54 protein-coding genes and 2 tRNA genes (1 of these 56 only partly in view) are annotated in these 55431 nt (G+C 61.6%); 33 read left to right on the top strand and 23 right to left on the bottom strand.

Annotated features, from left to right (window positions below; translation table 11 throughout):
- Both AC1Q6J_RS18755 and AC1Q6J_RS18760 read left to right on the top strand, forming a co-directional pair.
- On the top strand, positions 1-1162 hold a 1162-nt coding region (locus AC1Q6J_RS18755), incomplete at its 5' end, for a hypothetical protein (RefSeq protein WP_492280715.1).
- A 70-nt stretch (positions 1163-1232) separates the two neighbouring features.
- Entirely contained in the window at positions 1233-1886 is a 654-nt protein-coding gene (locus tag AC1Q6J_RS18760; RefSeq protein WP_492280716.1) for a formyltransferase family protein, read from the top strand.
- Between the two features lie 258 nt (positions 1887-2144).
- On the opposite strand, the gene AC1Q6J_RS18765 is transcribed toward AC1Q6J_RS18760, so the two are convergent.
- Positions 2145-2375: a hypothetical protein gene (locus tag AC1Q6J_RS18765; RefSeq protein WP_492280717.1), complete on the bottom strand. Its 231-nt coding sequence runs from the start codon at positions 2373-2375 to the stop codon at positions 2145-2147.
- A gap of 376 nt (positions 2376-2751) precedes the next feature.
- Between AC1Q6J_RS18765 and AC1Q6J_RS18770 the strand changes: the two genes are divergently transcribed.
- From AC1Q6J_RS18770 to AC1Q6J_RS18785, 4 genes are all read left to right on the top strand, one after another.
- Positions 2752-3051, top strand: coding sequence for a hypothetical protein (locus AC1Q6J_RS18770; RefSeq protein WP_492280718.1), 300 nt, complete (start codon positions 2752-2754; stop codon positions 3049-3051).
- 53 nt (positions 3052-3104) lie between these two features.
- Positions 3105-3599, top strand: a complete 495-nt coding sequence (locus AC1Q6J_RS18775) for a hypothetical protein (protein ID WP_492280719.1) — start codon at positions 3105-3107, stop codon at positions 3597-3599.
- Positions 3600-3952: 353 nt separating this feature from the next.
- The gene (locus tag AC1Q6J_RS18780) at positions 3953-4363 is read left to right on the top strand and encodes a GIY-YIG nuclease family protein (RefSeq protein ID WP_492280720.1); all 411 of its coding nucleotides are present in this window, start codon (positions 3953-3955) and stop codon (positions 4361-4363) included.
- Positions 4364-4899: 536 nt separating this feature from the next.
- Complete coding sequence (locus AC1Q6J_RS18785) at positions 4900-5232, top strand: hypothetical protein (protein ID WP_492280721.1); 333 nt, start codon at positions 4900-4902, stop codon at positions 5230-5232.
- A 298-nt stretch (positions 5233-5530) separates the two neighbouring features.
- Here AC1Q6J_RS18785 and rpoH read toward each other — a convergent pair whose 3' ends face one another.
- On the bottom strand, positions 5531-6430 hold the full coding sequence (rpoH, locus tag AC1Q6J_RS18790; RefSeq protein WP_492280722.1) for an RNA polymerase sigma factor RpoH: 900 nt from the start codon (positions 6428-6430) through the stop codon (positions 5531-5533).
- 217 nt (positions 6431-6647) lie between these two features.
- Positions 6648-7670: an RluA family pseudouridine synthase gene (locus tag AC1Q6J_RS18795; protein ID WP_492280723.1), complete on the bottom strand. Its 1023-nt coding sequence runs from the start codon at positions 7668-7670 to the stop codon at positions 6648-6650.
- Here AC1Q6J_RS18795 and AC1Q6J_RS18800 point away from each other — a divergent pair.
- From AC1Q6J_RS18800 to AC1Q6J_RS18825, 6 genes are all read left to right on the top strand, one after another.
- Complete coding sequence (locus AC1Q6J_RS18800; RefSeq protein WP_492280724.1) at positions 7669-8001, top strand: hypothetical protein; 333 nt, start codon at positions 7669-7671, stop codon at positions 7999-8001. The two genes, AC1Q6J_RS18795 and AC1Q6J_RS18800, sit on opposite strands and share 2 nt — an antisense overlap.
- Before the next feature lie 197 nt (positions 8002-8198).
- Positions 8199-8273, top strand: a tRNA-Glu gene (locus AC1Q6J_RS18805).
- Positions 8274-8366: 93 nt separating this feature from the next.
- The gene (locus AC1Q6J_RS18810; RefSeq protein WP_492280725.1) at positions 8367-8660 is read left to right on the top strand and encodes a DUF718 domain-containing protein; all 294 of its coding nucleotides are present in this window, start codon (positions 8367-8369) and stop codon (positions 8658-8660) included.
- 267 nt (positions 8661-8927) lie between these two features.
- The gene (locus tag AC1Q6J_RS18815) at positions 8928-10253 is read left to right on the top strand and encodes an ABC transporter substrate-binding protein (RefSeq protein ID WP_492280726.1); all 1326 of its coding nucleotides are present in this window, start codon (positions 8928-8930) and stop codon (positions 10251-10253) included.
- Positions 10254-10554: 301 nt separating this feature from the next.
- Positions 10555-12180: an NADP-dependent glyceraldehyde-3-phosphate dehydrogenase gene (locus AC1Q6J_RS18820; protein ID WP_492280727.1), complete on the top strand. Its 1626-nt coding sequence runs from the start codon at positions 10555-10557 to the stop codon at positions 12178-12180.
- Between the two features lie 132 nt (positions 12181-12312).
- A complete protein-coding gene (locus AC1Q6J_RS18825; RefSeq protein ID WP_492280728.1) occupies positions 12313-13158 on the top strand; it encodes a hypothetical protein in 846 nt (281 codons plus the stop codon).
- A 439-nt stretch (positions 13159-13597) separates the two neighbouring features.
- Here the strand turns inward: AC1Q6J_RS18825 and AC1Q6J_RS18830 are convergent, their stop codons facing one another.
- A complete protein-coding gene (locus tag AC1Q6J_RS18830) occupies positions 13598-14821 on the bottom strand; it encodes a multidrug effflux MFS transporter (RefSeq protein ID WP_492280729.1) in 1224 nt (407 codons plus the stop codon).
- Positions 14822-15061: 240 nt separating this feature from the next.
- Here AC1Q6J_RS18830 and htpX point away from each other — a divergent pair, with 240 nt between their 5' ends.
- Positions 15062-15967, top strand: a complete 906-nt coding sequence (gene htpX, locus AC1Q6J_RS18835) for a zinc metalloprotease HtpX (RefSeq protein ID WP_492280730.1) — start codon at positions 15062-15064, stop codon at positions 15965-15967.
- Positions 15968-16039: 72 nt separating this feature from the next.
- Here the strand turns inward: htpX and AC1Q6J_RS18840 are convergent, their stop codons facing one another.
- Together AC1Q6J_RS18840 and AC1Q6J_RS18845 are read right to left on the bottom strand one after the other, a co-directional pair.
- Positions 16040-16240 carry a cold-shock protein gene (locus tag AC1Q6J_RS18840; RefSeq protein WP_006021915.1) on the bottom strand — a complete coding sequence of 67 codons (201 nt, stop codon included), beginning with the start codon at positions 16238-16240 and terminating at the stop codon, positions 16040-16042.
- A gap of 158 nt (positions 16241-16398) precedes the next feature.
- Positions 16399-18138, bottom strand: coding sequence for an adenylate/guanylate cyclase domain-containing protein (locus AC1Q6J_RS18845; RefSeq protein WP_492280731.1), 1740 nt, complete (start codon positions 18136-18138; stop codon positions 16399-16401).
- A gap of 174 nt (positions 18139-18312) precedes the next feature.
- On the opposite strand from AC1Q6J_RS18845, the gene AC1Q6J_RS18850 reads away from it, so the two are divergent.
- Positions 18313-19878 carry a glycosyltransferase family 39 protein gene (locus AC1Q6J_RS18850; protein WP_492280732.1) on the top strand — a complete coding sequence of 522 codons (1566 nt, stop codon included), beginning with the start codon at positions 18313-18315 and terminating at the stop codon, positions 19876-19878.
- 68 nt (positions 19879-19946) lie between these two features.
- Here AC1Q6J_RS18850 and AC1Q6J_RS18855 read toward each other — a convergent pair whose 3' ends face one another.
- The 3 genes from AC1Q6J_RS18855 to AC1Q6J_RS18865 all read right to left on the bottom strand — a co-directional run bounded on the left by AC1Q6J_RS18855 (position 19947) and on the right by AC1Q6J_RS18865 (position 22982).
- On the bottom strand, positions 19947-20198 hold the full coding sequence (locus tag AC1Q6J_RS18855; protein ID WP_492280733.1) for a hypothetical protein: 252 nt from the start codon (positions 20196-20198) through the stop codon (positions 19947-19949).
- A gap of 274 nt (positions 20199-20472) precedes the next feature.
- Complete coding sequence (locus AC1Q6J_RS18860) at positions 20473-21516, bottom strand: YcjF family protein (protein ID WP_492280734.1); 1044 nt, start codon at positions 21514-21516, stop codon at positions 20473-20475.
- Positions 21513-22982: a YcjX family GTP-binding protein gene (locus tag AC1Q6J_RS18865; RefSeq protein ID WP_492280735.1), complete on the bottom strand. Its 1470-nt coding sequence runs from the start codon at positions 22980-22982 to the stop codon at positions 21513-21515. The genes AC1Q6J_RS18860 and AC1Q6J_RS18865 overlap by 4 nt, the downstream gene beginning before the upstream one ends.
- Positions 22983-23183: 201 nt before the next feature.
- Between AC1Q6J_RS18865 and trhA the strand changes: the two genes are divergently transcribed.
- Entirely contained in the window at positions 23184-23885 is a 702-nt protein-coding gene (trhA, locus tag AC1Q6J_RS18870; RefSeq protein ID WP_492280736.1) for a PAQR family membrane homeostasis protein TrhA, read from the top strand.
- Positions 23886-23965: 80 nt separating this feature from the next.
- Positions 23966-24763 (top strand): SDR family oxidoreductase, encoded by a 798-nt coding sequence (locus AC1Q6J_RS18875; protein WP_492280737.1) that lies wholly within the window; start codon positions 23966-23968, stop codon positions 24761-24763.
- Between the two features lie 47 nt (positions 24764-24810).
- On the opposite strand, the gene AC1Q6J_RS18880 is transcribed toward AC1Q6J_RS18875, so the two are convergent.
- The 5 genes from AC1Q6J_RS18880 to AC1Q6J_RS18900 form a co-directional block, all read right to left on the bottom strand.
- Positions 24811-25665 (bottom strand): HTD2 family dehydratase, encoded by an 855-nt coding sequence (locus AC1Q6J_RS18880; protein ID WP_492280738.1) that lies wholly within the window; start codon positions 25663-25665, stop codon positions 24811-24813.
- Positions 25662-26780, bottom strand: a complete 1119-nt coding sequence (locus tag AC1Q6J_RS18885) for a CaiB/BaiF CoA transferase family protein (protein ID WP_492280739.1) — start codon at positions 26778-26780, stop codon at positions 25662-25664. Before AC1Q6J_RS18885 ends, AC1Q6J_RS18880 begins: the two co-directional genes overlap by 4 nt.
- Before the next feature lie 8 nt (positions 26781-26788).
- Positions 26789-27952 carry an acyl-CoA dehydrogenase family protein gene (locus AC1Q6J_RS18890; protein ID WP_492280740.1) on the bottom strand — a complete coding sequence of 388 codons (1164 nt, stop codon included), beginning with the start codon at positions 27950-27952 and terminating at the stop codon, positions 26789-26791.
- A 125-nt stretch (positions 27953-28077) separates the two neighbouring features.
- Complete coding sequence (locus tag AC1Q6J_RS18895) at positions 28078-29343, bottom strand: cytochrome P450 (RefSeq protein ID WP_492280741.1); 1266 nt, start codon at positions 29341-29343, stop codon at positions 28078-28080.
- A 72-nt stretch (positions 29344-29415) separates the two neighbouring features.
- On the bottom strand, positions 29416-30681 hold the full coding sequence (locus AC1Q6J_RS18900; RefSeq protein WP_492280742.1) for a cytochrome P450: 1266 nt from the start codon (positions 30679-30681) through the stop codon (positions 29416-29418).
- A 91-nt stretch (positions 30682-30772) separates the two neighbouring features.
- Here AC1Q6J_RS18900 and AC1Q6J_RS18905 point away from each other — a divergent pair, with 91 nt between their 5' ends.
- Both AC1Q6J_RS18905 and AC1Q6J_RS18910 read left to right on the top strand, forming a co-directional pair.
- On the top strand, positions 30773-31375 hold the full coding sequence (locus AC1Q6J_RS18905; RefSeq protein WP_492280743.1) for a hypothetical protein: 603 nt from the start codon (positions 30773-30775) through the stop codon (positions 31373-31375).
- Positions 31376-31380: 5 nt separating this feature from the next.
- Complete coding sequence (locus AC1Q6J_RS18910) at positions 31381-32553, top strand: isovaleryl-CoA dehydrogenase (protein ID WP_492280744.1); 1173 nt, start codon at positions 31381-31383, stop codon at positions 32551-32553.
- 133 nt (positions 32554-32686) lie between these two features.
- On the opposite strand, the gene AC1Q6J_RS18915 is transcribed toward AC1Q6J_RS18910, so the two are convergent.
- Together AC1Q6J_RS18915 and AC1Q6J_RS18920 are read right to left on the bottom strand one after the other, a co-directional pair.
- Entirely contained in the window at positions 32687-33499 is an 813-nt protein-coding gene (locus AC1Q6J_RS18915) for a DUF2927 domain-containing protein (RefSeq protein WP_492280745.1), read from the bottom strand.
- Between the two features lie 145 nt (positions 33500-33644).
- The gene (locus AC1Q6J_RS18920) at positions 33645-34217 is read right to left on the bottom strand and encodes a L,D-transpeptidase (RefSeq protein WP_492280746.1); all 573 of its coding nucleotides are present in this window, start codon (positions 34215-34217) and stop codon (positions 33645-33647) included.
- A gap of 289 nt (positions 34218-34506) precedes the next feature.
- Between AC1Q6J_RS18920 and AC1Q6J_RS18925 the strand changes: the two genes are divergently transcribed.
- The 3 genes from AC1Q6J_RS18925 (at position 34507) to AC1Q6J_RS18935 (ending at position 37650) form a co-directional block, all read left to right on the top strand.
- Positions 34507-36051 carry an acetolactate synthase large subunit gene (locus AC1Q6J_RS18925; RefSeq protein WP_492280747.1) on the top strand — a complete coding sequence of 515 codons (1545 nt, stop codon included), beginning with the start codon at positions 34507-34509 and terminating at the stop codon, positions 36049-36051.
- A gap of 216 nt (positions 36052-36267) precedes the next feature.
- On the top strand, positions 36268-36429 hold the full coding sequence (locus tag AC1Q6J_RS18930; RefSeq protein WP_492280769.1) for a Flp family type IVb pilin: 162 nt from the start codon (positions 36268-36270) through the stop codon (positions 36427-36429).
- Between the two features lie 105 nt (positions 36430-36534).
- Positions 36535-37650, top strand: a complete 1116-nt coding sequence (locus AC1Q6J_RS18935) for an acyltransferase family protein (protein WP_492280748.1) — start codon at positions 36535-36537, stop codon at positions 37648-37650.
- Between the two features lie 57 nt (positions 37651-37707).
- Here the strand turns inward: AC1Q6J_RS18935 and AC1Q6J_RS18940 are convergent.
- The 3 genes from AC1Q6J_RS18940 to AC1Q6J_RS18950 form a co-directional block, all read right to left on the bottom strand.
- Positions 37708-37782 (bottom strand) — tRNA-Val (locus tag AC1Q6J_RS18940).
- 269 nt (positions 37783-38051) lie between these two features.
- Positions 38052-39353, bottom strand: a complete 1302-nt coding sequence (locus AC1Q6J_RS18945) for a hypothetical protein (RefSeq protein WP_492280749.1) — start codon at positions 39351-39353, stop codon at positions 38052-38054.
- A 145-nt stretch (positions 39354-39498) separates the two neighbouring features.
- Positions 39499-40068, bottom strand: coding sequence for a DUF1134 domain-containing protein (locus tag AC1Q6J_RS18950; RefSeq protein ID WP_492280750.1), 570 nt, complete (start codon positions 40066-40068; stop codon positions 39499-39501).
- Between the two features lie 122 nt (positions 40069-40190).
- Here AC1Q6J_RS18950 and AC1Q6J_RS18955 point away from each other — a divergent pair, with 122 nt between their 5' ends.
- Both AC1Q6J_RS18955 and AC1Q6J_RS18960 read left to right on the top strand, forming a co-directional pair.
- A complete protein-coding gene (locus tag AC1Q6J_RS18955) occupies positions 40191-40688 on the top strand; it encodes a YHS domain-containing (seleno)protein (protein WP_492280751.1) in 498 nt (165 codons plus the stop codon).
- Between the two features lie 311 nt (positions 40689-40999).
- Entirely contained in the window at positions 41000-41221 is a 222-nt protein-coding gene (locus AC1Q6J_RS18960) for a DUF6894 family protein (protein ID WP_492280752.1), read from the top strand.
- Positions 41222-41255: 34 nt separating this feature from the next.
- Here the strand turns inward: AC1Q6J_RS18960 and cysQ are convergent, their stop codons facing one another.
- Entirely contained in the window at positions 41256-42095 is an 840-nt protein-coding gene (gene cysQ / locus AC1Q6J_RS18965) for a 3'(2'),5'-bisphosphate nucleotidase CysQ (protein WP_492280753.1), read from the bottom strand.
- Positions 42096-42248: 153 nt separating this feature from the next.
- On the opposite strand from cysQ, the gene chpT reads away from it, so the two are divergent.
- The 6 genes from chpT to AC1Q6J_RS18995 all read left to right on the top strand — a co-directional run bounded on the left by chpT (position 42249) and on the right by AC1Q6J_RS18995 (position 48923).
- The gene (chpT, locus tag AC1Q6J_RS18970) at positions 42249-42896 is read left to right on the top strand and encodes a histidine phosphotransferase ChpT (protein WP_492280754.1); all 648 of its coding nucleotides are present in this window, start codon (positions 42249-42251) and stop codon (positions 42894-42896) included.
- A gap of 251 nt (positions 42897-43147) precedes the next feature.
- Entirely contained in the window at positions 43148-45859 is a 2712-nt protein-coding gene (locus AC1Q6J_RS18975; RefSeq protein WP_492280755.1) for a hybrid sensor histidine kinase/response regulator, read from the top strand.
- A gap of 11 nt (positions 45860-45870) precedes the next feature.
- A complete protein-coding gene (locus tag AC1Q6J_RS18980) occupies positions 45871-46341 on the top strand; it encodes a chemotaxis protein CheW (protein WP_492280756.1) in 471 nt (156 codons plus the stop codon).
- A 72-nt stretch (positions 46342-46413) separates the two neighbouring features.
- Positions 46414-46779, top strand: coding sequence for a response regulator (locus AC1Q6J_RS18985; protein ID WP_006021886.1), 366 nt, complete (start codon positions 46414-46416; stop codon positions 46777-46779).
- 99 nt (positions 46780-46878) lie between these two features.
- Complete coding sequence (locus AC1Q6J_RS18990) at positions 46879-48054, top strand: protein-glutamate methylesterase/protein-glutamine glutaminase (protein ID WP_492280757.1); 1176 nt, start codon at positions 46879-46881, stop codon at positions 48052-48054.
- Positions 48051-48923, top strand: a complete 873-nt coding sequence (locus AC1Q6J_RS18995; RefSeq protein WP_492280758.1) for a CheR family methyltransferase — start codon at positions 48051-48053, stop codon at positions 48921-48923. Before AC1Q6J_RS18990 ends, AC1Q6J_RS18995 begins: the two co-directional genes overlap by 4 nt.
- Positions 48924-49179: 256 nt before the next feature.
- On the opposite strand, the gene ctrA is transcribed toward AC1Q6J_RS18995, so the two are convergent.
- The gene (ctrA, locus tag AC1Q6J_RS19000; RefSeq protein WP_006021880.1) at positions 49180-49881 is read right to left on the bottom strand and encodes a response regulator transcription factor CtrA; all 702 of its coding nucleotides are present in this window, start codon (positions 49879-49881) and stop codon (positions 49180-49182) included.
- A gap of 367 nt (positions 49882-50248) precedes the next feature.
- On the opposite strand from ctrA, the gene fliI reads away from it, so the two are divergent.
- The 4 genes from fliI (at position 50249) to AC1Q6J_RS19020 (ending at position 53923) form a co-directional block, all read left to right on the top strand.
- Positions 50249-51574: a flagellar protein export ATPase FliI gene (gene fliI, locus AC1Q6J_RS19005; RefSeq protein ID WP_492280759.1), complete on the top strand. Its 1326-nt coding sequence runs from the start codon at positions 50249-50251 to the stop codon at positions 51572-51574.
- 106 nt (positions 51575-51680) lie between these two features.
- Positions 51681-52100 (top strand): flagellar export protein FliJ, encoded by a 420-nt coding sequence (gene fliJ / locus AC1Q6J_RS19010; RefSeq protein WP_006021878.1) that lies wholly within the window; start codon positions 51681-51683, stop codon positions 52098-52100.
- A gap of 277 nt (positions 52101-52377) precedes the next feature.
- Positions 52378-52926 (top strand): sigma-70 family RNA polymerase sigma factor, encoded by a 549-nt coding sequence (locus AC1Q6J_RS19015; RefSeq protein WP_492280760.1) that lies wholly within the window; start codon positions 52378-52380, stop codon positions 52924-52926.
- 1 nt (position 52927) lies between these two features.
- Positions 52928-53923, top strand: coding sequence for an anti-sigma factor (locus AC1Q6J_RS19020; protein ID WP_492280761.1), 996 nt, complete (start codon positions 52928-52930; stop codon positions 53921-53923).
- A 136-nt stretch (positions 53924-54059) separates the two neighbouring features.
- Here the strand turns inward: AC1Q6J_RS19020 and AC1Q6J_RS19025 are convergent, their stop codons facing one another.
- Positions 54060-54269 carry a hypothetical protein gene (locus AC1Q6J_RS19025; RefSeq protein WP_492280762.1) on the bottom strand — a complete coding sequence of 70 codons (210 nt, stop codon included), beginning with the start codon at positions 54267-54269 and terminating at the stop codon, positions 54060-54062.
- Positions 54270-54570: 301 nt separating this feature from the next.
- Positions 54571-55431 carry the 3' portion of a flagellar biosynthesis protein FlhA gene (gene flhA / locus AC1Q6J_RS19030; RefSeq protein WP_492280763.1) on the bottom strand. Its footprint extends 1272 nt past the window's final position, so only the last 861 of its 2133 coding nucleotides appear in the window; its start codon lies beyond the right edge, outside the window; its stop codon occupies positions 54571-54573.

Here is a 55431-nt window from a genome sequence, read left to right on the forward strand (position 1 = left end):
GGCCAATGGAGCGCCGGACCAGCGCCCGCCGCGCAATCTGCGCGGCGATCAGCCGCCGCCGCTGAGCCGCGCGCAGCCGCCGGTTCAGCAAGGTTTGCCGGCATCGATGCGTGATGTCCGTGCGCGCGATCAGCGCAGTGACGACACCCGCATGCTGGACGAGTTCACGCAGGATGCGCGCGCCGCCCGCCGTCCGCCGCAGGGTTCGGGCATGCGCGACGTGGTCGCGGATGCCAACGACCTCGGCAGCGCCACCCGCTCGGCACGGCGCAGCCAGGCGCAGGATTTCCCCGATCAGCGCGGCGGTCCCGCACCCTACAGTTACGATGAATCCATCGAGGAAGCCGGGCGCTATCAGCCGAACGGCCGGCCGCGCGCGCGTATCCAGTCCCGCGACGAACCCGAAACGGAGAAGCGTGGCTTTCCGCTGAAGACCGCCATCGCGGTCTGCGTCGCGATCATCGCCATCGGCGGCGCGGTCTGGGGCGGGCCGAAAGCCTATTCGCTGTTCAAGTCGCTCACCAAGCCCGCGCAACAGGTCGACACGACACCCAAGGATGCGTCCGGTACGCGGCCGAAGATCACCGATCGCGTGGGCCAGCCCGGCTCGGCGCAGATCGCGCCGGTGGCGCAGCGCGTGGTGCTCTATGACGAGGACCCCTCGGCGCCGCAGGGCAAGCAGTATGTCGGCTCGGTGATCTGGCGCACCGAAGCGGTCAAGGTGCCCGCGGGTCAGCCGCCGGATATCGGCGTGCGCGCCGACATCGATATTCCCGAGCGCAAGATCAAGATGTCGCTCTCGATCCGCCGCAACACCGATGCGTCGCTGCCCGCGAGCCACACCGCGGAACTGACGTTCGTGCTGCCGCCGGATTTCGGCACCACCATCGCCAACGTGCCCGGTGTGCTGATGAAGTCCAACGAGCAGGCGCGCGGCACCCCGCTGGCCGGTCTCGCGGTGAAGGTCACCGACGGCTTCTTCCTGGTCGGGCTGTCGAATGTCGAGGCCGACAAGGCGCGCAATTTACAGCTTCTGAAGGAACGGTCATGGTTCGATATTCCGCTGGTCTACGCCAACCAGCGCCGTTCCATCATCGCCATCGAGAAGGGCGCGCCGGGCGAGCGCGCATTCAACGAAGCATTCACGGCCTGGGGGCAGTGAGCATGATCCGGAAAAGTGGGAACCGGTTTTCCGATCAGATCATGCTCAGAAAAATACCGGTACGGTGCTCATGAAAATAACTCTCGCTGGCTCGCGCCATTTCGGCGTCGAGACGCTCAACATGATGCGCGGTCATGGCATCGAGGTGATCCGCGTCGTGGTCGCGGACGGCGATGACCGCCTCGCCGCGGCGGCGCGCGCCGCCGGGATCGAGGTCGTGGTGCAGGCCAAGCCGAAGCTCATCGTGGCTTCGGAAATCGCGCCGGGCACCGATCTGATTGTCACCGCGCACAGCCACGCGATGGTCAGCGAGGGCGCGCTGAAAGCCGCGAAGCATGGCGGCATCGGCTATCATCCGTCGCTGCTGCCGCGCCATCGCGGCATCGCGGCGGTGGAATGGACCATCAAGGAGCGCGACGCGATCGCTGGCGGCACGATCTATCATCTGTCGGACCGGCTCGACGCCGGTGCGGTCGCCGCGCAGGACTGGGTGTTCGTGAAGAAGAACGAGACCGCGCGCGAATTGTGGGAGCGGGCGCTGGCGCCGCTCGGCCTCAGGCTGCTGGCGCAGGTGATCGATCAGGCCAAGACCAGCGGCCATCTGCCGTCGATGCCGCAGGACGAGCAGTTCGCGACCAGCGCGCCAAGACTTGATGTGGAAAAACGGCTCGACAAGGACACGCCACACGCCGTGCCTAAGAGCGCGGCGGCATCGGGATCGTAGGTTTTCTGGTATCTTTTGTATCAGCAGGCTGCTGAACTGGCCGCTTCTCCCAGATGTCATTGCCGGGCTTGACCCGGCAATCCATCGTCTTCTCGAAAGTCCGCTCGGGATGGATCACCGGGTCAAGCCCGGTGATGACGGTTGTATGCGTTGCGCGTTCATCGTGTCTCGCTGGCCGGATGTCAGCCCCCCACCCCGACCGGCTTCGCCGGCCGGCCCTCCCGCAAGGGGGAGGGATCAAGGGGGAGGGATGAAGACTCACGCCGCGCGGGTCTCGCCGGCACGCACCGCGCTCGACACCAGATCATTGGCGTCGGTGACGCCGTCGGCGGCGCGGCGCACGATGGTCTGCGCCATCTTCGCCTTGGTCGCGGGCGTGCGGTTCTCCTGCGCGATCTGCTCGACGGCGATGTCGAGAATTCTTCTCAATGTGGCGACGTAATCCGGATCGAATTTTTCACTGAGGGTTCCCTGCGGGCGATTGACCATGCGCTTCTCCTCTTCGGACATTTCAAAACGCGATTGCACCGGGTGATGTCTGTGCGATCGCGCTTTCGGTGAGCGGGCGGACCATGCTTCCGCAATAGGGCAGATGTGAGTCGGAATGGCGAAGTGCAAGCCGCATACCCCGATGTGAAATTGGAAAAGCTCCAGTCACATTTCCTTCAAGGTGATGAAGATTCCGCAACGCACTTTGATGCGTTGTCCCGGGAATCGCACCACATCTTGTGCCAGCGAGTCGACAATTCGCGTGCTGCGATGCATGCTTTCACATCTGCGACGAAATCGTGAACGAGTGGCGCTGCGTCCGGGTTCCCGCCACACAATTCACGCCACCAATTCACGCAACGCACAAGGAGACGTGATGGCCGATACGCCTGCGACACAAGCCGATCCGCATTTTGTTCCGATCGAAGGCACGCTCGACGCGCCGATCATCTTCTTCGAGGTGTGCCCGACATTCGGGAACAACGGCGGCCTGATCAATCTGATGCTGGCGACCGGCCTGATCGACTCCGCGCCGCATGGCAAGGTGGCGAGCCGGGTGAAGGCCGTGGCGCATCTGCGCATGACCGCCGCAGCCGCGATCAATCTCCGCGACACGCTCAACAATGCGCTGGCGATGGGTGTGCCGGTTCAGAAGCCCGAAGGCAGGGCGAACTGACGAGCGCAGATGACTCCCATGTAACTTTGTTTATTTTTTGCGAGGATAAAGCGATGCTTTCGGCAGGAATGATGTTTCCGATAACAATGTCCCGGATCGCGTGGCGCGCGCTCGCCTCGCTTGCCGCGATGGCGATGGTGTTGCTGGCGTGGCCGCTCGTGGCCCAGCATGTCACGCCGAGCAAGCCGTTCCTGGAGAAGAACGCGTTCTATCTGCGCTCGGCCGGGTTCCGCATTCAGCTCGCCAATGATGCGGCGGGCCAGCGCGCGCTGAAGGCGCTGCCGCCGCACCGCTTCGTGATTCACAAGGCCGGCGGCACGCCGCGGTATGTCTATGCCGATCCCGGCGTGTGCAACTGCATCTTCAGCGGCACGCTCGACAACTACAAATCCTATCTGGATATCCTGCGCCAGCCGCTTCCCGGCGTGGACGATGTCTCGCCGGACTACAAGACGCAGGCCAGCGCGCTGCTGCTGGATCAGCCGGTCGACTTCGGCATGACGGGCGGCGACGACAGCATGGCGGATTATTTCCGGGATTATCTGTAACCGGGTGGTTCAAAACCTCGCTCTTGTGTCGCCGGTAAGAACGGGGCGATGTGAAAACATCGCCGTCATTCCGGGGCGCGCGAAGCGCGAACCCGGAATCCATCGTCTCGCGCAAGATTCCGGCAAACATGGATTCCGGGCCTGCGCCTCCGGCGTATCCCGGAATGACGAGCCTTGTAGTCCGGATGAAGCGAAGCGAAATCCGGGGCCGCCGCTCGCGATATCGCGATGTTGATTTTGATGGAAACTGCGTCGGGCTGGTCAAAGCGCGAACTATGATCGGTTACGCCATTCCCGGATTGCGCTTCGCTTCATCCGGGCTACGGTTGCTGTTCCTTAATCCGGAGAGTTGAATGAGAAGGGATGTTTTACGCTTTTTCAAACGCTGCGCTGAATTTCTTGAACAAGATAAGATTGCCGGTCTTCCGCGCGGTTTGCGCGGCATTTATGTGCTCTATAATAAGCAAGAGAGCAAAAGGAGGAGACATGTCTACGACTTGAAATATGTCGGCATGTCTAGCTCTGGAATTGCAGGACGTTTGCGATCTCATAGACGATCCAAACGCAAAACCGGCGAGTGGTCTCATTTCTCTGTTTTTGAGGTTTGGGACAACGTTACAAATCAGGAAATTGCAGAACTCGAAGGATTAGCTCGTCATCTCTACAGGTTTGATCCTACAGCGAATACTTTGAACATTCAGCGCGGTTACAAGCGGTTGCGCAAAGTGCGTAACAATAATGTAGAAAACTGGACCAAGGAATAAATTCCTTGACAATCTCCCCGCCCTGACGCATCCTCGCGCCATCCCGCCTCACTTGAGGGGCGTTGTCCGGGACGCTTGAGAGCGCGGGGCGGGATGCGGCGCCTGCGCGCGTGGGAGAGACGGTCTCTCGCGCGTCCGGGAGGCTTCGGGTGATCATCCGGGCCAACTACGTGGCTCTGCCTTCAGTGGCTGGACGCGGACAGGATGAAGGCAGGCGAAAGCCCGCCGGATCGGGGCGTGAAAGCGTCCGTCCTGTCCCGGAAGAACGATCCCGTCGCCAAAAATCGCCCATAGCAGTCGTAGACTGCGTAAACTTGTCTACGTGCGGAGCGCCGAAAGGCGATGCGCGGTGCGGAATTTTCCGCGTCGCGGCTCTACCAAGGTGCGCCTTTCGGCGTTCCCTCATGTTTTCGAGGGGATGAGGTGAGGCGAGGCCGCCGTGCGCGATGCGCGCGACAGACGGCGCGTGCGCACTCATCCCATCGCATCCATTCCATCACGCTCATTCCACCATATGCATCAAGGGAGCGTTGCCGATGACGGCGAGATTCCAGCTCGAAGGCCCCTACGGTTTCAGCGGCGCGGAGAATGCGCGCCAGAGCGGCGAGACACGCGTCGCGCACACGGTGCGCGATTACGACTATTGCAGTCTGATTGTTGCGCGCGCGGAAATGGATTTCCTGCGCGCCTGGCGCAACTGTCCCGACGGCGCGTGCCGCCGCACGCGGCGCTGTGCTGGGCCGGAGTTCACGTGCCGCGCCACGGACAACCCGCGCCTGCTCGGATTTCTCGGACACGGCGCCGCGATTGATTTCGCCTATGACGAATTGCAGCGGATGCGGCGGGCGAAGACGAGGAGGACAAGCTGACATGAGTCATTGCCACACGCCGTCATTCAGGATGGCGCGTAGCGCCAGTCCGGAATCCAGCCGGAACCAGACTGGATTCCGGGCTCGCGCGCAAAGCGGCGCGCGCCCCGGAATGACGATATGCGGGTGGCCGAAGTTTATCGCGTGCTTTTTCTTCCCCCTCTCTCCGCAAGCGGGACGAGGGTCAAAACAAAAAAGCCGGCCCGAAGGCCGGCTTTCGCAACTTGCGATGCGCAGGAGACTCTTATCGACGCATGATCCGGTCCGAAAACCGGTTCCCGCTTTTCGGGATCATGCGTCAGTACGCCGCTTCCAGCGCGGCGTGTTCCTGCTTGGCGATGGCGGTCTTCACCGCCGCCTGCACCTTCTCGAATGCGCGGACCTCGATCTGCCGCACGCGCTCGCGCGACACGCCGAATTCGGCGGCGAGGTCTTCCAGCGTCATCGGGTCTTCAGCCAGACGCCGCGCCTCGAAGATGCGGCGCTCGCGGTCGTTGAGTACGCCCATCGCGCCGGTCAGCGCGTTGCGGCGATGATCGAACTCCTCGCTCTCCGCCATGATGGCTTCCTGGTTGGGCGAGGTATCGACCAGCCAGTCCTGCCATTCGCCGGGTTCGCCGTCGTCACGGATCGGCGCGTTGAGCGACGCGTCGCCGCCGAGGCGGCGGTTCATGTCGATCACGTCCTGTTCCGTCACGCCGAGGCGGGTCGCGATCTGCTTCACCTGATCGGGGCGCATATCGCCCTCTTCAAGCGCGGAGATCTTGCTCTTCGCCTTGCGCAGATTGAAGAACAGCTTCTTCTGGTTCGCGGTGGTGCCCATTTTCACGAGCGACCACGAACGCAGGATGTATTCCTGGATCGACGCCTTGATCCACCACATCGCGTAGGTGGCGAGGCGGAAGCCCTTCTCGGGCTCGAAGCGCTTCACCGCCTGCATCAGGCCGACGTTGCCTTCGGAGACGACTTCGGAAATCGGCAGGCCATAGCCGCGATAACCCATGGCAATCTTGGCCACGAGCCGCAGATGGCTGGTGACGAGTTTATGCGCGGCGTCGCGGTCATCATGCTCGCGCCAGCGCTTGGCGAGCATGTATTCCTCCTGCGGTTCCAGCATCGGGAACTTGCGGATTTCAGTCAAATAATGAGCAAGACCGGATTCTCCGTTGAGAACCGGCAAGGTCGCGGCACGGGCCATGGTGCGCCCTCCAGAGTTCACGCCCCCGATAGCGGCGGGCGAGGCAGGCCATCTGCTGTGTCAAAGCCAGAGGCGCTGCAATGTTCCGCGCCGGGACGATCCCAGCGCAGGTGCAACATACTCCAAAACCCGAGGGGGAGGGAAGAACAAAACGAGGTCACGAACCCGTGACACAGGTTAAATGTCTGTAACCATGCGGCTTTTTAGCGCACCACCTTTAGTCTGTGCTACGGAGGGCCGCCTCAAGGAGGACCAAATCCTCCGGAAGTGGCGATTCCCAGTGAAGAATTTCTCCGGTCACCGGGTGCTCCAGCACCAGCAAATAAGCATGGAGGGCCTGCCTGCCAAGGGCCGTGAGCGCCGCCTGGCTTTGCGGGCCGAGCTGGCGGGCCTTGGTCTTGAAACCGGAGCCATAGACGTCGTCGCCGAGCAGCGGGTGGCCGAGATGGGCAAGGTGGACGCGGATCTGGTGGGTGCGTCCGGTCTCGAGCTGGCAGGCCAGCAGCGAGGCGACCGGCTTGCCGTCCCGGCCGGTGAAGCTCTCCACGGTTTCCCAATGGGTAATGGCGTCGCGTCCGCCCTGGCGCACCGCCATCTTGTCCCGCGAATAGGGGTGCCGGTCGATCGGCTGGTCGATGGTGCCGCGGGCCCAGGGCGGCGCTCCCCAGACAAACGCCATGTAGCCGCGGCGCATTTCGCCGGTGCGGCCATGGTCGGCGAATTGCGCCGACAGCGATTGATGGGCGCGGTCGTTCTTGGCGACCACCATCAGGCCGGTGGTGTCCTTGTCGAGCCGATGGACGATGCCGGGCCGCTTCACCCCGCCGATGCCGGAAAGGCTCGGCCCGCAATGGGCAATCAGCGCGTTGACCAGCGTGCCGCTTTCGTGCCCGGCGGCGGGATGCACCACAAGGTTCTTGGGCTTGTCGATGACGATGATGTCGTCGTCCTCGAACACGATATCGAGCGGGATGTCCTCGCCTTCGGGCTCGGCGGGGGCGGCGGGCGGCACGTCGATTGTGATCGTATCGCCTGCTTTGACGTGATAAGCGGGGTCGCGAACAGGGCGAGAGTTGGTACCGGCTTGCCCGACGCTGACCTGGCCCGCGAGGATCAACGCCTTCAGGCGCGAGCGCGACAGGCCGGGGCTGCGCACGGCCAGCACGCGGTCCAGCCGCTGCGATCCTTCATCGCCCTCGACCGTGATCTCGTGATGCGTATTTTTGGAAGACTGCTGCATGACTGAAACTGTTGCGCCCGAACCGACCCCTGAGCAAGCAGCGCTGATCGCGCGGGTGCGCCGGATGATGCTGATTGCCGGCCTGACCACGGCGATCGGGGTCGGGGCTCTGCTGGTCGCTATCGGCTACCGTCTTTTCCGCACCGATGGAAGCGTTCAGATCACCGATGTGACGGCGACCCTGCCGAAGGGTGCGCGGATCGCCTCGACCGCCGCCGTCGGCGAACGGCTGGCGGTGACTGTCGAGATCGGCGGCGCCACTGAAATCCGCACCTTTGATGCGAAGACGCTGAAGCTTCTCGGGCGTCTCAAATTCGCCAATGAGCCTTGATAAAGCCTCGTGACACGAGGTGGCGTTAACGGTTGATGGCTCCATGATCCGCTCCGGCCCCCTTGCGAAGGTCCTTTCTTTTAGGGGCCGGTGAAATTGCCGCGGCGCTCCGCATATTTCCCGCGCTATTCGCCGCCGTTCGTCAGCTTCCAGTCTTGCGGCAGCGCAGTTTCAAGGCTATTCCCTTCCCCGCGCTTGCTCCCTTCGTCTAGCGGTTAGGACGCGGCCCTCTCAAGGCTGAAACAGGGGTTCGATTCCCCTAGGGAGCGCCAATCTGCTACCATTCAGAACAATACTGCGAACCCAGATTATTGCGTGCTCAACGCCAAATAAGTGCGACTTTCTTCAGCATTTTGGAGCGCATCATGCAGGTCTACAATGTCGTCAAGTTCAAGGTGAAGTCCGGCGAACAGGCCGCCTTCCTTGATGCGCACCGGAACGGCAAGGCCAAATGGCCGGGCCTCGAGCGTGGCTTCATCATACAGACCGGCGAGCAAACGTTCTGCCTCATCGGCGCGTGGTCCAGTCAGGACGCACTGGTTGCTGCACGACCCGCGATGATCAAGACACTCGACAGCTTCCGGTCCGTGCTCGAGGATCAGGGCGAAGGCCGCGGCATCACAGATGCCGTTTCGGGGGCCGTGGTTCTCGATCTCTGAGATCCTCGATCTGGACGCCGTTGCGGGTGCTTGCGCGCCGTCGCGCGGTTTCAAAAAATCATCCGCTAATGTCACACCGATTGTGCTTTGCACTGTCGCGCACCGTGCATTGATTGCGCATCGCGCAGATGATTACATCGGCGGCGCTGGGGCGCGGCTTGCCATGCCCATTCGAGAAGGACATCCGACACGCAGACATTGATTTGAAAATGCTGGATTTGAAAATGTTGGCCGATCAACGGCCAATACATCAGGGAGGAGACGACTATGACCGAGTTTACGCCGGATCGACGATCTCTGCTCAAAGGAAGCGCCGCGGCACTGGCTGCGGCGGCGACCATGTCAGCCGACCAGATGCTCGGCTACGCCAAGGCCTGGGCGCAAGCCGCCCCCTGGAAGCCGGAGCCCGGCGCGACCATCAACATGCTCCGCTGGAAACGCTTCGTGGAAGCCGAGGACGTCGCCTTCATGAAAATCGTCGATGCCTTCCAGAAGGCGACCGGCGTGAAGATGAACGTCTCCAATGAATCGTTCGACGACATCCAGCCCAAGGCCTCGGTCGCGGCCAACACCGGGCAGGGTCTCGACATGGTGTGGGGACTTTATTCGCTGCCCTTCCTGTTTCCCGACAAATGCACCGACGTCACCGACGTCGCCGAATATCTCGGCAAAAAATACGGCGGCTGGGCGCCGTCGGGCGAAGCCTATGGCAAGCTCGGGAAAAAATGGATCGGCATTCCGGTCGCTTCCAGCGGCGGCCTCGTGAACTACCGCATCGGCGCGATGCAGAAAGCCGGCTTCAAGGAATTCCCGAAGGACCTCGGCGGATTCCGGGAACTCATCAAGAGCATGAAGGCGAACGGGACGCCGGCCGGCATGGCGCTCGGGCATGCCACGGGTGACGCCAACGGGTGGCTTGCCTGGTCGCTGTGGGCGCACAACGCCTACACGGTCGACAAGAACAACAAGGTCACCATCAATTCGCCGGAGACGGCGAAGGCGCTGCAATACGTCAAATCGCTCTACGATAATTTCATTCCGGGCACAGTGTCCTGGAACGACAGTTCCAATAACAAGGCGTTCCTTGCCGGTCAGCTCCATCTCACCACGAACGGCATCTCCATCTATGTCGCGGCCAAGAAGGAAAATCCCGCGATTGCCCAGGATATGGACCACGCGCATCTGCCGGTCGGGATCAGCGGTCAGGTCCGGGAACAGCATCTTGGCTTTCCGATCCTGATCTTCAAGTTCACCAAGTATCCGCAGGCCTGCAAGGCGTTCACCGCGTTCCTGATGGAAGGGCCGCAGTTCAATCCCTGGATCGAGGCGGCGCAGGGCTACCTGTCGCACTTCCTGCTCGCCTACGACAAGAATCCGATCTGGACGGCCGATCCGAAAAACACGCCATATCGCGACGTCGCCAAACTTGCGACGACACCGGCCGGCATCGGTACCCTGAACGAGAGTGCCGCCGCCGCGATCTCGGATTTCGTCGTGGTCGATATGTTCGCGAACTACTGCACCGGCCGCGAAGACCTCAAGGGTGCGATGGCGTCCGCTGAACGGCAGTTCAAGCGGATCTATCGGACCTGACGCGGTAAACGGTTCCTGCGCGCGGCGATCAAATTGCCGCGCGCGGCAAATATCGTTGTGAGCGGAGCGAGGCAGTCCAGAGCAATGGCTGGATTGCTTCGTCGCCATGCTCCTCGCAATGACGGCGTAGCCGGGCAGTTGCCTATAAAAAAGCCAGCTACATTATCATTTCGACTCATTCATCTGGCACACTAGACTGACCGTCCAGGCAGCCGGCTTGACGCCGGTCCCTGCGCCCCTGTCCGCGCCCGTGTTTGCCGGGAGCGGCCCCGCGGAAAACTCGCAATCGATGAGGACATTGATGCTCACGTCGCAGCAGTTGAAGGAATTGTTCCCCGAGGAAAGCCATTTGAAGGATTGCGGTGTGCCGCCGCCCGTTCATCAGCGCGAGACCCTCGTGAACGGCAAACTGGAGCCGTGGACGGGGCCGGTGGAGACCGTGCGTTCGGCCATCTGCGTGCGCAAGGCTGACGGCTCGCTGGAGCAGGTCGAACTTGGCAGCTGTCCCATTGGTGGCATTCCCGAGGCAAAGGTTGCGCTCGATGCGGCGGTCGCGGCTTACGACAACGGGCGCGGCGAGTGGCCGACGATGACAGTGGCCCAGCGCATCGCCTGCATGCAGGATTTCACCAGGCAGATGGTGGCTCGCCGCGAGCAGATCGTGAATCTCATCATGTGGGAGATCGGAAAAACGCTGCCGGATTCACAGAAGGAGTTCGATCGCACGGTCGAATATATGAAGGCGACCATCGAGGCGCTGAAACATCTCGACAACGACAACTCGCGCTTCACCATCGTGGACGGCACCATCGGTCAGATCCGCCGCACGCCGCTCGGCGTCGTGCTCTGTATGGGACCGTATAACTATCCGCTCAACGAAACCTTCGCGACGCTGATCCCGGCGCTGATCATGGGCAACACCATGGTGTTCAAGCCGCCGAAGTTCGGCGTGTTGCTGTTTCAGCCTCTGCTCGAAGCGTTCCGCAGCGCATTTCCGAAAGGCGTCATCAACACGGTCTACGGCAAGGGCTCGGAGGTCGTGCCGATGCTGCTGGAATCCGGCAAGGTCAATGTGCTGACCCTGATCGGCTCGAGCCGTGTCGCCGACCATCTCAAGAAGATGCATCCGAAGGTCAACCGGCTGCGTGCCATTCTCGGGCTGGATGCCAAGAACGCAGCCATCGTGCTGCCGGATGCGAATGTCGAACTCGCGGTCAAGGAATGTCTGCTCGGCTCGTTGTCCTTCAACGGCCAGCGCTGCACGGCGCTGAAAATGCTGATCGTCCACCGCTCGATCGTTGAGAAATTTCTCGCGCGGTTCACCGAAGAACTCGCCAGGCTGAAGGCCGGCATGCCGTGGGACAACGGCGTCACGCTGACGCCGTTGCCGGAGTTCGGCAAGGTCGAGCACATGACGCGGCTGGTGGCCGACGCTGTGGAGAAGGGCGCCAGGGTCATCAACGAAGGCGGCGGCGCCAGCAGCGGCACGCTGTTCTATCCCGCCGTGGTCTATCCGGTGAAGGAAGGCATGATGCTGTATCGCGAGGAGCAGTTCGGGCCGATCGTTCCGGTGATGGCGTTCGACGACATCGATACCGCGCTCGACTACGTCATCACCTCCGAACACGGCCAGCAGGTTTCGATCTTCAGCGAAGACGCGGAGACGATCGGGCGGCTGGTCGACCCTTTGGTCAATCAGGTCTGCCGGGTGAACATCAATTGCCAGTGCCAGCGCGGGCCGGACGTGTTTCCGTTCACCGGCCGCAAGGATTCGGCGGAAGGCACGCTCTCGGTCACCGATGCGCTGCGTTCGTTCTCGATCCGCTCGATGATCGCGGCGAAGCAGACCGACGACTCGAAACGGCTGCTCGACAGCATCGTGCGCGAGCACAAGTCGAACTTCATAAATACCGGGTTCATTTTGTAGTTGATACAAAACTCGCATCGGCGCGCTAACCGATGTGAGTTCGATATGAACTGACTGTCGGTTTGGGCGCGGTAACGAATTCTCAACCAATTCGTGGTTACCAAATAGTAAATCCATTCGGAGTTAGCGCTCATGACCGACCACACTGCCGACGGCGAGATCAAGGATTCCAGCAATCACAGCGAAGCATCGCTGGTGCCGGAAACCGGCGATATGGTCCGGCACGAGCCGAAGATGGATGCGCCCGAGGACGGCGCTCCGGCGCAGGCCGCCAAGCAGCCTTCCAGGGAAATCACCTTGCAGCGCCTGACGCCGCACAGCTCTTGGGAAGACATTGTCTTCAGCGAAAAGTCCGAAGACGAAGAGCCTGCCGCTGCTCCACAAGCCATCGGCCGCCGTCTGTCGATGACCGCCATCGTGGCCATCGCCGCCGCGGTGGGCGCTATTGGAGGCTCGCTGGCGACAGTGGGCGCCGGTCACTTCTTGACGAGCGATCAGACTGCTTCTGTCGCAGCCATCAGCGCCGCCGAGCAGGCGCGCTCGGTCGAAAGCGCGATTGCAAAGATCAACGCTGATATCGCCGCGCTCAAGAGCAGCAGCGCTGCGCAATCCGCGAAGATCGCCGAGCGCATCGACCGCGTCGAGAAGGCGCAGGCCGAGCCTGCCGCGAAACTGGCGAAGCTGAGCGAGGCCGTTGAAAAGCTGAAGGCGCCGGCGCCTGTACAGGCTGCGAACGCCGCTCCGGAGACCACTGGCTCGATCAAACCTGCCGCAGCGCAGCCCGGCCGGCTTCCCGTCGTCGAAGGCTGGACTCTTCGCGAAGTGTCCGACGGCATCGCGACGGTGATCGGACGGCAGGGAATTTTCGACGTTATTCCGGGCGATCCGTTGCCGGGAATCGGACGGGTCGATGCGATCCGCCGTCAGGACGGCCGCTGGGTCGTTGTCACCAGCCGTGGTCTGATTGTTTCGCGATGAGCGCCCTTTGCGGGGTGCAGACCCCCGCAACGAATGCGACAAACCGCTAAAATTTGAGTGTTCCCCTGAACGGACCGGCATGATCTCGCTGGCATGATGCAGCCTCTGATGAAGAGGGATGAGCATGCCTGCGTACCGAGTGATTCCGCGCCTCCACGTGGTTAATTTTTTCGCCCACGAGGTGATCGACGCGTCCGACGCTGTTCCGTCGGCTGCGAACGATAACAATTGCCCGTATTGCGGCGGCGTACTCGAGCCCGGCGACAAGGCGTCCGACTGCTCCGGATCCGGGGCCGATTCCGGCGCCTGGCCGATGATCCCGTTCCCCAAGGGATGGGGCGCATCCTGCTGAGCGCGTCCTAGAGGCTCATCAAGCGCGCCGCTTATCTATTATTGCCGAGCATGATTGGGTCCGAAAACCGGTTCCCGCTTTTCGGGATCATGCCCTGCGTTCCCCGGCGAGATACAAAATCAATCCAAGCATGGTTAGCGCCGTCTGTACGATGCCGATGGCAAGCGTCGGGCTGGCAATCGATGCGGTCAGCACCACGCCGGCCGCGGCACCGGCCATTTGCAGAAACCCCAGCAGCGCCGAGGCAAGGCCGGCTCGGTCGCCGAACGGCTGCAGTGCCGTGGCCGTTCCCAGCGGAGCGACCATGCCGAAACCGCCAAGGAAGATGGTCACCGGGATGAGATAGCTCCAGATTGTCGGGGTGACCCAATGCGCCAGCAGCAGCAGCAAGGCGCTGCCGACAGCTGCGATGGCAAGCCCGACCACGGTGGCACGAGCATGACCGATCTTCTTCGCCAGCCGCGGTGCCGCCATCCCGGATCCAAAGACAACGAACACGGTGCCTGCGGAGAACAGGCCGAGCTGGACCGGGGAGAAGCCGAGCCCGTCGATCAGGACACGCGGCGTTCCTGAAAACATCGCGAAGAGGGCTCCCATGAACAGCCCGATGGCTCCTGCCGGCGCAATGAACCGGAGATCGGTGAGCAGATCCCAGTACCCGCGCAGGATTGCTGGCAAGTGTATCGACACGTTTGCGTCGGCTCGATGCGTTTCTCCGACATAACGGTAATAGGCGAGCGCGACGATCGCCCCAAATACGGCGACAGCAAAAAATTCCGAGCGCCACCCGAAGGTCGTGTCCAGAAGGCCGCCGATCAGCGGCGAGAAGCCGGGAGCCGCCGACATGGCAACCATGATGAAGGCCAGTGCTCGCGTCAGCGCTTCGCCGCTCAGCAGGTCGCGGGCGATGGCGCGCGAGAGGACCGATGCACAGCAGGCGCCGAGTGCCTGAATCGTGCGTCCGATCAGCAGCATTGGCAGGTCAGTGGCGAACTGGCACCAGATACTTCCAGCCACGAAGATGCTGAGGCCGAACATTACCGGCTTCCACCGGCCATAACGGTCGGACAACGGTCCGACGATCAACTGCCCAATTGCGAAAACCGCGAGATAGATGCTGATGGCCGAGGTTACGGCGGCCGTTGACACGTTGAGCGTCTTTGCGATCGCCGGCAAGGACGGCAGCAGGATGCTGGTTGCGAAAGAACCGGCCGCGGCAAGTGCGGCCAGCGCAATGATATCAGCGGAAATCGATGTCGGCGCGCGAGCGGAGGTCAGTTCGTCTCCAGCGTCGGCATTTTGAACGGTCATCTGTGTACCCTCTTTGATTTCCGTTTATATGATGATTATCATTCAATCAAAGCGAATGTCGCCCTGAGCTCCCCGCTTTCGCCGGGTGACGGTTGCGGCTGGAACATGGCATTCGGATTTCAGGGGAAAGGCGCGTGACGCGCTGCCGCAGGGATACATCTTGAAGGAGGGCTGTTGTTCTCACCATTTATGACGGTGGAGAAAATATCCCCCGCAAAACGCCGGTCAGGAGGAGGAGGAATGAGTTACTTCAAAACTGCGGTTTTGCTTGCCGGGTTGACGGCTCTGTTCATGGGGGTCGGCTATCTGATCGGCGGAGCGGGCGGCGCCGTGGTTGCGCTGGTTATCGCCGCAGTCACCAACATGTTTGCCTACTGGAACTCGGATCGCATGGAGCTGTCGATGCACGGCGCCCAGGAGGTCGATGAGCGCAGTGCGACGGAACTCGTGCGGCTGGTAGCCGAGCTTGCGGGCCGCGCGCAATTGCCGATGCCCAAGGTTTATCTGATGGACAATCCGCAGCCTAACGCATTCGCGACGGGGCGCGATCCCCATCATGCCGCGGTGGCCGTGACGACCGGCTTGCTGCAAATGCTGAACCGTGAAGAACTCGCGGGCGTGATCGCGCACGAACTGGCGCATATCAAGAACCACGACACGCTGATCATGACGATCACCGCGACCATCGCGGGTGCGATTTCGATGATCGCGCAGTTCGGAATGTTCTTCGGCGGCAACCGTGACAATGGCCCGGGTATTGTCGGTTCACTGGCGATGATGATCCTGGCGCCGTTGTCCGCGACCATCGTGCAGATGGCGATCAGCCGGACGCGCGAATATTCAGCCGACAATATGGGTGCGCGGATTTGCGGGCAGCCGATGTCGCTGGCCTCAGCGCTGCTCAAGATCGACAACGCCGCCCATCAGATCCCGAACATGGATGCGGAGCGCGGTCCCGCGACCGCGCACATGTTCATCATCAATCCATTGTCGGGTCAGGGCATGGACAATCTGTTCTCGACCCATCCATCGACCGAGAACCGTGTCCATGAGTTGCAGCGCCTTGCTGGCGAACTCGGGCCGCGCGGGAATTTCGCAACCGCGCCGGCCAGTGCAGGTGGAAGACCGCGTGGCCCTTGGGGTTAATGGAAGGGCTGATCACGCGCCGCAGATGGCAATCAAAGGTCCGATCCAGGTCTTCTGAATCGGACCTTCCTATCAAACCTTGAGATTTTCCGCGGAGGTCTTGCCGCGGTTTGCGACTTCTTCGTACTCGACCGACTGTCCCTCGTTGAGGGTCGAAAGACCTGCCTTCTCAACCGCCGAGATATGAACGAACACGTCCTTGCCGCCGTTGCTGGGCTGAATGAACCCGTAGCCCTTCGTCGGGTTGAACCACTTCACAGTACCTTTAGCCATTCCGTAGTCTCCAGAGGGTAAGACCCATAGTAAGCGTCGAACCCCGCGGATGGGCGTGTCCAACGGCGCGCACGATACGCGGTAAGTGCGAGCCTTGATAGCGAAAAGGGCATTCGTCACGGCCGCTTTCGCTCAAACTTTGCTCGAATCTGACGATTTTACGCTGCTGCAACTGCGAAATCAGCAACCAGATCGGACAGCATTCCGGCTTTTTTGACCGTGTAAACGATCAAGGGCTCGACCCGGCCGCGAATGGGGACCTCGACCTGCGGCAAATTGGTCGCGGGGAGGTTCGCCGTTTTCAGCACGTCCTCGGACAGCACGACCTCGCAGGACAGGGCCTTGGTCATGTCCTGCAGGCGCGCGGCGACGTTCACCGGATCGCCGAGCGCGGTGAAGACGGTATGTTCCTCCGATCCGATGTCGCCGATGATGACCTCGCCGCCATGAATGCCGATCCCGAAGCGCAGCGGTTCCGGCACATCGTTGCCGAGAAATTCATTCAGCGCATCGATATGGACAGCGATCCGCGATGCGGCTTCGATCGCCTGCCGGCAGGCCGTTTGCGGATTGGTGGAGAGGCCGAACAGGGCCAGTTGACCGTCGCCGACGAACTGGTTCGGCTGTCCGCCGCATTCGACGACCGCCTGCGACACCGCCGTCAGGAAGCGGTTGATGATGAAAACGGTGTCGAACGGCAAAAGCTGTTCGGCGAGCTTGGTCGATCCGCGCATGTCCACGAACATGCTGACGACGTAGCGCTCCCGGCCGGGCTGGGCAGGCTTGATGGTCGCTGCCGACGACGCTGTCGTATGTGCGGGAAATATCTGGAAGAACGCGACATCGGTTCGGGGACGTAGCTGACAGGCGAGGCGAATGGCAGGATCGCCGCCGGCGCCGACGCGATCCAGCACGAAGGTTTCGCGGTTCGATGGTTCGGGCAACACGCTGCAATCGCCGATGACGCGGATGCGGCAGGTCGAGCAGCGCGCCCGCCCGCCGCAGACACTCGAATGAGGGATGTTGAAGCGGGTGCTTGCCTCCAGAACGCTCAAGCCGACCGGGATCCGAATCGTCTTGCCGTTGCCATAGGTCAGCCTGACCAGACCGCGGCGGCGCTCTACCAGCGCCCGGATGCCACGGGCGACAAGAGTGAGCCCGATCAGCCCGAAGTATCCATAAAGCACAGTGGAACTGATCAGTTCGAGAGTGACCTGCTCGGCACCGGTTCCGACTTTTTCGCGCGACAGATTGTCTGCCCGCCATTCAGGAGCGGCGCTCGCGCGCTCGACCGTTCGGCCGGCCTGATAGAGGCCAAGCATGGACAATGTCGGGAGGATGACCGCGAGCGCGAGCAGCAGTGACGATATTCTTTTGAAGTAGGGCTTGGTCCGGACCCAGAAGTAAATTCCGATGCAGCCATGGATCCACGACACCAGCAGCACGGCGTACATCGACCATTGCATCTCCGGGCGGTATACCCAGTAGGCAAAAAAGACCTGCGGATAGTCCTTCGCATGACCGAACAGCGGAGCTGCGAGGCGGACGCCGATTATATGGCTGATGATGAAAACCGGAATACTGAGGCCGAACACGAGCTGTGTCAGTTCGATGCCGGTCCAGCGAAATTGCCGGCGTGCATAGAGCGCCCAGATTCCGAGGCCGAGATGTGTCAGCACCGCGCCATAAAACACGATGAGGACAGGCCAGCTCTGCCAGAACATCGCATGATAGTAGAGGGCGTCATCCATCGTGCCGAGCGAGACGTTGCCGAGCGCGTGATTGGCGAAATGGCTGATCAGGTAGGCAAACAGGATAAGGCCGGTAACCAGCCGCACCTGTCGAATTCCGATGCCGCGGATGAATCGGCGAAGGGGTGATGCGGCGGTCTCTGCCATGCTGAAACGGTCCGAAGCCGGTAAATACAACTATACCTCGCCCGGATCGTCCGGAGGCGGTGAATCCTAACGGAGACTTTGGTTCTGCGCCATGGGCAGCCGTGCGGTTGCGCGCGCCTTTTGCCGGCAGGGGCGGTTTGACTTCACCGGCGTGGTCGCGGAAAAGCTGACCGCATGGGGAAGATCACCACCACCTCGACGACAGAATCGGTGCGTCTGACGCCGCGCGCGATGCTTGTCGCGGTCGCAGCCATTGCTGTTCTTGTAACATTGCAGGTGGTCTACGCTGCGACGGCTGATCTGCGCACGGACGAGGCCTATTACTGGACGCTCTCCAGGGAAAACGTGTTGTCCTATCTCGACCATCCGCCGATGATCGCGTGGGTGGTGCGGCTCGGAACGGCGATTTTCGGAGATACCAATTTCGGTGCGCGGTTCGGTGGGCTGCTTGCGATGTGGATCGCGTGGACGTTGCTTGCGGACATCGTCTGGCGGCTGACGCGGGATCGCCGCGCCGTTGTCCTCGCCGTGCTGATGCCGCTCGCCGCTCCCGAGTATGGCCTGTTTGCCTCGCGCATTTTGCCCGACGTCGCGCTGATTCCGTTTTCGCTGGCGATGGTCTGGTCGCTGGTGCGGCTGGCGCAAAGCAATGACGGCCGCTGGTGGCTTGCTGCCGGATTGTTCGGCGGACTGGCGCTGTTGTCGAAATACACCGCGGTGTTCTTCGCGCCAGCTATCGCAGCGTTTCTGTTGGTGCCGCCGTGGCGGACGCGCTGGCTGCGCAGTCCCTATCTGTGGGGCGCAGTGGCCATCGCGTTGCTGATGTTCTCGCCGGTGCTGATCTGGAACTGGCAACACGACTGGGCGTCGTTCAAGTTTCAGTTCATCCGTGCCGGAGCGGATCATGGCATGTCGGCGCGGACCGTCGGCGATTTCCTCGGGCTTCAATTGGCGCTGGTCGGGCCGATCCTGTTTCCGGTCGCGCTCGCAGGAACGGCGATGCTGGCATGGCGTGGATACCGGCAGCAGAATCCGGCATTCATTCTGATCTCGACCTGTGCGCTGGCGCCATTCCTGTATTTTCTATGGAAGTCGCTGTCGCTGCGGATCGGCGACACCTGGCCGATGCTGATCTGGCCGTTCGCCTTTGCCGCCGCCGCCATCAATCTCGCCGAGATCGGCAAGGAACAGCGTTCGGGCTGGATTTTCCGCACCGCTGAATCATGGGCAAGGGCCGCGATCGTCCTTGGCGCCGTGCTGAACGTCGCGATTTTCTATTACTACGCGGTCAGCAGTTTCGCGGTTGCGGCTAAACAAGATCCGATCGCAAAAGAAGCGGGCTATGGCGAGATCGCCAGACAGGCGAAAGCCGCCGCTGATAAGGTTGGCGCGACGTGGATCGCCACGCTCGATTACCGGATTTACGCGGAGTTGCGTTGGCACTTGAAAGACAGCATTCCGGTGGTGCAGGTCAATGAGCGCAGCCGTTTCATCGGCTTCAGGGATTCCGCAAGCGCGGCCATGACATCCGGCATTGGACTGTATGTCGACAGCGCGCCCAACGACGGTAATGTGATCGAGACAAAAACACCCGCTGTGCTGCGTCTCGTTGGACAGGCCGATCGGACATGGCGCGGCGTGGTGATCGAGCCGTTCGCATTCAAGACGATCAGCGGATGGACGCCCGAGCTGTCGCCGCCGCCGGACTCGCGTTTCTATAGATGGCGGCTGCTGAACTGAGTGGCACCAAAAGAAAAACCCCGGCCGCGTGATGCGACCGGGGTTTTCGATTCAGGCGAGGCCCGAGATCAGTAGCAGACGTTCACGGTGCGATAGCGGATGCCGTAGCGGGTGCGAACGCGGCGGGTCTGATAGCAATCATCGTCGGCATAGCCGCCGCTTACGATCACCGGGCTGAAGCCGAAGCCATAGCCGTGGCCCCAGCCGTGACCCCAGTGATGATGGCCGTGCCAGCCGCCAGCGGAAGCGGCGGTGGGGGCGAGGGCGGCTGCACCGAGCGCGGCAGTGGCAGCAACGGCGAGAGCGAGTTTGCGAAACATGGTCGTACTCCTGAGGTGCGCGATCTGCGCGGGTTACTGATATCCACCCCTTGCAGATTGGTCGCGCCGCCCGTGAAACTGGTTCACGGGACTTTTTGGCTTTGAAAAGCCTCGGATTTCATGGGTAATTCCGGATTTGCAATAGGCCGTCATGCCCGGGCTCGTCCCGGGCATCCACGCCTTGGGGGCGGCTCAGTCAGACGTGGATGGCCGGGACAAGCCCGGCCATGACGACAACTTGAAAATGACCGATCAGAATAATTGCCGATGAGCTTCAGCCCTTTTCGCCGTCACCGCCGGCACGGCGCAGCAGGTCCTTGGCGAGGTCAGACAACGCCGGACGCGGCAGCGCCTCAAACGGCAGCGGCCGCGTCACGTCGATGGCGGCGAGGCCGAGCCGTGCGGTGAGCAGGCCGTTGAGCAGGCCCTCGCCGAGCTTGGCCGACAGCTTCGCGGTGATGCCGTGGCCGAGCATCTGCTGGATCAGGCTGTCGCTGGCGGCCATGCCGCCGGTCAGCGCCAGATGGGCCACCACATGCCGCATGAGGCGGATCATACCGAGCGTGCCGGGCCGTCCGCCGTAGAGCAGCGCCAGTTGCCGCACGAGGCGCAGGGCAGCCGCGAACACGAACAGCATGTCGATGACGGCGCCGGGACTGACGGCCGTGACGATGGAGACGCGCTGCGCGGCGCTGGAGACCAGCCGCCGCGCCTCCTGATCGAGCGGGGTCATCAGTTCGCGCTCCGCCAGCCGCACCATGTCGGCGCCGTCGATGATGTCGCGGCCATGCTCTTCCAGTGCGGCGCGGGCGCGGGCGAGCCTCGGATTGTCATGGGCGATCTTGAGCAGATCGCGAACGATCGCGTCGCTTTCCTTGCGGTCGTCGCTCAGCAGCACCGCGTTCGCCCGTGCATGCAGCTTCTCGATGGTTTCCAGCCGTGCCAGACTCAAGGCCTCGCGTGCGATGATGATTGCCAGCGCCACGACGGCCAGGACGGCGAAGACAAGCCCGATGTAGCCGAGGCTGGCGCTGCGGTTGAACAGGTCCTCGACCAGATTGGAAATGCCGAGTCCGAGGCCGAGCACGATCAGGCCGGCGAGCGCGGTCCAGAACACGCCTCCCCAGCCGAAGCCCTTGCGGGCGGGGACAGCCGGTTCGCCGATGGGGACTGGAAGCTGGGCGGGATCGGCTTCCGGGGTGATGCGGACCTTGCCGCGCGCAGGACGCGAGGGATCGTCCTCGGCATCCATCAGGATGACGCGGGGATCGTCGAGCTTGAACGCGGCCGGCTTGCGGTGATGCGGCTTGTCGCTCATTGCAGCTTGTCTCCGATCAGAAACTGAAGCGCACGGTCGAGGCGGATATGGGGCAGGGCGGGCTCTTCACCACCCTCGCGGACCAGCAAGGGTGGACGAAAGCGCAGAAACCGGAAGTCCGTCTGGTCGGACGCGGTGTTGGACAGGCCACGGAATGTGCCGTCGCCGCTGAACAGGTCGTCGAGCCTGGCCGGAAGGTCGCCGGGGAAGGTCGCCACTTCCGTCCCGCCGTCGAAGACTTCGTCGCCGGACATCTCGCCTTCCTCGGGCGTGCCGAGGATGGAGGGCAGTTTCTCGCGGCCCTGCTGCACCATGGCTTCTCTTGTTGCGCGGACGGCGGCGAGCGCGACCACGTCGACGGACGCGCCGGCATACTCGGCGCGCGACGCAGCGCGCTCAACCATGCGTGTCAGGATCGCCTCGAGCCGATCATGACTGGTGTGGTGGAGATGATCGGCCTTGGTGGCGGCGAACAGAATTTTATCAATGCGCGGCCGGAACAGCGAGCTGACGAATGTGCTGCGGCCGATATTGAAGCAGTCGAGAATGCCGGACAACGCGCCTTCGAGATCCTTCAGCGCCTCGGGACCGGCATTGAACGCGGCGAGCGCATCGACCAGCACGATCTGGCGGTCGAGCCGCGTGAAGTGATCGCGGAAGAACGGCCGCACCACCACGTCCTTGTAGGCCTCATAACGCCGCCGCATCATCGCCCACAGCGAGCCGTCCGGCGCGGTGCCATCCTGCGGCACGTCCAGCGGCGCGAAGGTCAGCGCGGGTGAGCCCGCGAGATTGCCGGGCATCAGGAAGCGGCCGGGCGGCAGCAGGCTCATGGCGAAGCGTTCGTCGCGGCAGGTGCGCAGATAATCGGTGAACAGTTTTGCCGCGGTCAGTGTTGCCTGTTCGTCCTCGCGCTCTTTCGGCTCGAGCGTGACGAGATGCGCATGCCACGGCTTTGCCAGCCGTGCGCGCGGTTCGCACCGTGAGAGCGCGAGACTTTCCGCCGACCACTGCTCGTAACTCTTGTTCAGCAACGGTAGGTCGAGCAGCCACTCGCCGGGATAGTCCACGAGGTCAAGTGTCAGCGTGCGCGCCGCCGCGTTCTGCCGCTGGTACTCGATCACAAGGCGCAGTTCGCTGATGTCTGTCGTCGAGTGGGGCCAGCGCCGCTCGTTGATCAGGGTGCGAACATGCCCTTCATAGGCAAAGCGCGGCACGGCGTCATCGGGCTGCGGCTCGAGCCGGGCGCGGGCGATGCGCCCTGTCGCCAGTGACTCGAACACCGGGAAGCGGCCGCCGCGCAAGAGGCCATGAACGAGCGCAGTGATGAAGACGGTCTTGCCGGCGCGTGACAGGCCTGTGACGCCAAGCCGCACGGTGGGATTGAACAGGCTTTCGCCGTAATCGATCAGAGACCGGAGGGAAAGGCGGGTCTCCTCGACGATGTCCGAAAAGCTGGGTGCCATAATTCGATCAAGACTTTATCGGACTGAGGATTCGATGTGAGAAACAAGCTGTAACAGTTTTATGAAGCTGGCGATTTATGAGGCAGAAATCAAGTTTCAGACCGTTATGAATCTTGATCGCTCCGCTTTTCACAGTTCATTGACCGTGACGGTATTATGCTTTCTGCTCGGCGTGGAGATAAACCAGTTGGCCCGGCGCTCATGACTATCTTCAGATTGAAGCAGCTCAGCTCTCATGCCCGCGTCGCGGGCGGGGGTGTGGTGCGCTGGGACTACGACCGCGCCGAGCTGATCGCGGACGGCATCGTTCATGTGCTCGGCATCGCTGTCGGGCTGATCGCCGCGATAGCCCTTGTCGTTTTCGCCGCCTTGCATGCCTCGGCCAAGGAGATCGTTTCGGTGTCGGTTTACGTCGCCGGACTGCTCGCCATGCTGGGGCTGTCAGCGACCTACAATCTGTGGCCGGTCTCGCCGGCGAAATGGCTGCTGCGGCGCTTCGATCACTCGGCGATCTACATCCTGATCGCAGCCACCTACACACCGTTCCTTGCGCAGATGAATGATCGCTTCATGGGGACCGTGCTGCTGATCGGCGTGTGGTCGGTCGCAGCGGCCGGTATCGCGCTCAAGATCTTTCTGCCCGGCCGGTTCGACCGGCTGTCGGTCGGGCTCTACCTTGCAATGGGCTGGAGCGGTGTCATCGCCTATGACAGCCTGGTGGCTTCGCTGCCGAACTCAACGCTGTGGCTGATCGCGGCAGGCGGGCTGATCTACTCGCTGGGCGTGATCTTCCATGCCTGGGAGCGGTTGCGGTTTCAGAATGCGATCTGGCACTCCTTCGTGCTGCTCGCCGCTGCGCTGCACTACACTGCAGTCCTTGATATGGTTCTGGTCGCAGCCTGAGCCCTTATTCCCGTGGGTGCATGTCTGGTGAGACTCCAGGATCGATTGATCTGGCCGCTCTTCCCCTCTAAAATATTTGTATGAAAGTCTCCGGAAAAGTTGTCGTTGTCACCGGCGGCGCCAATGGCATTGGTCAGGCGCTCGCTGAAACCTTCCATCGCGAGGGCGCGGCCAAGGTTGTGGTCGCCGATCTCGACGGTACGCGGGCAAAGACGGTGGCCGATGCCATCGGCGGCGCGTCGTTCGCCTGCGATGTCGGGAAGGAGAGCGACATTCTCCACGTCATCGATGAAACCGAAAAGCAGTTCGGGCCGATTGAGCTGTTCTGCTCGAATGCCGGTATCATCGGCGAATTCGATCCGATGTCGGAAAATGCCGGCGGATCGTCGGATGCGCCATGGGCGAAGAGCTGGGCCGTCAATGTGATGGCGCACATCTATGCGGCGCGCCATCTGGTCCCGCGCATGCGGGCGCGCGGCGGCGGATACTTCCTCAACACCGTTTCAGCGGCAGGTCTGCTGTCGCAGGTCGGCAGCAGTGCCTACTCGACCACCAAGCACGCCGCTGTCGGGTTCGCGGAGAATCTGGCGATCTCGCACAAGGTACACAACATCCGTGTCTCGATCCTCTGCCCGCAGGGCGTGGAAACCAACATGATCAGGGGAATGCCGAGGGGGCCGCAGTCCCACGACGGCAATCTCACGCCGGAAGAAGTCGCGCAATGCGCGCTGGAAGGCATCGACCGCGAGACATTCCTGATCCTGCCGCATCCGCAGGTGATCGATTACATGCGCAAGAAGGCCGACAATTACGATCGCTGGATCGGCGGCATGGCGAAGATCCAGGCCGGCATGCGCGAGACGTTCGGGAAGAAGTAGGGCGGCGACTTCACCTCTTCCGTGGGGAGAGGGGACTGATCGTGTTCCTACCAGCTCGCGCTGCCCTTCATGGTCGCAGTGCCTGCGGCATTCGCCGTCCAGACCTCCAGGCCGCCGTCCTTCTCGTTGCCGTTGACGCTGAATTCCGCGCCGTCGAACAACGGGTTCACGCCGCGATAGATGAATTTCGCAGGCGCCTTGCCGCCGCGCTGACGGGCGGCGAATTCGATCAGCAGCGAGGCCTGCAACGGGCCATGCACGATCAGGCCGGGATAGCCTTCGACCTTGGTGACGTAGTCGCGGTCGTAGTGAATGCGGTGGCCGTTGAACGTCAGCGCCGAATAGCGAAACAGCAGAACCGGATCGGCCATGTGGGTTTCGCGGATTTTGCCCGCCGGGGCAGGTGCGGGCGATGTGGCCGGCTTCTGGTCGCCTGCCGCCGGCATATCACGATAGACGATATCGTGCCGCTCGCGAATGGCGACACCGCGCGGCGTGGTGATGGTGTGCTCGACCGAGACGAAGCATAGCGTGCCAGTGCTGCCAGTCTTCATCGTCACGTCGGAAATGCGCGACGAGCGGGTGACCTTGTCGCCGACGCGCAACGGGTCGATGAATTCGATCTGCCCGCCGGCCCACATCCGGCGCGGCAGCGGCACCGGCGGCAGGAAGCCGCCGCGCGCGGGATGACCGTCCGATCCGATTTCACTCATCGGCGCGACCGGTTGCGCAAGGCACCAGTGCGTTGTCAACGGAGCAGCGTCACCGTCAACGGGATTGCCGATGTCAAGGAACAGCGTCGCGCGCAGGCCCTTCACCAGTTGCGCGGTGATGACGTCCGAGGCTTCCTGGGTGCGGCCGATCCACTGGCGCAGATGATCGATATCGGGTTTCGCGGTCATGGTTTCTTGCCTCGCGGAATTTCGCCGGTGGAGTCGCCGACAGCAGGCACGGCGCCGTAGTGCCGTTCTTCGCCGATGACGATAGAGGCGGGCGCAGGATAGGCGACCACCCCGTTCGGGGTCGCGACCTCGATCCGGCGCAGATGCGGATGCATTGAGAGATCATCCATGGTGTTGACCTCGGCGAAGGCGATGTCGGCATCGGTCAGACGCTTGAGCAACTCGTCGCGCGTCATGGTCTTGAACACGCCGCCCACGGTGTCGTCGGTCAGTTTACGGTTGCGGACACGCTCCACCATGTTGCTGAAACGCGGATCGCTGGGCAGGTCCGGCATCGCCATGACCTCCGCGCAGAGTTTTTTCCACTCGCGCTCGCTCTGGATCGAGATCAGGATGTCCCGGTCATCCTTCGACGTGAACACGCCGTAGGGCGCGATCGAGGTATGGGCGAGGCCGATGCGCTTCGGCGGCGTGCCGGCTTCTGCGTTGAGCAGCGGCACGGCGAGCCAGTCGGCCATCACGTCGAACATCGAAATGCGGATGTCGGCGCCCTGCCCGGTGCGCGACCGGCCGATCAAGGCTTCGAGGATCGCCGCATGCGCGGTCGCGCCGGTGGCGATGTCGACGATGGACAGGCCGACGCGGGCCGGTGCATCCGGTCCGCCGGTGATCGAGGCGAGACCGCTCTCGGCCTGGATCAACAGGTCGTAGGCCTTGCGGTCGGCATAGGGGCCGTCGTCGCCATAGCCGGAGATGGTGCAGATCACCAGCGCAGGGTAATCCTTGCGCAGGCGTTCGCGCGTGAAGCCGAGCTTGTCCATCGAGCCGGGCTTGAGGTTCTGCACCAGAACATCAGCGCCTGCGATCAGGCTCTCAAGGGTCTTGCGGCCTTCGCCGGTGGCGAGATCGATCACAACGGATTTCTTGCCGCGGTTGAGCCAGACGAAATAGCTGCTCTGGCCCTTGGCTGCGGCGTCGTAGCCGCGGGCGAAGTCGCCTTCGGGCCGCTCGACCTTGAACACGGTCGCTCCGGCGTCCGCCAGCCGCGAGGTGCAGAACGGCGCGGCAACCGCCTGTTCGACGGCGATGACGGTCAGTCCTTCAAGCGGCAGCATGATGTCTCTCAGTAAGACCGCGGCATGCCGAGCACATGCTCGGACAGATGCGACAGGATCAGGTTGGTTGAGATCGGGGCGACCGAATAAAGCCGCGTCTCGCGGAATTTGCGCTCGACGTCGTATTCCTCGGCGAAGCCGAAGCCGCCGTGGGTCTGAATGCAGGCGTTGGCTGCTTCGAACGACGCGTCGGCGGCGAGCATCTTGGCCATGTTGGCCTCGGCGCCGCAGTCCCTGCCGGCTTCATAAAGCCGGGTGGCTTCCTTCACCATCAGTTCGGCGGCGCGCATGTTGGCGTAGGATTTGGCGATCGGAAACTGGATGCCCTGGTTCTGGCCGATAGGCCGCCCAAAGACCGTGCGCTCCTTGGCGTAATCGCTGGCTTTCTTGATGAACCACTTGGCGTCACCGACGCATTCCGATGCGATCAGGATGCGCTCCGCATTCATGCCTGACAGGATGTAGCGGAAGCCCTTGCCTTCTTCACCGATGAGATTTTCAGCGGGCACCTTCATGTTGTCGAAGAAAACTTCCGTCGTGGCGTGGTTCATCATGGTGCGGATCGGCCGGATCGTCAGCCCACCAGACTTCTTCGCTTCCCGCATGTCGACGATGAAAACCGAAAGTCCGTCAGTGCGCTTGGCGGCCTGTTCCTTCGGCGTCGTGCGCGCCAACAGGATCATCAGGTCGGAATATTCAGCGCGGCTGGTCCATATTTTCTGGCCGTTGACGACGTAGTGGCCGCCCTCGCGTTTGGCGAAGGTCTTGAGCGACGATGTATCCGTGCCACTGGTGGGCTCGGTCACGCCGAACGCCTGAAGGCGCAATTCGCCGTTGGCGATGCGTGGCAGCCATTTGGATTTCTGTTCCTCGCTGCCGTGTCGCAGCAGCGTGCCCATGGTGTACATCTGGGCGTGGGTGGCGCCGCCGTTGCAGCCGGAGCGCTGGATCTCCTCGAGGATCGCGGCCGCCGCCGACAGCTTCAGGCCCGAGCCGCCATATTCTTCGGGGATCAGCACGGACAGGTAGCCGGCATCGATCAGTGCCTGGACGAATTCCTTCGGGTAGGCCATTGCGCGATCCAGCTTGCGCCAGTACTCGCCAGGGAATTGGGCGCAGAGTTTTGCAACGGACTCGCGGATGTCGGAAAAATCAGTGTCTTGATGTGTCATGGGTGTGTGTTTGGCAGATTGCAGGCTAATGTTCCAGCGGCGCGGAATGCGCAGCCGCATTCCGAATATGCAGCCATAGCCAGTGGCCGCAAGAGGCTTGCCGCGAGAGATGGCATCAGACGCGGTCAGGCGTTGATCCGGACCGGCAATTCCTCGTAGCCCTTCACGAAACTCGAGTAGATCCGCTTGGGCTCGCCGACAACCTCGATGTTGTCGAACCGCTTGAGGATTTCTTCCCAGATGATCTTGAGCTGCAAATCGGCCAGCCGCATGCCGACGCAGCGGTGAATGCCGAAGCCGAACGACATATGGGTTCGCGGCCGGGCACGGTCGATGATGAAGCTGTCGGGTTTTTCGATCATTTCGCCGTCGCGGTTGCCGGAGACGTACCACATCACGACACGGTCGCCCTTCTTGATGAGCTTGCCGCCGAGTTCGGTGTCCTGCAACGCGGTGCGGCGCATGTGAGCCAGCGGCGTCTGCCAGCGGATCACTTCGGGCACGAAGCTCTCGACCAGCGCGTGGTTGGCGCGCAGCTTGTCGTATTCGTCCGGATTTTCGTTGAGCGCGAGTACCGAGCCCGACATCGAATTGCGGGTGGTGTCGTTGCCGCCGACGATCAGCAGGATGAGATTGCCGAGCAGTTCATCCCGGTCCATATAGCGCATGGCATCGCTGTGCGCCATCATTGAAATAAGATCGCTGCCGGGGTTCTTGACGCGCTCGTTCCAGAGCCTGATGAAATAGTCGGCGCACTCGCCGAGTTCGCGCAGCCGCTGTTCCTCGCTCTCGTAAATTCCGCTTTTCGGCAGGGCCGTCGAGAGATCGGACCAGCGTGTCAGCATGCGGCGGTCTTCCCAAGGAAAATCGAACAGGGTTGCCAGCATCTGCGTGGTGAGTTCGATCGAGACCCGATCGACCCAGTTGAAAGTTTCGTTGCGGGGAAGGTTATCGAGAATTTCCGCGGATCGCTCTCGGATAAGAATGGCGAGACGGTCGAGATGCACCGGCGTGAACATCGGCGACACTGTCTTGCGCTGCGGGCCGTGCTTCGGCTCGTCCATCGCGATGAAGCTCGGCCACTTGTAGTCCTCGCCCATGTCGCGGAGGTTGATGCCGCCATACTTGATGTCGGACGAGAAGATCGCGGCGTTGGTATCGACATGCATGATGTCGTTGTATTTGGTCACCGACCAGTAATCGCCGACCGGGCAGGTGGTGCAGTAATGCACCGGCTCTTCCTTGCGGAGCCGCTCGAAGTAAGGCCACAGGGTGTCGCTGCGGAACAGTTCGGGGGCGCCGGGATGGAAGTCCGACAGGGGCATCGAGTAGGCCTTCTCGCGGGCAGCCTTCTGGCGCTCGTCGCGGGCCATGCTGATCGTTCCGTGCATCGTTCGCTTCCTTATTTCCCAGGACGTGATGAGCGTGGTTGACGCCCGAATTATTGCCGGATGCCGGCTTCGCTATGACGCCAGCCGCGCCGGCATGGTCTCGTAACCCTTGACGAAACTGGAATACACCCGATGCGGCGGCTCGACCACTTCGATGTTGCGCTTGAGAATTTCCTCCCAGACGATCTTCAATTGCAATTCCGCCAGGCGAATTCCAACGCAGCGGTGAATGCCGAAGCCGAACGACAGGTGCTGGCGCGGCCGGGCGCGATCGATGATGAAGCTGTCGGGGTTCTCGATCGCTTCGTCGTCGCGGTTGCCCGAGACGTACCACATCACCACCTTGTCCCCCTTTCTGATCTGCTTGCCGCGCAGTTCGGTATCCTGCAGCGCGGTACGGCGCATATGAGCCAGCGGCGTCTGCCAGCGAATGACTTCCGGCACCATGCTGTCAACCAGCGCGTGGTTGTCGCGCAGTTTCTGGTATTCGGCCGGATTTTCATTCAGGGCGTAGAGCCCGCCGGACAGCGAGTTGCGGGTGGTGTCATTGCCGCCGACAATCAGGAGGATGAGATTTCCGAGAAAGGTTTTCGGGTCCATGTCCCGCGTCGCTTCCGCATGCGCCATCATCGAGATGAGGTCGCTTTTCGGCGGCGCATTGATCCTCTCGTTCCAGAGCCTTGCGAAATAGGCGGCGCATTCCTGCAACTCCGCCTGCCGGGCATCCTCGGATGCGATGATGTCGGTGTTGCCGGGAAGGGCGGTCGCGACATCGGACCATCGGGTCAGCTTGCGGCGGTCCTCCCATGGAAAGTCGAACAGGGTCGCGAGCATCTGGGTGGTCAGTTCGATCGAGACCCGATCCACCCAGTCGAAGGTTGCGTTGCGAGGCAGTGCATCCAGGCATTGTGCAGCACGCCGACGGATGATTCCGGCCAGTTCGTCGAGATGGGTCGGCGTGAACATCGGAGCGACCGTCTTGCGCTGGGCGCTGTGCTTGGGCTGGTCCATCGCGATGAACATCGGCCGGCGGAACTCCGGCGGCGCGTCGCGGATCGTGATCCCGCCGAGGCTCGCCTCCGACGAATAGATCTGGTGGTTGGTCTCGACATGCATGATGTCGTTGTACTTCATGACCGACCAGTACGCGCCGAACTGGCTGTCCTTGCAGTAGTGGACCGGGTCTTCCTTGCGCAGCCGCTCGAAGTACGGCCAGAACGTATCGTTGCGGAAAAGGTCGGGATCCCCCGGATTGAATTGCTCGATCGGCGTGGAATTGGCCTTCTCGCGCGCCGCATTCAGTTCCGAATGTCGCGCAGGATCGAGCGTTCCGTGCATCGCGCGTCTCCCTTTGAGGTGCTTCCGTGGGTTGGTCCCGGAGGCTTGTTCGGGAGAATTACACCCCCTCGAAGGTGACGAAGCAAGCACGATGGCCATGCGTAAGTGCCTCAGATTCCTCCGGCATCCACTGATGCCGTCCAGAAGGGAGGAAGAAATTATTCACTTAGTATCAATGGCTTATATCGACGTATCCGAGTGCGCCAGCAATACGGGCCGGAAGTTCAAGGAGCCGCGTCCCGCGACCGGCGTCGAGGAGGCCATCACGCGGACGATCTTTCCGCGCCAACGAAATCATGGCGGTGATCGCGGATTCGGTGGAACAGTGGCGTCGGTGACTCAGAGCATCTCGTCCAACATGCGGATGGCCGCGAGGAGTGTAACAGATATCAACTCCGGCGTGACCGATATCATGCAGGCGACCCGCTCTGTCGATGAATCGACCCCCAAGGTGAGAGGCTTCGCGCGCACTGGCGTAAGGCAACGCCGTTTGGCCAAATTGCCCGGCGAAATGTCAGACACAAGACATTTCGAGGTCTCGCTTTGTGACCATCTTCCCGGCGTCCGGGGTGGAATTGCCGCAACGGAGGCGCCGGCGTGTTCCGGCGCTTCCGGCCCTTCTCCCCGCAACCGGCCCGTGGCATTGTCCGCCAAACAACGGGCGGCATTCGTAAAACCGTCCACCGGGGAGTGACTCTGATGATTCCGAACGCGCATAGTATGTTCAACTTCGATCTCGGCGAGACCGCGGATGCGATCCGCGAAACCGTCCGCGATTTCTCGGCGAACGAGATCGCGCCCCGCGCCGACGAGATCGACAAGAAGAACCAGTTCCCGCGCGACCTGTGGCCCAAGATGGGCGCACTGGGTCTGCTTGGCATGACTGTTGAGGAAGATTTTGGCGGCTCGGGGCTCGGCTACCTCGAGCATTGTATTGCGATGGAGGAAATCTCCCGTGCGTCGGCGTCCGTCGGGCTGTCGTATGGCGCGCACTCGAACCTGTGCGTCAACCAGATCCGCCGCAACGGCAGCGAAGCCCAGAAGCGAAAGTATCTTCCGAAGCTGATCTCGGGCGAGCATGTCGGCGCACTGGCGATGTCTGAACCCGGTGCCGGGTCCGATGTCGTGTCGATGAAGACACGCGCCGACAAGAAGGGCGATCGCTACGTCCTCAACGGCAACAAGATGTGGATCACAAACGGCCCTGTTGCCGAGACACTGGTGGTCTACGCCAAGACTGATCCGGCGGCCGGGCCGCGCGGCATGACCGCGTTCCTGATCGAAAAGGGCATGAAGGGATTCTCGACGGCGCAGAAGCTCGACAAACTCGGTATGCGCGGTTCCGATACCGCCGAACTGGTGTTCGAGGATTGCGAGGTCCCGGAGGAGAACGTGCTTGGCAACGTCGGACGCGGCGTCAACGTGCTGATGTCCGGTCTCGACTATGAGCGCGCCGTTCTGGCGGCCGGGCCGCTCGGCATCATGCAGGCCTGTCTCGATGTGGTGATGCCCTATATCCACGAACGCAAGCAGTTCGGCGAGCCGATCGGAAGCTTCCAGCTCGTGCAGGGCAAAGTCGCCGACATGTATGTGGCGATGAATGCTTCCCGCGCCTACGTCTATGCTGTTGCGAAAGCCTGCGATCGCGGCGAGACCACCCGCGAGGACGCGGCAGGCGCGATCCTGTACGCGGCGGAGCGGGCAACCCAGTGCGCGCTGGACGCGATCCAGTTGCTCGGTGGCAACGGCTACATCAATGACTATCCGACCGGGCGGCTATTGCGCGACGCCAAGCTCTATGAGATCGGCGCCGGCACCAGCGAAATCCGCCGCATGCTGATCGGCCGCGAGCTGTTTGAAAAGACGGCGTAGGTGATTGGCCTGCCCCGGACGCGGTGCATCACGAAGTGGTGCGCCGCAGAGCCGGGGCCGTAACGGTTCCGATGATGCGGTCCCGGTTCTGCGCAGCAGCGCTACGCGCTGCATCGCCCGGGACGGGGTTTTGCTACCGCGGCAGATGATTCACCTTGGCGACCCATGTCCGCACGTCCGGCAGGATTGCCGGCAGCACCGCGCGGACTTCATCGACGGTCATGCCCGCCTTGATGCGTGGGTCGTAGAGAATATTCATGATGTACTGGTCGTAGATGTCGAAGAAGCCCATCGAGACGTCGTCATTGAACATCGTCCATGGCACCGAGTCGGTGTCATTGATCGGCCCGAGGGATTGCAGCAATTCCTCGTAGGCGCAGTCGAGAAATACGAAGTCGCTGTTGTCTACCGTCAGGATGACATCCGAGTGCTGGATTTCGTAGTTGTCGTTCTTGCGAAATCCGGACAGGCATTGCGGGTCCAGCGTGTCGTGAATTTCCTTGGCCTTCTCCACGCCGTAGAATGACGTGATGGTTTTCTGAAGGTCGCGATCCCGCACCAGCGTGACGATGGTGTTGGCGTCGTCGCGTTTGGTTGTGATCGCGATGTCGAGATGCTGTACGCGCCTTGCGATATCGCCGACAACCTTTCCGATCTGTTTTTGCCGGTCGGCGCGGACGGAGCCATCAACAAGGACACGCACCGGCATGTGGTATTTGCGGATACGGTCGACGCGTCCGGCAAGGTGATACTCCGCGCCAAACGCCGTCTTCATGAAGCCGTCGATGATCTGGCTGTCTGTGAAAGCCTTCTTTTCGCTGCGCTGGCGTGTGCTGATGTTAGGCCCTTCGGCAAGGGTCGGCGACCACAATGTGGTGCTGAGCGTCAGGCTGCTCAGCAGCACGATGCCCGGTATCAGCCGCCTTATGGTCGGGGATGTTTCCATGACAACCTGAGCTAGCCGTCACTCCGCCGGCACGCAAGAGAGCGGGCGGCGGCCTGGCGAGAAAACGAGAAGGCCGGCCACGAAGGCCGGCCTTTGAAGAGCTTCGCGGCAGGGCTCAAGCCGATGCCGCATCCCTATCTCAGTTCTAGTTCTTGACGATGACCGTCGCGCCGACCTGTACCCGGTTGTACAGGTCGATGACATCGTCATTGACCATGCGGAAGCAGCCTGACGAGACAGCCTGACCGATTGTTTCAGGCTCGTTGGAGCCGTGAATGCGATAAAGCGTGGAGCCGAGATACATGGCGCGCGCGCCCAGCGGATTGTCCGGGCCGCCGACCATATGGCGTGGCAGATCCGGGCGGCGGCGCAGCATCTGTGCCGGCGGCGTCCAGCTCGGCCATTCCTTCTTTGCGGTGATGCGGTGGACTCCGCCCCAGCGGAAGCCGTCGCGTCCGACGCCGATGCCGTATCGCAAAGCCCGGCCGCCGTCCTGAACCAGATACAGGCGGCGTTCCTTGGTATCGATGATGATCGTGCCCGGCGCGTAGTTACCCTGGAAACCGACCGTGGTGCGGGGAATCGGGCCGGAGCCGCCTCCCATTCCTCCCCCGCCGAAAAGCTGAAGCAGCGGATTGAACTCCGCATCCGCCCTCGCAAAACCGGTGGTAGCAACGATGGCGGCAACGGTGAAAATTACGGTCAAAAAGCGCGTCATTAGAATCCTCATAAGAGATCGTCAGACCGGGGCGAAAATGCTGGCGAACTAAGATCACAGGTGCCACGAACTCCGCGAGAGAGGCCACAATTTGCCTGTTTTCGCAACCCACGGGCGCGTGAAATGCCTCGTGACAGCCCATTATCTGCCCGAGGCGTGACTTCTGCGAGACATGCCCCGCCTGCACGGGCGTACTGCCGTTCCAATCTACCGCAGGCTTTGACGAACTGTCATAAGGATGGTTCATCTAACAACGTCACAACAAGAAGCCTCGAACGGGAGTGAAATGATGAACGGCGCGGAAAGTCTGGTGCGAACATTGGTCGCGGGCGATGTGAATGTCTGCTTCACCAATCCGGGAACATCGGAGATGCATTTTGTCGCCGCGCTGGATCGTGTCGAGGGGATGCGATGTGTACTCGGATTGTTCGAAGGCGTCGTCACCGGTGCTGCTGATGGGTATTACCGGATGGCCGGGAAGCCCGCATCGACGCTGCTGCATCTCGGACCCGGTCTCGCCAACGGCCTCGCTAATCTGCACAACGCGAAGAAGGCGCATTCCGGCATCGTCAACATCGTCGGGCAGCATGCGACCTATCATATCGAATACAACGCGCCGCTGACCTCCGATATCGAGGGGCTCGCCCGGCCGATGTCGGCCTGGGTTCGTACCTCGCCGGATTCGAAGTCCATTGCGCGCGACGGCGCTGCCGCCATCGCCGCGGCGAGAAGCCATCCCGGTCAGATCGCGACGCTCATCCTTCCTGCCGATACCGCATGGAATGAAGCCGACGGCATCGCGCAGGTGCCCGCGGACTCGCAGCGCGCCAGTTACTCGCCGCAAGCTGTCGACGAGGCCGCCCGCGTTCTGCGCAGCGGCGAGCAGACGCTGCTGCTGCTGACCGGCAAGGCTCTCACGGAAGAAGGACTCGCACTGGCCGCGCGCATCGCCGGCAAGACCGGATGCAAGGTCATGGGCCAGACCTACAATCCGCGCATGGCGCGCGGGCGCGGGCGGTTCTCCATCGACCGCATTCCCTATGTGATCGAGCAGGCGCTGCCGATCCTGAAGGATTTCCGCCACATCGTTCTGGTCGAGACCAACGACCCGGTGGCGTTCTTCGCCTATCCGAACAAGCCGAGCCTGCTGAAGCCGGAAGGTTGCGAAGTTCATCGCATGTGCGAATCTGGTGAGAACTCCGTAGCCGCGCTGCATGCGCTGGCCGATGCGCTTGGCGCCAAGGCCAGCGATGCGCAGCCGCAAAAGCTTGCCGAACTCACAAAGCCCACGGGCGCGCTGACACACGCATCCATTGCGCAGGCAATCGCGATGGCTATTCCCGAGAACGCCATCGTGGTCGATGAATCGATCACCACGGGGCGCGGATTCTTTCCGCCGACAGCGGCAGCCGCTCCGCACGACTGGCTTCAGAACATGGGCGGTTCGATCGGCTTCTCGACCCCGGTTGCGACCGGCGCCGCGGTGGCTTGTCCGGATCGCAAGGTGATCTGCATGGTCGGCGACGGCAGCGCGATGTACACGCTTCAGTCGCTGTGGACGCAAGCCCGCGAGGGGCTCGATGTCACCACCATCGTCTTCGCCAACCGCACGTATCAAATCCTGAAAGGCGAATTCGCCGGCGTCGATGCGGGTGAGCCGGGACGCAAGGCGCTCGACATGCTGAACATCGACAATCCGGCGCTTGACTGGGTGTCGCTGGCGAAAGGCATGGGTGTGCCTGCGCGTTCGGTGCATACGGCAGAGGATTTCTTCGTTGAATTGACGGACAGCGTGCGTGAAAAAGGGCCGCGGCTGATCGAAGTGATGATGTAACGAACAACTATAAAAGGAACCTCGCGCATGGTTTTGCGCCGACCCCTGCGAGCGTTCTCGCGGGGTCCCCGCATAAAACGCAATCGCCGCCGACGGTATCATGGAAAGGTTTAGTTAAGTCTTCGGCAGCTTCTTGCCGCTAGATTAGCCGTGGCTTTACCGAGCGCTCGTAGCAGGGAAGCCGTCATGTGCAAGAAATGCATTGAGGTTGATCCGATGAAGACGGCGATTTCCTTTATCCGCGACGAGAAGGCTGCGACATCGATCGAGTATGCCCTGATCGCGACGGGCATCGCGGTCGCGATCGTCGCTGCGGTCAATGGCCTCGGTACCACGCTCGGGGACAAGTACGCCACGGTCAAGGCGGCGTTCGATTGACGTGATAGCCGGTGGATACCAGCCGGCACGATTCCATCTCAAATTTGCCTTTCGCTCCGGTGTGCAGACAGCATAAGACTGAACAGGTCTTCGGCGGGGATGCATATGGGCGAGGTGGGCGCGCGACGTTTTCACCCGGAACTGGAGAGCCTCCGAGGCCTGGCCGCGCTGTCCGTCGCCGGCTTCCATATCTCCCAATCGCCAGCGCAGATCGGCGGCGAATCTGTCCTGCTGAAAGCGATGCCGTCGGCTGCGATGGATGTGCTGAGAATCCTGTTTCAGGGTCAGCCTGCGGTGGTGTTCTTCTTTGTGCTGAGCGGCTTTGTACTGACGGCTTCGCTGAAAAAGACGTCCCGGCCTGTCGCTGAGCTTGCTTTGCCGTTTGCGATCACTCGAATTTTTCGGATTTATCCGGCCTGGATATTCACGATTCTGGTCTTTGTCGGAGTGTACAGGCTCACCGGAAGAACATTGAGTGTCGTTCCGTCGCTGACGGAGACGGTTCAGAACATTCTGCTGCTGTCGGTCTCGATCGACGGTGTCGGCTGGTCGATCCAGACCGAGTTGCTGGCGATCCCGGTCCTTCTCGTTGCGCTCCACTGGATCGCGGCCGGGAGGCTTGTCAGGATTTTCGTTATCGCATCCATGCTGGCGGTGCTGACAAATCCGATGAAGGTGATCCTGCCGCTGGACGGCGGCGAGCCGCGGGCGATATTTCTTTATTGTTTTCTGTTCGGCGCGCTCACCCATGTTCTCCTGCCGCGTGCCGAGCCTCGCCATGCCAACGCGCTGTTCGGTCTCGGCGTTGTGCTGTTCTTTGCCGGCGTGACGCTCTTTGCGCGTCACTACAATGTCAGGGATGCCTGGGTGACGATCGCCTCATGCCTGATGATCGCCGGCGGCGCCTTGGGGCTGCGGGGGTGGCTTACGGTTTTCCGCGACAATGCCGTACTCAGGTTTCTCGGCAGGGTTTCGTACAGTTTCTATCTGCTGCATCCGCTGACGCTGATGATCTTCTGGCGGATGGAAGAGCCCCTCGGTGCGGTGCTGCAAACCGGATGCCCGCCATGGCTGGCCCTGCTGATGATGCTTTTCGTTTCAACGGCGATTGTGCTGCCGCTCGCCGCGCTGTCGTATCGCTTTGTTGAAAAACCGTTCATCCGGTTGGGGCATCGGCTCACCGCATCGATGCAGCCTCGCGAGATGGCGGCAGCCGGTTAACAGGTTCGATCTCCGTGGAGACGCACTGAAAATGTCTTGTGAAGTATCTTTTTGAAATGGTGGGCGCACAAGGGATCGAACCTTGGACCTCTCCCGTGTGAAGGGAACGCTCTCCCGCTGAGCTATGCGCCCGGAACCACCGGATAACTTTCGGAGCGGCGATTTACGGAAGCAGGGGCCGGGGTGTCAAGCGCAGCCAGCCCGTGTGCTTCAGAATTCGGCTTAAATCATCTGTTAGAGCGTGGTGGCTTCGGGGCGTGACCCGTCATCCTGAGGCGCGAGCTCTTGCGAGCCTCGAAGGATGAGGGGGCAGGACACGCCGCCGCCCTTCGAGGCCTGCGCTTCGCTTCGGCACCTCAGGGTGACGGAGAACCGTAAGCCGATTTAAAGCCATCACACCCTCAGCCCGGCTGACGGGCCCGAGAGGCGTGTGCCTGCAAGGCCCGAATCCGTTCGGCCAGCGTGCCGCGCGCCTCTGTCGCCGCGCCTGCCGGCACCGCTCCATTTGAGGCCGCGCCGTTCGCCGTCGTCGCCTTGACGATGGCGCTGATGGCCGGCTTCTGTTCCTCGGACGCCAGAATCGCCTCGATCGGCGAGTCCGGGCCTTCCAGCGTCACCGCAAGCTTTGCGACCTCGGCGGCGATGTCATTGATGCGCTCGCGCAGCAGCGCGTTTTCCATGCGCTCGGTGGACCATGAGCTCTCCGCCTGCTGCTGGATGAGATTGATGTCGCGCTGAAGTTTGGCGCGTTCATCGCGGGCAGCGGTGAGCTGTTCTTCCAGTGCGGTCTTTTCCGCGCGAAGCTTGTCGATCGCAGCGGAACTGCCGGTGCCGGAAGCCACGTCCTCGCGCAGCTTCTGCTCGGTCTGTTTCGCGGCCTCGGCCTGCTGGCGCAACAGGGTGTTTTCGTATTCGCGCTCGGCGAGAATCTTGCCCTGCAAGGCAAGACGATTCTCGAGATCCGTGACCCGCGTCGACAGCATTTCGGTTTCTTTGGTCTGCACCACGAGCTGGCGGTCGAGATCGCTGACCCGTCCGCTCAGATTCTCGACCTTTCCGCGCGCGTCGCTGAGTTCGCGCGTCGCGATCTCGGCTTCGTTGCGATGGTCGGTCAGGCGCTGGTGACTGCTGGAAACTTCCTTCTCGGCGTCATTGACGCGGTTTTGCAGGGCCTCGATCTGGCTGCGAACGGCCAGCAGTTCGACCTGACGGCTTTCCGCTGTCATCGAGCGTTGGGAGAGTTCGCTGTTGAGTTTGCCGAGCTCGGCCTGCTTGTCCGATAGCTGCTGTTCGGCGCCGCGCAGCGACTGCGTCTTGGTGCTGAATTCTTCTTCCGTTGCCCGCAACTGATCCTTGAGCGCCTTCTCGCGCGCTTCCAGCGAAAAAATTGCCGCGTTCTTCTCGCCGAGTTCTATCTTCAGGCGGTTGATCGCATCCGATTTCTTGCCGAGTTCGGCAAGCTGGCTCGAGGTTTTGTTCTTGAGCTGCTCGACGCTCATTTCGAGCCGGCGGGCGGACATCGCGAACTCGGCCCGCAACTGATCCTTGTCGGCCTGGATCTCGGCCATCGAGAGTGGGGTCGCTGCCTCGAGGCGCTTTGTCGTCAGCCGGACCGCACGGTTATGGACCAGCGGCACGATCATCAGACCGAACAGCATCGAGACCAGAAAACCGATCGCCAAATACATGATCGGTTCGACCATATGTGTGACCCCTGCGCTAAATTTAACCGCTTTTACCATGGCATGGCGAGCGGGGAAAAAGCTAGCGGGACAGCGCGTTAACGTGAATCCGCCCGCCTCCCCGAGGGCAGGCGGGGCCACGCCCGATCATCCTGTCAGGAAAGTGTCAGAAAGGGTTCCAGGTCGCGCGGGGCGTAAATTTCAGATAGCCGATATTGGCGCCGAGCCGCAGACCGACGCCGGACCGGATCGGCACCAGCACGATGCCGTTCGCTGTCAGCGCGGTCATGCCGAAGCCGCCGATAATGTAGGCAGAGCCATCGATGCCGGCGAAGCGCTGATAGATCGCGTCGGTTGCGGGCAGGTTGTAGACCAGCACCATGGTACGCGCGCCGTCGCCACCCCAGTCGAAGCCGACCGACGGTCCCTGCCAGTACACCCGCAGGTCGCCGGCATTTTTGGTGTAGAGCGTGCCCTCGCCGTAGCGCAGTCCCGCAACGAAAGCACCGCTGCCTTCCTCGCCAAGCACATAGCCGTTGGGCAGGCCCCATTGGCTCACCGCGCGCTCGATCACGGATGCCAGTCCGCGGGATACATTGCCGAAGAACCGGTGGCCGGCGCCGACCAGTTCGTCCGGGCCATAGGTATTGGCGGAGCGTTGCTGGGCCGAGGCTGGCACGGCCAGGGAAATCGTCGCTGCGAACACCAGCGCCGCGATACGCGAAGCAAAGGTCATGAAAGAACCCCTTGGACCACCAGATGGCCGAGTTTCATGTCCATCACTTAACGCCTTGCTGACACGCATAGGCATAAGCTGCGGTCCCACGTCCCCGACTCGATTGTTTATCGGCATCAACTATGACGGCACGGCGGCAAGAAAATAAAGGGCAGCGCCTTGGAATCGCCTGTCTTGCGGTCCTTGCCGGGCTGGCTGGACCATATACCGGGGCCTCGGCGGTCACCGAACGGGTGGTCGTGAACCGCCATAGCGGCCTTGCCATCGACGGGTATGATCCGGTGGCCTATTTCACCGACGCCGAGGCCGCCAAGGGACTACCTGACATCGAGGCGTCCGTGGGTGGCGCCGTCTGGCGTTTCCGGAACCAAGCCAACCGCGCCGTTTTCCTCAGCCATCCGGATATCTACGGCCCCCGGTTCGGGGGCTATGATCCGGTGGATGTTGCGCGCGGCAAGGCCGTCGTCGGGCAGGCGCGGTTGTGGCTGGTTTCCGGCGAGCGGCTGTACCTCTTCAGCCGCGAAGATAACCGCAGCGCTTTTGCAGCCAATCCGGATGCTGTTCTGAAACAGGCCGGCGGTAAATGGCCGGCGCTGGTGGAGACCCTTTCTCGCTACTGATGCGCCGCCCCGGACATGACCCAGCGCGGGCAGGTTTATGCCGGCCGCATCGTTTTATGGGTGAGGCGCCCGGCATGATTTGACTTGGATTCATCGCTGGCAGACGATGGGGTTCCGCCAATCCTGCGCTAAGCGCAGTGGCGGCCGTATCGGCGGATGTTGCTGCGAATTGCGTCTCGAACCCGGTCGAACCTGGTGATGGCCAACATAGCGCAGGCCATGGCCAACATTTTTGGCGATCCTTTCGATGGCCACCCATTCAAACGCGAACTGACGGCAAATTCGCTGCCAGAACGCCAGCAAGGTTTATCGTGCAGACATACTTTTTTGACATCAGGGACGGCGTGACGGTGAGGGACAGGTTTGGAGTGTCCCTCAGGCTCGACTCGGAAGCCATCGAGCACAGCAAAATGCTTGCGAGAGAAATGCGGCAACAAGGCCGCGGTCACGAAGCCAACCTCAGGGTCTGCGTCACCAACGAGTCGGGAAGCCAGATCCATGAAGAACTGGTAGGTCCGGAACTCCCCAGATGAATTCTGCCAAGGCGTGATTGCCAAGGCCTGATTGCTAAGTCTCGACCGGACTGACCGCCGGATCGCCCCAAGCGATAAATTCAGGGACCAAGAAATCCTCGCGCGCTTCCCCGAAGCGGAGCGGGCCGCCCTTGCCGTCGGTGATCTTGCCGCCCGCGGCCGTCACCACGGCATGGCCCGCCGCCACGTCCCATTCGGAGGTGGGGGACAGCCGGGGATAGATGTCGGCGCCGCCTTCGGCGATCCGGCCGAACTTGACCGCCGAACCCAGCGCTTGCCGGATCGCTCCGGGCCGGGCCGCGATGAAGGCTTCGGTCCGTTTATCGCCGTGCGACCTGCTTACGGCCACGATCCAGGCTGCGCGAGGACCGGGATGAGGGCGGGTGTGGATGGGCTGGGCCGAGCGGGCCTTGCCATCCTTGGTCATCAGCAGCCGCTCCGCCCCCCGGCCAACAATGCCCCGCCAGACCAGCCCCAAGGCGGGGGCAGCGATAATTCCGAGCACCGGCGAGCCGTGGGTAATGAGCGCGACATTGACGGTAAACTCGTCTCGCCCGGCAACGAACTCCTTGGTGCCGTCGAGTGGGTCGACCAGAAAAAAGCTGTTCTTGTAGGGGCGTGCGGCCAGGTCGGTGCGCTCCTCGGACAGGGCCGGAATATCCGGCGCGAGGTTCGTAAGGCCTTCCGCGATGATGCGGTGGGCCGCCATGTCTGCTTCCGTGACGGGAGAACCGTCGGATTTTCCCTCGACCTGCATGGTGGCACGGCTGACCGCGAGGATTGCCGCGCCGGCCTGCACGACGATGTCCGTCAGCGGCTCCATCAGGGCGGCTGCGGCATCGCGATCAATCGCGGGACTGGAGATTTCGGTCATAGATCAGCCTTCAATCCGCTGTGGTTGATATCGCGCCTCGGTGGCCGCAGGGCCAGCCGCAGTGTATCAACCATAAAGCACGCATGATTCGCTGCGTCAGCACCCAGCGGCCATCGTGATCGCAGGAAATCGCTGGAAAATCCGAGGAAATTCATGTCTGGCACGTCAACTCCCGGTCCCACACCCGATGCACTCGAACTCGCCGCGTTGATGTGTTCGCGCGTCTGCCACGATCTCATCAACCCGGTGGGCGCCATCGTCAACGGCCTTGAGGTGTTCGATAGCAGCAACAAGGAGGACGACAAGGAGTTCGCGCTGGACCTGATCCGCAAGAGCGCGAAATCAACCTCCGCGCGGTTGCAGTTCTGCCGCATCGCTTATGGCGCGGCAGGATCGGCCGGCTCCCAGATCGATCTCGGCGAAGCGCAGAAGATGACGCGCAATCACCTGGAGGACGAGAAGACGAAGATCACATGGAATTTGCCGCACGTCCTGATGGCGAAGAACCGCGTCAAGCTGTTGCTGAACATGTTCGTCATCGCACAGCAGGCGATCCCGCGCGGCGGCGAACTCACCGTCGATCCGGTCGGCGAGGGCGACACGATGGGATTTCGCGTTCGTGCCGCCGGCGCCAACGCCCGCGAACCGCAGAACGTCGCCGCGCAATTGAACCTCGAGAATGCCGGCTCTGTTTCCGCGCACGCGGTCCAGCCGTACTACACAGCGCTGCTGGCACAAGCCTGCGCACTCAAGGTATCGCTCGCTGCTGAAACGGACGCTGTGGTCGTGACCGCGGCCTAGTGGTCCGATTCCAATATTCGCACCGTGTTGCCGCGGACGATTTTGCGTATGGTAGAAACAGCATCGGCGGTATCTTCATAAACTCTTAATGAATAGGCCCCCGGAGTCATCTCACGCCGGGGGCGGCGTCTTAGCGTCTTGTTCAGCGCGTTCTTTTCCAAATGCTCAACCAATATTAAACGCTTTGCGTCGAAACTGACCGCATTCCGGGAGGCGTGTGTTGCGCGCCCGTTTGCGTGAAGGCTTGATTCATGGACGATCTGTTGCGTGAGTTTCTTACCGAGACCAACGAAAGTCTCGACACTGTCGACAACCAGTTGGTTCGTTTCGAGCAGGATCCCAACAACGCGAAGATTCTCGATAATATCTTCCGGCTCGTTCACACGATCAAAGGGACCTGCGGCTTTCTCGGATTGCCGCGCCTCGAAGCGCTCGCTCACGCAGCCGAGACGCTGATGGGGAAATTCCGCGATGGCATGCCGGTGACCGGCGAAGCCGTCACGCTGATCCTGAACACCATCGACCGCATCAAGGAAATTCTCGGCCAGCTCGAGGCCACCGAAGCGGAGCCGGAAGGCACCGATGTCGATCTGATCGACGCGCTTCACCATATGGTCGAGCAAGGCATGGCCGCGATGGAAGCTGCGCCTGCTGCACCTGCGCCATCTGCAACCAAGCCGGTTGCCGCCGGCATGATGGTCGATCAAACGCTGGAACGGGAACTGCGTCCCGGCGAAGTTTCGCTCGACGAACTGGAGCGTGCTTTCCGCGAAACCGAAATCGAAGTTGTATCGCCGTCGATTGCTCCGGTTGAGCAGCCCGCGCCAAAGGCCGAAGCTCCGAAGGCTGAAGCTTCGAAGCCGGCAGCGGCAAAGCCGAAGAAGCCAGTCATTGAGAATGAGACGACGGAGAGCGACAAGATCGCGAACCAGTCCATTCGCGTCAATGTCGATACCCTCGAACATCTGATGACCATGGTGTCGGAACTGGTGCTGACACGTAACCAGCTGCTCGAGATCAGTCGCCGTAACGAGGATTCCGAATTCAAGGTGCCGTTGCAGCGGCTCTCCAATGTTACTGCCGAGTTGCAGGAAGGCGTCATGAAGACGCGGATGCAGCCGATAGGCAATGCCTGGCAGAAACTGCCGCGCATCGTGCGCGATCTGTCCAGCGAGCTCGGCAAGCAAATCGAACTGGAAATGCACGGTGCCGACACCGAGCTCGATCGTCAGGTACTCGATCTGATCAAGGACCCACTGACGCACATGGTGCGTAACTCCGCCGATCATGGTCTTGAGGCCACGGCCGACCGTGTCGCAGCCGGCAAGCCGGAGCAGGGTACGATCCGCGTTTCCGCCTATCATGAAGGTGGCCACATCATCATCTGCATCGCCGACAATGGGCGCGGCCTGAACACCGAGCGTATCAAGCAGAAGGCCGTGCAGAACGGCCTCGTCACCGAAGCCGACGTCGAGAAGATGACCGAGGCGCAGATTCACAAGTTCATTTTCGCGCCGGGATTCTCCACGGCGGCGGCGGTGACGAGCGTCTCCGGCCGAGGCGTCGGCATGGACGTGGTGCGCACCAACATCGATCAGATCGGCGGCACCATCGACGTCAAGTCCGTGCCGGGCGAGGGGTCGAGCTTCACCATCAAGATTCCGCTGACGCTGGCGATCGTGTCCGCGCTGATCGTGGAAGCCGCCGGTGATCGCTTCGCGATTCCGCAGCTGTCCGTTGTCGAACTGGTGCGCGCGCGCTCCAATTCCGATCATCGCATCGAGCGGATCAAGGACACTCCCGTTCTGCGGCTGCGCAACAAGCTGTTGCCGCTGATGCATCTGAAGAAGCTGCTCAAGATTGATGACGGTGCCTCGATAGATCCGGAGAACGGCTTCATTGTGGTCACGCAGGTCGGCAGCCAGACCTTCGGTATCGTGGTTGATGGCGTTTTCCATACCGAGGAAATCGTGGTCAAGCCGATGTCCACCAAGCTTCGCCATATCGGGATGTTCTCGGGCAACACGATTCTCGGCGACGGTGCCGTCATCATGATCATCGATCCGAACGGCATCGCGCAGTCGCTCGGCACGGCGGCGGCTTCGCAAAGCGAGATCGGCGACGACAATGCCGCGACGCGCTCGAGCTCGGATGCTCAGTTGACCTCCCTGCTGGTGTTCCGCGCGGGATCGTCACAGCCCAAGGCTGTGCCGCTGGCGCTGGTGACCCGGCTTGAAGAGATCGCGGTCGAGAAGATCGAGATGTCGAACGGCCGTCACATGGTCCAGTATCGCGAGCAGTTGATGCCATTGGTCGAGATCGAAGGCGTTTCGATCCGCGACAGCGGCGTGCAGCCGATCCTGGTGTTCGCCGATGACGGACGTTCGATGGGTCTCGTGGTCGATGAAATCATCGATATCGTCGAGGAGCAGTTGAGCATTGAAGTGGCGAGTACGCGCGAAGGCGTGCTGGGCTCCGCGGTCGTGAAGGGCCAGGCCACCGAAGTGATCGACGTCGGACACTTCCTGCCGATGGCGTTCGCCGACTGGTTTAGCCGCAAGGAAATGCGTCTGTCCGCAACGGCCCAGACCGTTCTGCTGGTTGATGACTCCGCGTTCTTCCGCAACATGCTGGCGCCTGTTCTGAAGGCGGCAGGTTATCGCGTCACGGTCGCACAGAACGGACATGAAGGACTTTCCGTGTTGCGCTCCGGTAATCAGTTCGATGTCGTTTTGACCGACATCGAGATGCCGGACATGAATGGCTTCGAGTTCGCCGAAGCGATCCGCTCCGACCGCCGCACGGAAACCGTGCCGATCATCGCGCTGTCGTCCGTGGTTTCACCCGCGGCGATCGAACGCGGCCGTCAGGCGGGCTTCCACGACTATGTCGCAAAATTCGATCGGCCGGGATTGATCGCCGCACTGAAAGAACAAACCGCTGACGTCAAGCACGCGGCGTAAGGAACATGACAATGGATACAAACGTCGAAGGCGCCGATCACGGAATCACCGAATACGTCACCGCGATGATTGGCGGACAGCTGTTCGGGCTGCCGATTGCGCGGGTTCAGGATGTGTTCATGCCGGAGCGGCTGACGCGAGTCCCGCTGGCGTCGGCTGATGTCGCAGGCGTTCTCAATCTTCGCGGCCGAATCGTCACCGCGATCGATATGCGCGCACGCCTCGGCCTTTCGAAGATCGAGGACGGCCGTCCGCCGATGGCGGTAGGTGTCGATCTGCGCGGCGAATCTTACGGGTTGCTGATCGACAGCATTGGCGAGGTTCTCAAGCTCGCGGACGATAGCCGCGAAGTGAATCCGGTCAATCTGGATCCGCGCATGGCGAAAATGGCAGGCGGCGTTCACCGGCTCGAGGGGCAATTGATGGTTGTTCTCGATGTCGATCGCGTTCTGGAAATCAATCCGGACATGCTGGCTGCCTAAAAACAATTTGGGAAGTAACGCAAAGCCCCGTGACAGCGGCCCACACGGGAACTGAGGAAAAAAGAGGCTAAGATGAAAACATGTCTGATCGTTGACGACTCGAGCGTCATCCGGAAGGTCGCGCGGCGCATTCTGGAAGGGTTGGACTTCCAGATCGTAGAGGCCGAGGACGGCGAGAAGGCCATGGAAGTCTGCAAGCGTGGAATGCCGGACGCTATTCTGCTCGACTGGAACATGCCGGTCATGGATGGCTACGAATTCCTCCGCAATCTGCGTCTGATGCCGGGCGGCGACAAGCCGAAGGTGGTGTTCTGCACCACCGAGAACGATGTCGCTCACATCGCCCGTGCGCTGCATGCAGGCGCCAATGAATACATCATGAAGCCGTTCGACAAGGAAATCGTGACGGCGAAATTTCATGAGGTCGGTTTGATCTGAAGCTCTGCGCTGGAACGGCTGCCATTGCGTGCTGTATCCGGATCGTCTGTTGAAGTCGTGTAGTGTTGTCGTCGTTTCGTTGCGTAGAGTTGGTTTTTCATGAGCGTTGCAGTTTTGACCCCACCGGGCTCGTCCGCACAGCGGCACGAGCCGCTGCGCGTCATGGTCGTCGACGATTCTGCGGTCATTCGCGGATTGATCTCTCGCTGGATTGAGGCGGAGCCGGACCTGACAGTTGTCGCCTCGATCCGCACCGGGCTCGATGCGGTCAACCAGGTCGTCCGGGTTGATCCCGATGTGGTCGTACTCGATATCGAAATGCCGGATATGGATGGCATTTCGGCGCTGCCGCTGCTGCTTGAGAAGAAGCGCAATCTCGTCATCATCATGGCGTCGACGCTGACCCGCCGGAACGCGGAGATCAGCTTCAAGGCGCTGTCGCTCGGTGCGTCGGATTACATTCCAAAGCCCGAGAGCACCCGCGAGATGTCCGCCGCGGACGTCTTCAAGCGCGACCTGATCGAAAAGATACGTCACCTCGGCGCTCGTCTGCGCCGTCCGGCGGTTGTTCCCAGTCCTTCGCTCTCGCCGGCCGCGCAGCCGGTACGCGCGCCGTTGCCCCGGACATCCGCCGGCACGATGCCGCCGGTTGCGCAGCCCAAGCTGATGGTCCGGCCATTCAGCGCGGCCACGCCGCGTGTCCTTGTGATCGGTTCTTCGACGGGTGGCCCGCAGGCGCTGATGAATCTGGTCGCCGGTATCGGTCCGGTGATCGACCAGCATCCGGTCCTTATCACCCAGCACATGCCGCCGACCTTCACCACCATTCTCGCGGAACATCTGGCGCGAGCGAGCGGGCGTCCTGCTCATGAGGCGGTCGACGGCGAGACGGTCAAGGCGGGGCAGATCTATCTCGCTCCAGGCGGTCGCCATATGCGCGTTGCGCGCTCGGGCGCGAACACGGTGATTGCTCTCGACGACGGGCCGCAGATCAACTTCTGCAAGCCGGCGGTCGATCCGCTGTTCGCCTCGGCAGCCGAGATCTGGCAGGCCGGTATCCTTGCGGTGGTGCTGACCGGGATGGGGTCGGACGGTGCGCAGGGCGCCAGGACCATCGTCGCCGCCGGCGGCAATGTCATCGCGCAGGATGAAGCCACCAGTGTCGTGTGGGGTATGCCGGGCGCCGTGGCCCATGCTGGTGTCTGTGCGGCCATTCTGCCGCTCGACCAGATCGCTTCCAAGGTTGTTCGGGTATTTTCAGGAGTTCGCGGGTGACACCACTGGATTACGAATATCTGCGCAAGCTTCTGAAGGATCGCTCCGGCCTGCTGTTGTCGTCCGACAAGCAGTATCTGATCGAAAGCCGTCTGCTTCCGCTTGCCCGCAAGGCAGGCATTTCAGGCATCAGTGAACTTGTGCAGAAAATCAAGTCTGGCGCGGAAGCGTTGACCGTCGACGTCGTCGAGGCGATGACGACCAATGAAACGTTCTTCTTTCGCGACAAGGTGCCGTTCGAGAATGTCCGCGATACGGTGCTGCCCAATTTGCTGAAGGCGCGTGCAAACCGCCGCAGCCTGCGCATCTGGTGCGCGGCGGCGTCGACCGGGCAGGAGCCTTATTCGCTCGCCATGCTTTTGAAGGAAGCCTTGCCTCCGGACTGGCGGGCCGAGATCGTTGCGACCGATCTGTCGCTGGAGGTCCTCGAAAAGGCGAAGTCCGGAATCTACAGCCAGTTCGAAGTCCAGCGTGGACTGCCGATCCAACTGCTGGTGAAGCATTTCAAGCAGGTCGGGGATGTCTGGCAGCTCAATCCCGATATCCGTGCCATGGTCCGCTATCAGCAGGCCAACCTGTTGCAGGATTTCTCCCACTTCGGGATCTTCGACATCATCTTCTGCCGGAACGTGCTGATCTACTTCGATCAGCCCACCAAGATCGACGTGTTCGGGCGGATGCAGAAGGTGAATGAACCGGACGGCTTCCTGTTCCTCGGCGCGGCAGAGACCGTGATCGGACTGACCGATGCTTACCGGGCCTGCCCAGACCTTCGCGGGGTGTATGCCCCGAATCCCGCGCGGATATCATCGCCATCTTTGGCGCCGGGAATGGGCATGCGTGGTCAAAAGGCATTCGCCGCAAGCTGATGGCGCCCCGCCTCCACTCCGGCACGCTGTCGACGCTAGCAAGCTTCAGAGCGGCGGATCGGTTCCGAAAGCGCGCGGACTGAATTTGCCCTATCGGCCGGAGCCCCAGTTCGCCTTATGCTTTTGCAGGCGGCGCAATGGCCGAAAGCCGGCTGCAACTTGTCCGGGTTGCGCTCTTCCAAACAAAAACCCCGCCATTTGCGGCGGGGTTCAGTCTGGGAGGTGAGAGCCGCACAGGCTCTCGATACAACCCGTGTCAGGCAGGAATGCGAACCTCATCGTCGTGCGGCTCACGCAGCACGTAGCCGCGGCCCCAGACGGTTTCGATGAAGTTACGGCCTTCTGAAGCGTTCGCAAGCTTCTTGCGCAGCTTGCAGATGAAGACGTCGATGATCTTGAGTTCGGGCTCGTCCATGCCGCCGTAGAGATGATTGAGGAACATCTCCTTGGTGAGGGTGGTGCCCTTGCGGAGCGAGAGCAGCTCCAGCATCTGGTATTCCTTGCCCGTCAGGTGGACGCGCTGGCCACCGACTTCGACGGTCTTGGTGTCGAGATTGACCACCAGATCGCCGGTCTGGATGACCGACTGGGCGTGCCCCTTGGAACGGCGGACGATCGCGTGGATGCGGGCGACCAGTTCGTCCTTGTGGAAGGGCTTGGTCATGTAGTCGTCGGCGCCGACGCCGAGACCCTTGACCTTGTCCTCGATGCCGGCGAGGCCGGAGAGGATCAGAATGGGTGTCTTGATCTTCGAGACACGCAGCTGCTTGAGAACATCATATCCGGACATGTCCGGGAGGTTCAGGTCGAGCAGGATGATGTCGTAATCGTAAAGTTTTCCGAGGTCGACGCCCTCTTCTCCAAGATCCGTCGTGTAGACGTTGAAGCTCTCGGATTTGAGCATCAGCTCGATCGACTGCGCAGTGGCGCTGTCATCTTCTATCAGCAATACGCGCATGCCAGTCCCCTATAGTCGCCGCTCCGGGCGTCAGGCCGGCCGCCTACTCGCGGCACTGGAAACGCCTTTGAACAACTGATTCGGATCCTGACGACATATGGTTAACAAATGCTGATTCGTGTCTGCAAGCTCTATCGTGCAATTTTTGTCGAATCGCACTAAGATGTTGCGTGTAAGCAGCTTTTTGTAGCCTAGCCATTCAAGTTCCACATTAAGAGGCGGGCCTAACCGACTCCTGCGACTCACCCCTTTGTTCTGAAGGTCGAGCGCTCTCAGTCATCAAAGACAGTGACGCAATGATTAACGATGCGGGTAAACACGGGGTTAAGGGGAAGCGGCGGAATCGCGGAAACTTAAGGTTTTCGCAATGAAGGCCCTCGCCGAGCAGATCTCCGACATCGACGGCGTCAATATTTATGGCCGTGTCGTCGGGGTGCGCGGCCTCATGGTGGAGATCGCAGGACCGATCCATGCCATGTCGGTAGGCGCGCGCATCGTTGTCGAGACCGGCAACAACCGTTTCATCCCATGCGAGGTCATCGGCTTCACTGGCAACAATGCGGTGGTGATGCCCTTTGCCGGTCTCGAGGGTGTCCGCCGTGGCTGCCGTGCGGTGATCGCCAATGCCGCCAGCCAGGTGCGCCCATCCGCGTCGTGGCTCGGGCGAGTCGTCAATGCGATGGGCGAGCCGATCGATGGCAAGGGACCTCTGATTCAAGGCCCGTCGCCGATGCCTTACCGCAACGCGCCGCCGCCTGCGCATTCCCGCAAGCGGGTCGGGCCGCCGCTCGATCTCGGCGTGCGGTCACTCAACACGTTTCTGACCTGCTGCCGCGGCCAGCGCATGGGCATCTTCGCCGGCTCCGGCGTCGGCAAGTCGGTGCTGCTGTCGATGCTGGCGCGCAACGTGGATGCGGACGTCTCGGTGATCGGCCTGATCGGCGAACGCGGCCGCGAGGTGCAGGAATTCCTGCAGGACGATCTTGGTGAGGAAGGCCTGGCGCGCTCGGTGGTGGTGGTGGCGACCTCCGACGAGCCCGCATTGATGCGGCGGCAAGCGGCTTACCTGACCTTGGCAATCGCGGAGTACTTCCGCGATGAAGACAAGGATGTGATGTGCATGATGGACTCGGTGACACGCTTTGCGATGGCGCAGCGTGAAATCGGACTGTCCGCCGGAGAGCCGCCAACCGCCAAGGGCTATACGCCGACGGTGTTCACCGAACTTCCGAAACTGCTGGAGCGGGCGGGGCCGGGACTGGGAGAAGGCACGATCACCGGCATCTTCACGGTGTTGGTGGACGGCGACGATCACAATGAGCCGGTAGCCGACGCAGTGCGCGGTATCCTCGATGGCCATATCGTCATGCAGCGCTCAATTGCCGAGCGCGGACGCTATCCGGCCATCAACATCCTGAAATCGGTCTCCCGAACCATGCCCCGATCCGCCGATCCAGCCTTTCTTCCCAGCGTGACTCGAGCCCGGCAGGTCATGGCAACGTATGCCGATATGGAGGAACTGATCCGGTTGGGGGCGTATCGCGCTGGGTCGAGCCCGGAGGTCGATGAGGCCATCCGGCTGCACGAGCCGCTCGAGACCTTCCTGCGGCAGGCCAAGGATGAATCCACAGGAATCGGGGAGGGCTACCGGCGATTGGAGCAAATCCTGCAAACCTTGGAAACGGAACGCTAACTTTGTCGCGCCATGATCCCGCCATCTGTGTTTGACCGGAGGGGCCCTTGCGGGGATGCCGGTTCCGTCCCGCTTTCTGGTTGGGACTTCTGGGGAGTATGAGTCGATGAAGTCACGTGAAACGCTGATCCGCCTGAAGAAGTTTCAGGTCGACGAAAAGCGCCGCAGGGTTGCGCAGATCGAGGGCATGATCGCCGACTTCCAGCGTATGTCAGTCGATCTGGAGCGCGAAATCCAGCATGAGCAGGACCGTGCTGGCATTAACGATCCCACGCACTTCGCTTATCCCACCTACGCCAAGGCAGCCATTCAGCGCCGGGAAAATCTGACCCGTTCCGCAGACGAGCTGCGGGTTCAGCTCGAGGATGCCAAGGCCGTGCTGGGCGAGGCGTTCGAGGAGCTCAAGAAGGTCGAGCTGCTCGACGAGCGCGATCAGGCGCGCGAGCGCGCCGAGGAAAGCGCCCGGGAGCAGGCTGATCTCGACAGCATCGGCTTGATGCGTTCGCGGATCGGCGCGATGGCCTGAGGTCTGGCGCGCCCCGGCGGTTGCCGGCCCCGTCCGCCTTGGTGGACCTGCTTTATTGCCGCAGGTCCTGCGCCTGAACTCACAAGGCGGGTTTTTGCGATATGTTTCCGTGATATGAGACCCGGGCCGCAATGCCCGGGTTTTGTTTTTTCGCGCCTTGAGGTCGAGGCGGGAAGCTGGACCGGATATCGGCAAGATGTGATACGAGACGGCGAGAGCGGCTTCGATTTCCGACTCGGCCGGGTACGACAGAGCGACGTATTTTTGAGGAAGTTTAATGCTGACGCCGGCTGAGTTGATCTGGCTGCTCGCATCGGTTGCGAAGGGGGACGAGGCGGCATTTGAGCGCCTTTACGCTGCCACACGGGCGAAACTCTTTGGCGTGGTGCTCCGTATATTGAGGCGTCAGGATCTTGCCGAGGAGGTGGTCCAGGAAGCCTACGTCAAGATATGGCACAGTGCGGGTCAGTTCAATCCTTCATTGGCTTCTCCGATTACCTGGATGGTTTCGATCGCCCGCAACCGGGCGATCGATGTCGTGCGCAAGCGGAGTGAGACGTCGATCGAAGACGAGCCGGTCGCCATGGAGGTCGCGTCAGATATTCCGGACCCGCTGGCGCGACGGGAAATGACGGAGGAGTTGAAGCGGATTCTGGAGTGTGTCGGGCAACTCGATCCCGAGCGCCAGAAACTTGTGCTGCTGGCTTACTACAATGGATGGAGCCGCGAGCAATTGTCGGAGAAATTCAATACGCCGCTGAACACGGTCAAGACCTGGCTACGGCGCAGCATGATCGAAATTCGCGGATGCCTTGGTTTGGGATGAGATGAACTACAGCGAAGACCATATCGCGCTCGCCGCGGAATACGCACTCGGCACGCTTAGTGCCGACGAGCGTGCGCTCGTCGAAACCATGATGATCGTCGATCACGGCTTCATGGAAGTGGTCGATGCGTGGGATCGCAAGCTCAGTCCGTTGCATCAGATGGTTGCTCCGATCGAGCCGCCGGCGCATCTGTGGGACAATATCAGCGCAGCGCTCGGCTTGGTTGGACCTCAGCCGGAGCCGGTTGAAGAGCCCAAGGAAGAGCCCAAACCAGAAGAACCGGCCGCAGCAGAGCAGCCAGAACTGACGCCCGCGGTTGCTGAGCAGACAGAGCCACCCGTCGCCGCAGCTGGATCGACCGATGCATCGGCGGAAGCCCCTCCGGCCGTGGCGTCGCCGGAGATCATCCCTGAGCCGGCTGCTGTCCCGCCATCCAATGTCGTTCCATTGGCTGCTCGCAAGCGCGATGGATCGGCGTTCGGCTGGGTCATGACGGCGGTCGCGGCATCGCTTGCTGGCGTGATTGTGCTTCAAGCCAATCGCCCTGAACTCCTGCCGGAGCAATTGCGGGTCAAGCCGCAGGTCAAGGTTGTCGAGGTCGCGGCGCCTGCGCCAACGCCCGCAGCGGCTGCGCAGTTTGTCGCTGTGCTTCAGCAGAATGCAGCTGCGCCGGCTTTCATTCTCACAGTGGATACGGCGACGAAGAACTTCACGGTTCGCAAGGTTAGCGCCACGCCGGAGCCCGGCAAAAGCTATGAGCTTTGGCTGGTATCCGACAGGCTGCAACGTCCACGGTCCCTTGGCGTGATCGGCGGCAGCGATTTCACCATCCGTCCGGGGCTGGCGGCGTATGACAGCGATACGATCAACAGGGCCACTTACGCAGTGACCGCCGAGCCGGAGGGTGGTTCGCCCACCGGCGCTCCCACCGGGCCGATCGTTTACAGCGGCAAGCTGGTCGAGAGCGTACCCGCGCTTCCTGCGCAGCTACGCTGAGATCCTGAGAAATGAGTACAACAAAAAACGCCCGTGGGGAGCGGGCGTTTTCTGTTCTCAGACTTGGGGTCTTCTGAGCTATCACAAGGCGACTTCGGGGGGCGGGGAAGAGAGCCTTGTGAATTCGTGAAATTCGTTAGCGGATCGCCGATTGTTCCGAACTGGTTATGACAACGGCTTTGTTGGCTTTGATTGCCGGACCGGTGGCACGCGCCGTCTGCGTGAGGCCGTTATCCGAAAGGCGAGCAGAGATTCCGAGACCAGCAACACCGATTGCGGCGACGAGCGCCACAACGACGATCTTCAAATGAGTCATGCGGTCCGCGCTATAAAACGAATGGTTCATAAAAACCTCCCGCCGCCTTTTGATGCAGTCGAACGTTTGTCTCGCTCGCATGCCCGTGGGTTCAACCCCACGCTCTAATCAACGTAATTGGCAGGGATTCGTTTCCAAGCATCGTTCACAAACGAGTGAAATGTCTTGAACTTCCGAGAGGTCAATAAACCACTCTAAAATATATCAATATTTTCAATTGCTTAGTATTTTTGATTGAAGGGCGCTGGCCTGTGAAGATTTCGGAATCTTTATGAAAAGCTTGTCTGTGACCAATTTGCCGCAGGCGTTTTTATGGAAATCCGATGCCGGATTAGATGCTTCCCACCGTTTTAAGGCGTGCCCGGGGATGGATTTCCGACTGCGACAGGACAGTCGTCTGGGCCCGGAAACGTTCCACCAGCGAGCGCACGAAAGGCCGGATCGCCGCTGAGGTCACCAGCACCGGCGCCTCGCCTTCACGGGCCGCCTGTTCGAAACGGTCGCGCACCGCAGTCATGAACTCTGACAGTTTCGATGGCTGCATGGCGAGGCTGCGTTCATCGCCTGTGCCAATCAGCGATTCCGCGAACGCCTGCTCCCACTTTGCGCCGAGCGCGATCAGCGGCAGGTAGCCGTTCATCGATGTGTTCTGCGCGCAGATCTGCCGCGCCAGCCGGGTCCGCACATGCTCGGCCAGCGTCGCCGGATTGCGCGAGAAGGCGAGCGCATCGGCAATGCCCTCAAGAATGGTGGAGAGATCCCGGATCGAAATGCGCTCGGCCAGCAGCAGTTGCAGGACGCGCTGGATGCCGGAGACCGTGATCTGGTTTGGCACGATATCCTTGACCAGTTCGCCTTGTTCCTTGGGCAGGTCGCGCAAGAGCTTCTGCACCTCGCCATAGGACAACAGGTCAGACATATTGCCTTTAAGCAGTTCAGTGAGATGCGTGGAGAGAACGGTCGCGGAGTCCACCACCGTGTAGCCCTTCAGCGAGGCTTCTTCCTTGAGTGATGCATCGACCCAGGTCGCGGGCAATCCGAATGTCGGTTCGGTGGTGTGGGTGCCCGGAATGGTGACCTGGTTGCCCGACGGGTCCATGACCATGAACTGGTTGGCCCAGATGCGGCCGGTGCCGGCATCGACTTCCTTGATCTTGATGACGTAGGTGTTCGCCTCGAGCTGCACGTTGTC

The organism is Afipia sp. MLSD5-FHT05B12, assembly GCF_058793355.1.

What these genes read in the sequence shown, in the direction of transcription:
- AC1Q6J_RS18760 (WP_492280716.1), top strand. Translation starts at nt 1,233, where the DNA reads ATGAAAATAACTCTCGCTGGCTCGCGCCATTTCGGCGTCGAGACGCTC.
- AC1Q6J_RS18765 (WP_492280717.1), bottom strand. Translation starts at nt 2,375, where the DNA reads ATGGTCAATCGCCCGCAGGGAACCCTCAGTGAAAAATTCGATCCGGAT.
- AC1Q6J_RS18770 (WP_492280718.1), top strand. Translation starts at nt 2,752, where the DNA reads ATGGCCGATACGCCTGCGACACAAGCCGATCCGCATTTTGTTCCGATC.
- AC1Q6J_RS18775 (WP_492280719.1), top strand. Translation starts at nt 3,105, where the DNA reads ATGCTTTCGGCAGGAATGATGTTTCCGATAACAATGTCCCGGATCGCG.
- AC1Q6J_RS18780 (WP_492280720.1), top strand. Translation starts at nt 3,953, where the DNA reads ATGAGAAGGGATGTTTTACGCTTTTTCAAACGCTGCGCTGAATTTCTT.
- AC1Q6J_RS18785 (WP_492280721.1), top strand. Translation starts at nt 4,900, where the DNA reads ATGACGGCGAGATTCCAGCTCGAAGGCCCCTACGGTTTCAGCGGCGCG.
- rpoH (WP_492280722.1), bottom strand. Translation starts at nt 6,430, where the DNA reads ATGGCCCGTGCCGCGACCTTGCCGGTTCTCAACGGAGAATCCGGTCTT.
- AC1Q6J_RS18800 (WP_492280724.1), top strand. Translation starts at nt 7,669, where the DNA reads ATGACTGAAACTGTTGCGCCCGAACCGACCCCTGAGCAAGCAGCGCTG.
- AC1Q6J_RS18795 (WP_492280723.1), bottom strand. Translation starts at nt 7,670, where the DNA reads ATGCAGCAGTCTTCCAAAAATACGCATCACGAGATCACGGTCGAGGGC.
- AC1Q6J_RS18810 (WP_492280725.1), top strand. Translation starts at nt 8,367, where the DNA reads ATGCAGGTCTACAATGTCGTCAAGTTCAAGGTGAAGTCCGGCGAACAG.
- AC1Q6J_RS18815 (WP_492280726.1), top strand. Translation starts at nt 8,928, where the DNA reads ATGACCGAGTTTACGCCGGATCGACGATCTCTGCTCAAAGGAAGCGCC.
- AC1Q6J_RS18820 (WP_492280727.1), top strand. Translation starts at nt 10,555, where the DNA reads ATGCTCACGTCGCAGCAGTTGAAGGAATTGTTCCCCGAGGAAAGCCAT.
- AC1Q6J_RS18825 (WP_492280728.1), top strand. Translation starts at nt 12,313, where the DNA reads ATGACCGACCACACTGCCGACGGCGAGATCAAGGATTCCAGCAATCAC.
- AC1Q6J_RS18830 (WP_492280729.1), bottom strand. Translation starts at nt 14,821, where the DNA reads ATGACCGTTCAAAATGCCGACGCTGGAGACGAACTGACCTCCGCTCGC.
- htpX (WP_492280730.1), top strand. Translation starts at nt 15,062, where the DNA reads ATGAGTTACTTCAAAACTGCGGTTTTGCTTGCCGGGTTGACGGCTCTG.
- AC1Q6J_RS18840 (WP_006021915.1), bottom strand. Translation starts at nt 16,240, where the DNA reads ATGGCTAAAGGTACTGTGAAGTGGTTCAACCCGACGAAGGGCTACGGG.
- AC1Q6J_RS18845 (WP_492280731.1), bottom strand. Translation starts at nt 18,138, where the DNA reads ATGGCAGAGACCGCCGCATCACCCCTTCGCCGATTCATCCGCGGCATC.
- AC1Q6J_RS18850 (WP_492280732.1), top strand. Translation starts at nt 18,313, where the DNA reads ATGGGGAAGATCACCACCACCTCGACGACAGAATCGGTGCGTCTGACG.
- AC1Q6J_RS18855 (WP_492280733.1), bottom strand. Translation starts at nt 20,198, where the DNA reads ATGTTTCGCAAACTCGCTCTCGCCGTTGCTGCCACTGCCGCGCTCGGT.
- AC1Q6J_RS18860 (WP_492280734.1), bottom strand. Translation starts at nt 21,516, where the DNA reads ATGAGCGACAAGCCGCATCACCGCAAGCCGGCCGCGTTCAAGCTCGAC.
- AC1Q6J_RS18865 (WP_492280735.1), bottom strand. Translation starts at nt 22,982, where the DNA reads ATGGCACCCAGCTTTTCGGACATCGTCGAGGAGACCCGCCTTTCCCTC.
- trhA (WP_492280736.1), top strand. Translation starts at nt 23,184, where the DNA reads ATGACTATCTTCAGATTGAAGCAGCTCAGCTCTCATGCCCGCGTCGCG.
- AC1Q6J_RS18875 (WP_492280737.1), top strand. Translation starts at nt 23,966, where the DNA reads ATGAAAGTCTCCGGAAAAGTTGTCGTTGTCACCGGCGGCGCCAATGGC.
- AC1Q6J_RS18880 (WP_492280738.1), bottom strand. Translation starts at nt 25,665, where the DNA reads ATGACCGCGAAACCCGATATCGATCATCTGCGCCAGTGGATCGGCCGC.
- AC1Q6J_RS18885 (WP_492280739.1), bottom strand. Translation starts at nt 26,780, where the DNA reads ATGCTGCCGCTTGAAGGACTGACCGTCATCGCCGTCGAACAGGCGGTT.
- AC1Q6J_RS18890 (WP_492280740.1), bottom strand. Translation starts at nt 27,952, where the DNA reads ATGACACATCAAGACACTGATTTTTCCGACATCCGCGAGTCCGTTGCA.
- AC1Q6J_RS18895 (WP_492280741.1), bottom strand. Translation starts at nt 29,343, where the DNA reads ATGCACGGAACGATCAGCATGGCCCGCGACGAGCGCCAGAAGGCTGCC.
- AC1Q6J_RS18900 (WP_492280742.1), bottom strand. Translation starts at nt 30,681, where the DNA reads ATGCACGGAACGCTCGATCCTGCGCGACATTCGGAACTGAATGCGGCG.
- AC1Q6J_RS18905 (WP_492280743.1), top strand. Translation starts at nt 30,773, where the DNA reads ATGGCCATGCGTAAGTGCCTCAGATTCCTCCGGCATCCACTGATGCCG.
- AC1Q6J_RS18910 (WP_492280744.1), top strand. Translation starts at nt 31,381, where the DNA reads ATGATTCCGAACGCGCATAGTATGTTCAACTTCGATCTCGGCGAGACC.
- AC1Q6J_RS18915 (WP_492280745.1), bottom strand. Translation starts at nt 33,499, where the DNA reads ATGGAAACATCCCCGACCATAAGGCGGCTGATACCGGGCATCGTGCTG.
- AC1Q6J_RS18920 (WP_492280746.1), bottom strand. Translation starts at nt 34,217, where the DNA reads ATGACGCGCTTTTTGACCGTAATTTTCACCGTTGCCGCCATCGTTGCT.
- AC1Q6J_RS18925 (WP_492280747.1), top strand. Translation starts at nt 34,507, where the DNA reads ATGAACGGCGCGGAAAGTCTGGTGCGAACATTGGTCGCGGGCGATGTG.
- AC1Q6J_RS18930 (WP_492280769.1), top strand. Translation starts at nt 36,268, where the DNA reads ATGAAGACGGCGATTTCCTTTATCCGCGACGAGAAGGCTGCGACATCG.
- AC1Q6J_RS18935 (WP_492280748.1), top strand. Translation starts at nt 36,535, where the DNA reads ATGGGCGAGGTGGGCGCGCGACGTTTTCACCCGGAACTGGAGAGCCTC.
- AC1Q6J_RS18945 (WP_492280749.1), bottom strand. Translation starts at nt 39,353, where the DNA reads ATGGTCGAACCGATCATGTATTTGGCGATCGGTTTTCTGGTCTCGATG.
- AC1Q6J_RS18950 (WP_492280750.1), bottom strand. Translation starts at nt 40,068, where the DNA reads ATGACCTTTGCTTCGCGTATCGCGGCGCTGGTGTTCGCAGCGACGATT.
- AC1Q6J_RS18955 (WP_492280751.1), top strand. Translation starts at nt 40,191, where the DNA reads ATGACGGCACGGCGGCAAGAAAATAAAGGGCAGCGCCTTGGAATCGCC.
- cysQ (WP_492280753.1), bottom strand. Translation starts at nt 42,095, where the DNA reads ATGACCGAAATCTCCAGTCCCGCGATTGATCGCGATGCCGCAGCCGCC.
- chpT (WP_492280754.1), top strand. Translation starts at nt 42,249, where the DNA reads ATGTCTGGCACGTCAACTCCCGGTCCCACACCCGATGCACTCGAACTC.
- AC1Q6J_RS18975 (WP_492280755.1), top strand. Translation starts at nt 43,148, where the DNA reads ATGGACGATCTGTTGCGTGAGTTTCTTACCGAGACCAACGAAAGTCTC.
- AC1Q6J_RS18980 (WP_492280756.1), top strand. Translation starts at nt 45,871, where the DNA reads ATGGATACAAACGTCGAAGGCGCCGATCACGGAATCACCGAATACGTC.
- AC1Q6J_RS18985 (WP_006021886.1), top strand. Translation starts at nt 46,414, where the DNA reads ATGAAAACATGTCTGATCGTTGACGACTCGAGCGTCATCCGGAAGGTC.
- AC1Q6J_RS18990 (WP_492280757.1), top strand. Translation starts at nt 46,879, where the DNA reads ATGAGCGTTGCAGTTTTGACCCCACCGGGCTCGTCCGCACAGCGGCAC.
- ctrA (WP_006021880.1), bottom strand. Translation starts at nt 49,881, where the DNA reads ATGCGCGTATTGCTGATAGAAGATGACAGCGCCACTGCGCAGTCGATC.
- fliI (WP_492280759.1), top strand. Translation starts at nt 50,249, where the DNA reads ATGAAGGCCCTCGCCGAGCAGATCTCCGACATCGACGGCGTCAATATT.
- fliJ (WP_006021878.1), top strand. Translation starts at nt 51,681, where the DNA reads ATGAAGTCACGTGAAACGCTGATCCGCCTGAAGAAGTTTCAGGTCGAC.
- AC1Q6J_RS19015 (WP_492280760.1), top strand. Translation starts at nt 52,378, where the DNA reads ATGCTGACGCCGGCTGAGTTGATCTGGCTGCTCGCATCGGTTGCGAAG.
- AC1Q6J_RS19020 (WP_492280761.1), top strand. Translation starts at nt 52,928, where the DNA reads ATGAACTACAGCGAAGACCATATCGCGCTCGCCGCGGAATACGCACTC.
- AC1Q6J_RS19025 (WP_492280762.1), bottom strand. Translation starts at nt 54,269, where the DNA reads ATGAACCATTCGTTTTATAGCGCGGACCGCATGACTCATTTGAAGATC.